The sequence below is a fragment of the Paraburkholderia caribensis genome (assembly GCF_002902945.1).
Taxonomy (GTDB): Bacteria; Pseudomonadota; Gammaproteobacteria; order Burkholderiales; family Burkholderiaceae; genus Paraburkholderia; species Paraburkholderia caribensis.
In genome coordinates, this window is sequence record NZ_CP026104.1 from 114,816 (window position 1) to 172,486 (window position 57,671).

The 57,671-nt window shown below is 58.7% G+C and carries 38 protein-coding genes and 8 pseudogenes (1 of these 46 only partly in view); 31 read left to right on the forward strand and 15 right to left on the reverse strand.

From position 1 onward, the window contains the following. The 3 genes and pseudogenes from C2L66_RS39165 to C2L66_RS42470 all read left to right on the forward strand — a co-directional run. Positions 1-155, forward strand: partial view of a VOC family protein gene (locus tag C2L66_RS39165; RefSeq protein WP_060610961.1) — the 3' end only. It extends 229 nt beyond the left edge of the window; only the last 155 of its 384 coding nucleotides appear in the window; the start codon falls outside the window, past its left edge; it ends in the stop codon at positions 153-155. A 119-nt stretch (positions 156-274) separates the two neighbouring features. After that, positions 275-1,729, forward strand: a complete 1,455-nt coding sequence (locus C2L66_RS39170; RefSeq protein WP_233445141.1) for an MFS transporter — start codon at positions 275-277, stop codon at positions 1,727-1,729. Positions 1,730-2,357: 628 nt separating this feature from the next. Then, a pseudogene (locus C2L66_RS42470) lies at positions 2,358-2,924 on the forward strand (ABC transporter ATP-binding protein). Between the two features lie 636 nt (positions 2,925-3,560). On the opposite strand, the gene C2L66_RS39190 reads toward C2L66_RS42470, so the two are convergent. The 5 genes from C2L66_RS39190 to C2L66_RS39210 are packed head-to-tail and all read right to left on the reverse strand — an operon-like array spanning position 3,561 to position 8,114. Further along, a complete protein-coding gene (locus C2L66_RS39190) occupies positions 3,561-4,706 on the reverse strand; it encodes a DSD1 family PLP-dependent enzyme (RefSeq protein ID WP_233445142.1) in 1,146 nt (381 codons plus the stop codon). Then, complete coding sequence (locus C2L66_RS39195) at positions 4,703-5,950, reverse strand: NAD(P)/FAD-dependent oxidoreductase (protein WP_060610970.1); 1,248 nt, start codon at positions 5,948-5,950, stop codon at positions 4,703-4,705. Before C2L66_RS39195 ends, C2L66_RS39190 begins: the two co-directional genes overlap by 4 nt. Continuing rightward, positions 5,951-6,619, reverse strand: coding sequence for an amino acid ABC transporter permease (locus C2L66_RS39200; RefSeq protein ID WP_063803419.1), 669 nt, complete (start codon positions 6,617-6,619; stop codon positions 5,951-5,953). Further along, positions 6,616-7,260, reverse strand: a complete 645-nt coding sequence (locus tag C2L66_RS39205) for an amino acid ABC transporter permease (RefSeq protein WP_233445143.1) — start codon at positions 7,258-7,260, stop codon at positions 6,616-6,618. The genes C2L66_RS39200 and C2L66_RS39205 overlap by 4 nt, the downstream gene beginning before the upstream one ends. 23 nt (positions 7,261-7,283) lie before the next feature. Further along, the gene (locus C2L66_RS39210) at positions 7,284-8,114 is read right to left on the reverse strand and encodes an amino acid ABC transporter ATP-binding protein (RefSeq protein ID WP_060610974.1); all 831 of its coding nucleotides are present in this window, start codon (positions 8,112-8,114) and stop codon (positions 7,284-7,286) included. A gap of 366 nt (positions 8,115-8,480) precedes the next feature. On the opposite strand from C2L66_RS39210, the gene C2L66_RS39215 reads away from it, so the two are divergent. Further along, complete coding sequence (locus tag C2L66_RS39215; RefSeq protein WP_060610976.1) at positions 8,481-9,449, forward strand: substrate-binding periplasmic protein; 969 nt, start codon at positions 8,481-8,483, stop codon at positions 9,447-9,449. A 150-nt stretch (positions 9,450-9,599) separates the two neighbouring features. After that, a complete protein-coding gene (locus tag C2L66_RS39220) occupies positions 9,600-10,133 on the forward strand; it encodes a TetR/AcrR family transcriptional regulator (RefSeq protein WP_060610978.1) in 534 nt (177 codons plus the stop codon). A gap of 467 nt (positions 10,134-10,600) precedes the next feature. Here the strand turns inward: C2L66_RS39220 and C2L66_RS39225 are convergent. Further along, positions 10,601-10,990 (reverse strand): annotated as a pseudogene (locus C2L66_RS39225) (IS110 family transposase); the annotation flags it as partial. Positions 10,991-11,883: 893 nt separating this feature from the next. Here C2L66_RS39225 and C2L66_RS41095 point away from each other — a divergent pair. Both C2L66_RS41095 and C2L66_RS42475 read left to right on the forward strand, forming a co-directional pair. Then, positions 11,884-12,183: a hypothetical protein gene (locus C2L66_RS41095; protein ID WP_148654672.1), complete on the forward strand. Its 300-nt coding sequence runs from the start codon at positions 11,884-11,886 to the stop codon at positions 12,181-12,183. Between the two features lie 56 nt (positions 12,184-12,239). Beyond that, positions 12,240-12,527, forward strand: a complete 288-nt coding sequence (locus C2L66_RS42475) for a transposase (protein WP_082670588.1) — start codon at positions 12,240-12,242, stop codon at positions 12,525-12,527. Between the two features lie 389 nt (positions 12,528-12,916). Here the strand turns inward: C2L66_RS42475 and tnpC (C2L66_RS39235) are convergent. The 4 genes and pseudogenes from tnpC (C2L66_RS39235) to C2L66_RS42240 all read right to left on the reverse strand — a co-directional run bounded on the left by tnpC (C2L66_RS39235) (position 12,917) and on the right by C2L66_RS42240 (position 15,666). Beyond that, positions 12,917-14,454, reverse strand: a pseudogene (gene tnpC, locus C2L66_RS39235) (IS66 family transposase). A gap of 77 nt (positions 14,455-14,531) precedes the next feature. Further along, positions 14,532-14,663: pseudogene (gene tnpB, locus C2L66_RS41530) on the reverse strand (IS66 family insertion sequence element accessory protein TnpB); the annotation flags it as partial. 491 nt (positions 14,664-15,154) lie between these two features. Next, a complete protein-coding gene (locus C2L66_RS42235) occupies positions 15,155-15,277 on the reverse strand; it encodes a hypothetical protein (protein ID WP_257722156.1) in 123 nt (40 codons plus the stop codon). 254 nt (positions 15,278-15,531) lie between these two features. Then, on the reverse strand, positions 15,532-15,666 hold the full coding sequence (locus C2L66_RS42240; RefSeq protein ID WP_257722157.1) for a hypothetical protein: 135 nt from the start codon (positions 15,664-15,666) through the stop codon (positions 15,532-15,534). A gap of 429 nt (positions 15,667-16,095) precedes the next feature. Here C2L66_RS42240 and C2L66_RS39250 point away from each other — a divergent pair, with 429 nt between their 5' ends. Then, the gene (locus tag C2L66_RS39250; RefSeq protein WP_060610980.1) at positions 16,096-26,121 is read left to right on the forward strand and encodes an autotransporter-associated beta strand repeat-containing protein; all 10,026 of its coding nucleotides are present in this window, start codon (positions 16,096-16,098) and stop codon (positions 26,119-26,121) included. 1,471 nt (positions 26,122-27,592) lie between these two features. Beyond that, a pseudogene (locus C2L66_RS39255) lies at positions 27,593-27,712 on the forward strand (transposase); the annotation flags it as partial. A gap of 9 nt (positions 27,713-27,721) precedes the next feature. On the opposite strand, the pseudogene C2L66_RS39260 reads toward C2L66_RS39255, so the two are convergent. Continuing rightward, positions 27,722-28,928, reverse strand: a pseudogene (locus C2L66_RS39260) (IS3 family transposase). Between the two features lie 340 nt (positions 28,929-29,268). Beyond that, positions 29,269-30,171 (reverse strand): transcriptional regulator GcvA, encoded by a 903-nt coding sequence (gene gcvA, locus C2L66_RS39265; RefSeq protein WP_063803420.1) that lies wholly within the window; start codon positions 30,169-30,171, stop codon positions 29,269-29,271. Positions 30,172-30,275: 104 nt separating this feature from the next. On the opposite strand from gcvA, the gene C2L66_RS39270 reads away from it, so the two are divergent. The 8 genes and pseudogenes from C2L66_RS39270 (at position 30,276) to C2L66_RS39300 (ending at position 39,948) form a co-directional block, all read left to right on the forward strand. Then, positions 30,276-31,421 carry an acyl-CoA dehydrogenase family protein gene (locus C2L66_RS39270; protein WP_060610985.1) on the forward strand — a complete coding sequence of 382 codons (1,146 nt, stop codon included), beginning with the start codon at positions 30,276-30,278 and terminating at the stop codon, positions 31,419-31,421. A 16-nt stretch (positions 31,422-31,437) separates the two neighbouring features. Continuing rightward, a complete protein-coding gene (locus tag C2L66_RS39275) occupies positions 31,438-33,564 on the forward strand; it encodes an acetate--CoA ligase family protein (protein WP_060610987.1) in 2,127 nt (708 codons plus the stop codon). A 79-nt stretch (positions 33,565-33,643) separates the two neighbouring features. Then, the gene (locus C2L66_RS39280) at positions 33,644-35,467 is read left to right on the forward strand and encodes a 3-hydroxyacyl-CoA dehydrogenase NAD-binding domain-containing protein (protein ID WP_233445144.1); all 1,824 of its coding nucleotides are present in this window, start codon (positions 33,644-33,646) and stop codon (positions 35,465-35,467) included. 180 nt (positions 35,468-35,647) lie between these two features. Next, entirely contained in the window at positions 35,648-36,397 is a 750-nt protein-coding gene (locus C2L66_RS39285) for an electron transfer flavoprotein subunit beta/FixA family protein (RefSeq protein ID WP_060610989.1), read from the forward strand. Positions 36,398-36,418: 21 nt separating this feature from the next. Further along, positions 36,419-37,351, forward strand: a complete 933-nt coding sequence (locus C2L66_RS39290; RefSeq protein WP_060610991.1) for an electron transfer flavoprotein subunit alpha/FixB family protein — start codon at positions 36,419-36,421, stop codon at positions 37,349-37,351. A gap of 167 nt (positions 37,352-37,518) precedes the next feature. Further along, positions 37,519-38,400 (forward strand): annotated as a pseudogene (locus C2L66_RS39295) (thiolase family protein). Further along, positions 38,400-38,807: a thiolase family protein gene (locus C2L66_RS42075; protein ID WP_233445150.1), complete on the forward strand. Its 408-nt coding sequence runs from the start codon at positions 38,400-38,402 to the stop codon at positions 38,805-38,807. Before C2L66_RS39295 ends, C2L66_RS42075 begins: the two are co-directional and overlap by 1 nt. Before the next feature lie 235 nt (positions 38,808-39,042). Further along, positions 39,043-39,948, forward strand: coding sequence for a LysR family transcriptional regulator (locus tag C2L66_RS39300; RefSeq protein ID WP_063803430.1), 906 nt, complete (start codon positions 39,043-39,045; stop codon positions 39,946-39,948). Positions 39,949-40,412: 464 nt separating this feature from the next. Here C2L66_RS39300 and tnpC (C2L66_RS39305) read toward each other — a convergent pair. Both tnpC (C2L66_RS39305) and C2L66_RS39310 read right to left on the reverse strand, forming a co-directional pair. Continuing rightward, positions 40,413-41,284 (reverse strand): annotated as a pseudogene (tnpC, locus tag C2L66_RS39305) (IS66 family transposase); the annotation flags it as partial. Further along, positions 41,263-41,454 carry a hypothetical protein gene (locus tag C2L66_RS39310; RefSeq protein ID WP_082670590.1) on the reverse strand — a complete coding sequence of 64 codons (192 nt, stop codon included), beginning with the start codon at positions 41,452-41,454 and terminating at the stop codon, positions 41,263-41,265. The gene C2L66_RS39310 and the pseudogene tnpC (C2L66_RS39305), both read right to left, overlap by 22 nt. 958 nt (positions 41,455-42,412) lie before the next feature. Between C2L66_RS39310 and C2L66_RS39320 the strand changes: the two genes are divergently transcribed. The 12 genes from C2L66_RS39320 to C2L66_RS41100 all read left to right on the forward strand — a co-directional run bounded on the left by C2L66_RS39320 (position 42,413) and on the right by C2L66_RS41100 (position 55,444). Beyond that, positions 42,413-43,603, forward strand: coding sequence for a 2-methylaconitate cis-trans isomerase PrpF family protein (locus C2L66_RS39320; RefSeq protein ID WP_233445145.1), 1,191 nt, complete (start codon positions 42,413-42,415; stop codon positions 43,601-43,603). A gap of 186 nt (positions 43,604-43,789) precedes the next feature. Beyond that, positions 43,790-45,148 (forward strand): MFS transporter, encoded by a 1,359-nt coding sequence (locus C2L66_RS39325; protein ID WP_060611338.1) that lies wholly within the window; start codon positions 43,790-43,792, stop codon positions 45,146-45,148. A 195-nt stretch (positions 45,149-45,343) separates the two neighbouring features. Further along, positions 45,344-46,126 (forward strand): SDR family NAD(P)-dependent oxidoreductase, encoded by a 783-nt coding sequence (locus tag C2L66_RS39330; protein ID WP_158512206.1) that lies wholly within the window; start codon positions 45,344-45,346, stop codon positions 46,124-46,126. 6 nt (positions 46,127-46,132) lie between these two features. Further along, a complete protein-coding gene (locus C2L66_RS42480; protein WP_082670591.1) occupies positions 46,133-46,564 on the forward strand; it encodes an acyl-CoA dehydrogenase family protein in 432 nt (143 codons plus the stop codon). Positions 46,565-46,604: 40 nt separating this feature from the next. Continuing rightward, positions 46,605-47,036, forward strand: coding sequence for an acyl-CoA dehydrogenase family protein (locus C2L66_RS39340; protein WP_060611002.1), 432 nt, complete (start codon positions 46,605-46,607; stop codon positions 47,034-47,036). A gap of 271 nt (positions 47,037-47,307) precedes the next feature. Beyond that, on the forward strand, positions 47,308-48,654 hold the full coding sequence (locus tag C2L66_RS39345) for an MmgE/PrpD family protein (RefSeq protein ID WP_060611003.1): 1,347 nt from the start codon (positions 47,308-47,310) through the stop codon (positions 48,652-48,654). A gap of 39 nt (positions 48,655-48,693) precedes the next feature. Continuing rightward, positions 48,694-49,560 carry an alpha/beta fold hydrolase gene (locus C2L66_RS39350; RefSeq protein ID WP_082670592.1) on the forward strand — a complete coding sequence of 289 codons (867 nt, stop codon included), beginning with the start codon at positions 48,694-48,696 and terminating at the stop codon, positions 49,558-49,560. Positions 49,561-49,562: 2 nt separating this feature from the next. Then, complete coding sequence (locus C2L66_RS39355) at positions 49,563-50,345, forward strand: enoyl-CoA hydratase/isomerase family protein (RefSeq protein WP_060611006.1); 783 nt, start codon at positions 49,563-49,565, stop codon at positions 50,343-50,345. A gap of 287 nt (positions 50,346-50,632) precedes the next feature. Further along, positions 50,633-52,726 (forward strand): CaiB/BaiF CoA-transferase family protein, encoded by a 2,094-nt coding sequence (locus tag C2L66_RS39360; protein WP_082670593.1) that lies wholly within the window; start codon positions 50,633-50,635, stop codon positions 52,724-52,726. A 62-nt stretch (positions 52,727-52,788) separates the two neighbouring features. Then, the gene (locus C2L66_RS39365) at positions 52,789-53,589 is read left to right on the forward strand and encodes an enoyl-CoA hydratase-related protein (protein ID WP_060611010.1); all 801 of its coding nucleotides are present in this window, start codon (positions 52,789-52,791) and stop codon (positions 53,587-53,589) included. A gap of 142 nt (positions 53,590-53,731) precedes the next feature. Next, entirely contained in the window at positions 53,732-54,895 is a 1,164-nt protein-coding gene (locus C2L66_RS39370) for a porin (protein ID WP_082670624.1), read from the forward strand. Positions 54,896-55,279: 384 nt separating this feature from the next. Continuing rightward, positions 55,280-55,444 carry a hypothetical protein gene (locus C2L66_RS41100; protein WP_158512207.1) on the forward strand — a complete coding sequence of 55 codons (165 nt, stop codon included), beginning with the start codon at positions 55,280-55,282 and terminating at the stop codon, positions 55,442-55,444. A gap of 57 nt (positions 55,445-55,501) precedes the next feature. On the opposite strand, the gene C2L66_RS41105 is transcribed toward C2L66_RS41100, so the two are convergent. Then, the gene (locus C2L66_RS41105; protein ID WP_158512208.1) at positions 55,502-55,657 is read right to left on the reverse strand and encodes a hypothetical protein; all 156 of its coding nucleotides are present in this window, start codon (positions 55,655-55,657) and stop codon (positions 55,502-55,504) included. Positions 55,658-56,071: 414 nt separating this feature from the next. Between C2L66_RS41105 and C2L66_RS39375 the strand changes: the two genes are divergently transcribed. Beyond that, positions 56,072-56,500: an antitoxin Xre/MbcA/ParS toxin-binding domain-containing protein gene (locus tag C2L66_RS39375; protein ID WP_046565320.1), complete on the forward strand. Its 429-nt coding sequence runs from the start codon at positions 56,072-56,074 to the stop codon at positions 56,498-56,500. Continuing rightward, positions 56,497-56,970: an RES family NAD+ phosphorylase gene (locus tag C2L66_RS39380; protein WP_060611013.1), complete on the forward strand. Its 474-nt coding sequence runs from the start codon at positions 56,497-56,499 to the stop codon at positions 56,968-56,970. Before C2L66_RS39375 ends, C2L66_RS39380 begins: the two co-directional genes overlap by 4 nt. The last annotated feature ends 701 nt before the right edge of the window (positions 56,971-57,671 follow it).

A 57,671-nucleotide genomic window follows, 5' to 3' on the forward strand; every position in this document is an offset into this window, starting at 1 on the left:
CCGTACCGCTCGCCGAGGTGATCGCTCATCTGGAATCCGTGCAGTGGCCGATCATCGAAGGGCCGGTGGAGCGCACTGGCGCCACGCAGAAAATTCGCTCGGTCTATGTCCGCGACCCGGATTTGAATCTCATCGAAATCTCGGAACTGCTGTAACGGAAGACGCGTGTTTGCGGCGCGGCCGGGGCGCGGCGTCGCTAGCAAATGAAGCAGGAACGTACCGGGCACGCAGATGGCCGGGCGACGCACGCCAAACATTTTCAGGAGACGATGTTATGAACAGTAACCAGATCGGATTGGACAACCGCTACGCGAGCCAGGCGCCCGGTGGCTCGCCTGTCGCTACCGAGACAGCTATCCTGACGGCCGGAGCCGCGCCCCGGGTGACACTCAGTAGTTTCATGGACGAGATGCCAGTGGGCTCGCTGCACCGCTTCGTCGTCTGGGTGATAGGCATCGGTCTGTTCTTCGACATGTACGAGATTTTCCTCGTGAGCTCGATTGGTGTGGCGTTACAGAACGAATTTGGACTCGACCGGCATTCACTCGATTTTAAGTTGTTGCTGGCTTCCGCGTTCATCGGCATGTTCATAGGCTCACTGTGCCTCGGCAGCCTCGCGGACCGGATTGGACGCCGCAACGCATTCGCCTTCAACTTGATCTGGTACAGCGCCTTTTCGTTGCTCGCCGCTTTTTCGGTCAACGCACAGATGCTGGTGATTTGCCGCTTCCTGACCGGCGTTGGGGTGGGCGCACTGTATCCGGTCGCCGATACATTCCTCTCCGAAATTCTGCCCAAAGAGCGGCGTGGGCGGCTCGCCGCATGGGCCTATACCACATCATATATTGCCGTGCCCGTGGTCGGTTTTCTGGCCGTGTGGCTCAATCCGCTTCACGTCGGAGCGGTGCCCGGATGGCGCATCATCCTCGCGCTAGGGAGCCTCGGCGGCGTATTTATGCTGATTGTCAGGCGCAAACTGCCGGAAAGTCCCCGCTGGCTGCTCTCGCAAGGGCGGGTGAAGGAGGCACATGATATGCTCCGCCGCTTCGCCGCTGCGGCCAGCGTTAGAGTGCCGCCGCTTGCCGACGGAAGCGCCCCGTGCATGCGTCCGGGCCTGCGCGAGAGGTTGGCGGTGCTGCGTCAAGCGCCCTACAGCAAGCGTTACACGATGCTTACGATTTTTCACCTGCTGCAGGGGTTTGGCTATTATGGGTTCGGTACGCTCGCGGCCCTCGTCGTGAAGAGCCGCGGCTTCGAAGTAACGGACAGCACACTGTTCATGGCGCTCTCATTCCTCGGTTACCCCGTAGGGTCGCTGCTCTCGATCCCGCTGATGAACTGGATCGAGCGGCGCACGCTCGTGATCGTCGCCGTACTGGGGATTGCGGTGTTTGGCATCGGTTTCGCGTATTCGAGCAATTCGGCAATGATCGTTTCATTCGGCGTACTGACGACATGTGCTTCAAACGTGTTCAGCAACGCCTACCACGTGTACCAAGCCGAGATCTTCCCGGCCCGCGTGAAGTCAACGGCAATCGGCACGACTTACGCGTTGTCGCGGATTGTCAGCGGTTCGCTGCCATTCGTTCTTCTGCCTGTCTTGACCAATCATGGCGCCGGTGCGATGTTCGGCGTGATCTCGGTCGCGCTCGTCACGGTAGCCATCGTTGTCCGGGCACTCGGACCGCTCACCACGCGCCGCAGCCAGGACGAAATCAACCCAGTGTAGCAAACCCGGCGTGTTTCGCCGCGCGGGCCTCGTGCATACGCGCCGACCCGGGATGGCCGGCAGCAGGACGGCGTGCTGGCGCAACCACAGGCTGCAAAATATGCTGTGGATCGGCGCCAAGAGAACGGCAAAACATGACTGGAGCGAGCATGGAAAGGCGCAGGCATTGGCCGGCAACTTGATCGATGCTATCGCGGCGTGCGTGGAGAGCAGACCCGCCAAGGTCGCGGCACAAAGGCAGCGGTGCGTTTCGGCCTGCGTAAGCGGGTAAACGTACGGTTTCAATGGGCGATTGAGCATCTGCGCGAGGTGCTCCGTCAGTGGTATCGCGTCAGAATTGCGCATCTCGTCGCGCCCGAATGCGATGCAAAAGTCGACGCCTCGCCCAACCGTCCGAGATCGGGATCAGCATGATGTCGCGTCCCGCGAGGCTCCGTGTTACTGCGGCTCGCGGCAGTACGCATGACGCTATGCCCGGCATCGACGAAGCTGACGATTGCCTCGAAGCTTGTCGCCTGTATGCTCAGCCGCAGCACATGCCCTAGCGCGGTTGCAACGTCCGTCAGCAGGCGCAGAATCGCGAATCGCGCTGCCGTGACTGGTGCCGACTAGCTCGTGGCCTGCGATCATGAGCGATGCATTAATCCTTCAGGTCCGCCACGTGTCGGTGCATTGCGATGGGCGTTCCATCCTTCGCGATGCCTCTTTTTCGTTGCGTCGCGGTCAGAGCAAAGGGCTCTTCGGCGAGTCGGGTTCCGGCAAATCAACGCTGTCGCACGCAATCGCTGGGCTGCGCCGTCGAGCTGGCGGTAGCATCGAGATCGATGGCGTCGCCCGGAACCCGCGTACTTCGCTTAGCGTTTGCGCAGGACGTCCAGATGGACTTCCAGGATCCCTATGATCGCTGCATCCACGGCATACGGTCGAAGTGACCCTGATGGAGCCGCTAGTGGTTCATCGGTGGGAGGGACGCGCGCGTCGCGTCGCCGAGGCGCTGGACGGCGTGGGCTTGCCACAAGCGGTCCTTAGGCGCTATCCACATCAACTGTCCGGGGGGCAACGTCAACGTGTTGCGATCGCACGAGCGTTGATGTTGCGCCCCAAGCTGCTCTTGCTCGACGAGCCCACTTCGGCGCTCCACGTCTCTGTGCAGGCGGAGGTCCTCAATCTACTCGTAGATCTTCGTGAAGCTTAGAATCTCAGTTATCTGATGGTCAGCCACAGTCTGCCCGTCGTCGCGCATCTGCGCGAGGATGTCCTGCTGATGAGGGGCGGGGAGACCGTCGGGTGCCGCGGCCGCGAGGCGTTGCCGCGGATGGGCCGGCTGGGCAGCAGCAGGCGGCCTCGTGTTCTGTCGCTTAACCCTTCGCGTGGAAATTGGGAGAGTCGAAGCCAGCGGCGGCAGTCGTCAAGCCTATGCGGGCCCGCCACCACCGTCGGTCTGATCTTCCGCTGGGGCGCCATAGTGAACGACGCCAGTTGGATCGGAGCAGGAATGCGAGGTCGGTTGTGAGATCGGCCGCGCACCATGTGCGCGCACAGTCGCAGCATGAGGTCCTGACACAATGGGATCTCGGGCAGCACTAGTCTGTAGCCGCTGCGCTGTTGTTACCTAAAAAAGACTTCGGACGCAGCGCGTCGTGGCCTACCATACCGAGGTGTGGAGGAGCGCTTCGGAACGACGGGCGCTCATCCGCTGCTGGATTGTGACATGTCTCCCTATGTTCATTCCATTCGATGCAAGAGATTCGATTGCCCATTCATTTTTCTTGGAAACGTGGGCAATTGCGGAGGCCGTTTGATGCGTCAAGGCATGCGTGGTCCGCGTGTCCTAATGGCTGGCTCCGCGAGCGGCGATTGGCCAGAGGGCCTCGACTCGGTCATTGCGTATGCAGACGAAAGTGTCGTGTAAATTCACTGTCGGGTCGCAATGAGAAGGCACAATCTTCAGGCGCATTCCGGGGAGCAACCTCGTTTCTGGTGAGATGGCCAACGTTCCGTGTTCATCCGAGGCCGATACGAACTGTATGTCATTGCGGTCATATATGGTCGGCAGGCCCTTCTCCGTTGAATACGACTTCAGCCCGGCGTTGAGTACCGCGCCCCCGGGTCGTGTAGCGCTCACCACAGTAGCAAGGACGAAAAGGCTCTGCTGGAATTCAGTGTAGGGAAGGTCTTTCTCGTCCTTCACGGCCGAATACTCCCCGTCCATAAATATATAGGAGCCGCATTGAAGTTCCGTCCACTGACCTGATTGCGTCTCCATTCTGAATGTGCCGGTGCCGCCGCCGCTCACCGTTCCGCAGCCCAAGCCGGCCCGCTGCAGGGCAAATTTTGTCGCCCGCACATGATTGGCGGCCTGAGCTATGGCGCGTTCGCGATCAACATGCAAGGGTAGGTGTTGCGCCCTTCCTTGATATGCTTGAATGCCTGAGAATCTCAGACCGGGCGCCCGAACTATTGCTGTAGCCAGCCCGGGCGCCTCATTGGGCGTCACGCCGCCGCGGCCCATCCCGACGTCGATCTCCACAAGACCGCACATTTCAACGGCGAGTTCGCACGCCGCGCGGGAAGCGTGTGCGATTTGCTCGTAAGAATCGAAGCACAAGGCGATGCGCGCAGTTTTTGCAAGCGCCGCAAGGCGAATGAGCTTTCGATTGTCCAGCAGTTGGTTTGTGACAAGGATGTCGGCGATGCCGCTATGGACGAGTACTTCAGCCTCGCCAACTGTTTGACAGCAAACGCCGCTGGCTCCCATCGCAACCTGCTGTAATGCTATCGCGGGGCACCGATGCGTTTTTGCATGCGGCCGCAAGCGAATATTCCGTAAAGCGGTGAAATCGGCCATCTTCTGGAGATTCTTTTCAAAAGCGTCGAGGTCGAGAAGCAGTGCTGGCGTGTCAATCTCGTCGATTGCATCTCCAACACGGGCGGGGACAAGGTGCATGGTCGTGGGCGGGTAGAGGAGACGCGTCACGCGGGCCGGCTTGCAGCAGCGGCTTCCGAAAACCGATAGGTGTAGTAGCTGGTGTACCGCTGGCTGCAACGGGCCTTGAGCTCGTCCTCCGTGAGTTGCGGTGTAAAGCGGTCGGGGGACATGTCGGAGATGTCAAACGTTGTGGTGCCGTGAACAATCAATTGGGCTAGCTGTTCTCCCAATGCAGGTGAAATGGACAGGCCGGCTACGTTGCAGCCCCCTATTACATATAGCCCGGGTACGCCGGGAATGGCGCCGACGATATGGTGTCCGTCAGCCGTCATTGTAGGAATGCCGCCCCGATGCTCGCGGATCTGTGCGTTCTTAAAAACAGGGAGTTGCTCAGCTACGTCATTCGCAAGGCGGCGCAAAATACCGATGTCCAGTTCTAGATTCTCCACACGAAAGTGAGGATCCGGCGCATCCATATTCAGCCACGTCGGGGACTTCTCGTAACCGCCAAGCAGCAGGCCGCCGCGGTCCGGCCGAACGCAAATGTTCGCATCGAGAATGCGGGTTATAGGCTGGGTGGGCTCGACGCCGGAAATGGGCGTCGTTACAAGCAACTGGTTGACGACCGGTATGATAGGCATCGCCCAGCCCGTCATTTTCGCGATGCGCCGTGCCCACCCGCCTGCTGCATCGACTACCGCTCGAGCGAGCAGTTCGCCTTGATCGGTGGAAACGCGCAACCTGCCGTTGCGTTCATCTGTGATCATCTGGACGCGTGTCCCTGCCAGCAACGTCGCGCCCCGCTTCTGCGCTGCTGCTGAATACCCGACCGGAATTTGGGCGGCCTCCAGATACAAGTCCGATGGCGTGAAGGATACGGCGCGGATGCCTCGTGGTACAAGAAAAGGCATCTTTTCGGCGGCTTCTTCGGCAGAAATGAGTTGTGTACCTACTCCGTACTGCTGTGCTTTCACGACGCGCTCCCGCAGCAGCTGCTCGTCTTCTACCAGGCGGGCAACGCTCATGCTGCCGGATTCGACGAACACGAGGGGTTCACCGGTTTCCTCTTTGAACTTCCTGATTTTCTGGACCGCATGAATGGCGAGTCTCGTCATGTTTTCCGTCTGCCGTGCCTGTCCAGTGAGGCCTGCTGCGCGCACAGAAGTTTGCGACGAAATCGCTGCCTGGTCTACGAGGCAAACATGACGCCCTAGCTGGGTGAGGTGAAACGCTGTACTGGCGCCTAGCGCGCCCGACCCGATGACTACGACATCGAAGATATTGGTATTCATTCAAGCTCCTGTTTGCGCGGTTCGCGCATAGCGTCTCTCCATCCAGCGGACCAAACAGGACAACGGGAAGGCGAGACAGAAGTAAGCTGCTCCAACTGCGACGTAAATCTGCAGAGGCATAAAGTATTCGCCAGTGAGGTCGCGTGCCTGTAGCATTAATTCAGGTGCCGCGATCAGCGATGCGACTGACGTGTCTTTCATCAAGGTGATCGCGAAATTCGCCATGGGTGGCAGCACAATGCGCAACGCTTGGGGAAAGATGACGTCACGGAAGACCTGGATGGGTGTCATGCCGAGCATTTGTGCGGCTTCCCATTGCCCATCATCCACTGCTTCGATACCTGACCGGTAAATTTCGGAAAGGTAAGCGGCACCATTTAGACCCAGACCGACTACGGCCGCGCCGACAGACCCGAAGCTGATCCCGATTGACGGCAAGGCAAAATAGATAAGCAAGAGTAATGTCAGGGCCGGCATGCCCCGGACGAGTTCAACGTAAGTGCGCGCAACAATCCGCGGGATGCGGGCTCGTGCTCTGCAGGCGAGCGCCAAGACGAGGCCGAATGCTAACGAGAGCAAAAAGGCCAGACACGTCAACCGAAGCGTTGCCATGGCGCCGGCAATCAGAGACGGCGACCATTGCGCGATCAGCTCAAGATTGTCGCTCACGGCAGCCTCCGCGTTTTGAGGCGTGCTTCGGCGGCTCTGGCAAGCGCAGCGAGGGGAAGGCTGAGCACGACGTATATCGCGGCAGCGAGCAGATAGACTGGACCGCTTAGGAAGGTGCGAGTGACCAGTTCGCGGGCTTGAAAGCTGAGTTCGGGCGCGGCCACAGCAGAAGCCAAGGTTGTGTCCTTCAGCAGCCCCACCGCGTAGTTGGCGAGCGATGGTAGTACGACTCTCATGGTCTGGGGCAGCAGCACGTAGCGCAAAGCGGCGCCATGCGTCATACCGATCATAGCGGCAGCTTCGCTCTGGCCTTTGGGAATGGATTGGAGGCCGGCGCGAAACACCTCTGAAAGATAGGCGCCACCATTGAGGCCGAAGCCTGCGACTGCAGCAGTGAAGGGATCCAAGCGAAGGCCGACTTGTGCGAGGCCGAAGTAAAGAATGAAGAGCTGAGGCAGCACCGGAATGCCGCGGAATACCTCAACATAAAGACGTATTACCGTACGTGGCAGACGCCGTGGAAACGATTCGAGGACAGCAAGTAACAATCCGATGCAGATGGCGACGACTAGGGACATCATCGAGATTTCGAGCGTCGTCAGTGCGCCGCTAAGGAGCGGCCCGATTAACTCGGGAAGCACGCGGGCGGCTCTTGACCAATCACTCATGCAACCCCCGAATGTCCGCCGCTTTGGCTAAATGTACCGAGCAAGGCGCGCGTTTTTGGATGCCGGGACCGTGCGATCTCCAGAGGGGTGCCGTCGTCGACGATGGTTCCTCCATCCATAACGACGATACGATCCGCCACCTCGAGCGCGAAGCGCATTTCGTGTGTAACTATAAGCATGGTCATGCCGTCCCGTGCGAGGTTGCGCATGACCGCCAGCACTTCCCCGACGAGCTCTGGGTCGAGCGCAGACGTTGCTTCGTCAAACAACATTAGCCGAGGATTTAATGCCAGCGCTCGCGCGATTGCGACGCGCTGTTGTTGCCCACCGGAAAGTTGGTCCGGCCATGCGTTTCCTTTGTCAGGCAGGCCAACCTTTGTGAGTAGGACCTGAGCGTTAGCGAGGGCCTCGCTACGTGACTGCTTGAGGACTTTAAGCGGGCCCAGCATTACGTTTTGCAGTGCGCTTAGGTGTGGGAATAGATTGAAGCGCTGAAAGACCATGCCGATGTGCGTGCGAGCCCGGGCCAGCTCACGCGCGGTCATTGGGCGTCGACCGTTGCTAGTGGCCATTTCCCCCATAGGCTCGCCAGCGATTGCGATCTCTCCTGAATCGGGCTTTTCCAGAAAGGCTACACAACGCAATAGCGTGGTCTTCCCCGATCCGCTGGAACCAATGAGCGCGACCTTCTGTCCTCTTGAGACGACAAGGTCCACCCCACCCAGCGCTTTGTGATTCCCAAAAGACTTGGTAATTCCGCGCATCTCAAGCAAAGGTGCTGCCTGTCCCTCGCTGGCGGCGGGTGGAAGATCTTGGGGCATGTTCATCTGGTTTCCTCTGCATCCCCACCGCGACAGCCCGCCGCCATTGCACAGCGGGGAAATTTGACGCCAGACGTGTATCCGCAATGCGCAATGACCACCTAAACCTCCCTAAGGAATTTAGTTTCTGTACGATTGGTATAGAAACGGTATTCAACAAAAAAATGAATGTCAACCGGTACGAAGATGTTTCGTCCGCGTCGACACACGACAGGCCGAGGTTTTCGATTGACACGGCGTTTATGACGTGACCAAATGGGCAAACCTTGTGGTACAGGAAGTTATCGAAGCGGTGCCTTTGATCATTTAGGCATACGTCAATGCGAGCAATCAGCGCATCGACTTCTCACTGAACAACATAGGAGCTGTTTAATGAAGACCTTCCCTCCGATGTCAAAGTGCAACAGTCTCGCGCGGCGATCATTCCTCGCCCGCGCGACCGCGATGACGTTGGGCGGTGCGCTGCCGGGGCTTGTCAGAGCGACATCGTTGCCGTCATTAAAACCGGTCGTGCCTGGCGTGCTTACGATTGCAATGGATGGCGATATGCCATGTACCGGCATTAAGGACGGGAAGATCATCGGTGCCGATGGCGAAATGATTTCGTTGGTTGCGAACCGCCTCGGACTAGTACCGAAGCCGGCACTTATGGACTGGGCTTCCACCATCGAGTCGGTGCGCACTGGGCGAGCGGACGTTACTTTGGGGAACATGGGGTGGACTGCGGCACGCGCGCAGATTGTCGCATTGACCGACGCGCTCTATTTCACGGCGCACTATGTGCTTACCCGTTCGAATATGCTATCGGTGGAAAAGGTCGGGCTAGCCGACTTGCGAGGGCATTCGGTCGGCACGCTGACTGGTGTGACGATAGTCGGAGAACTCAAACGCATCCCTGGTACCACAGACGTCAAGCTCTACGACACGTCGGATGCCTGCATTGCGGATGTGCGTGCCGGCCGATTGGACTTTGCTTTCCTCGATGGCCCGATCGTCGGCTATATGATCCAGCAGAATCCGACCTGGAATCTCAAACTGATACCCATCACCCCGTTCGACGGCTTCAAGGTGCTGGGAACAAAGCAGTACTCGGTCATCGGCATGAATGGCGAAAATCCGGACCTCTTCGACGCGGTGAATGCCGGAGTCAAGTGGCTTTGGCGCACCAAGGAAAACACCCGGATACTTCAGAAGTACGGTATGACAAGTTCAACCTATCTTGTGCCACCGACGTCGAACCCTCGTGTCGGCATTGATCGGGACGGTAACGACGCTGTCTCTGGCAGATGGGCGCACAACGTCAAAGATTTCTCGGCGTCGTTTGCAGCAGCCGCGACATAAGTCTGTCTGTGATTTAGCCTTTATTGACGTGCGAGTACAATGCCACAAACCATCCGTTAAGTTTCACAGGTCGGCATGAAAATAACTTCGTCAAAAGTTTTACCAGAACGCTCCTCGGTTATCGGACGTCCGAGTGCACGCAACTCTATCTTGGAAGTTGCGATCCAGCTCATTCAAGAAGCCGGCGTGGAGGCCTTGACATATGAAGCCTTGGCCGAGCGGGCCGGTATGACGAAGGGGGGCGTACTCTATCATTTTCCGAACCGCGAGGAGTTGAATCGGGCGGTCAGGGAATACGTGCGCGAGCGTTACCGGGCCGCAAGATGGGAGTCAACGGAACGCTTACCACCTGGGCCGTCGCGCAATTTGAAGGGTTGGGCGATGTCCTCCTTGCACAATAGGTCTCGACTCGATGCGGTCAGTGCCAAGATCATGACCTCTGGGATGTGGGACGCCGATGAAGGCAGGGCGCACCACCTAGAACGATTCGGTCGTATCAGCAAGGGAGTTGGCTTTGATCGGGCGGCTGTAGTTTATCTCGCGACGGAGGGGCTTTGGTTCCTGGAACTCGCCGGATTTTCGCCATTCACGAAGAAAGAGCGCAAACATATCGTTTCCCTGCTGCTGGAACTCGCCGATGGAGCAGAGATTGGTGAAGCAGCCGCGAGCAAGAAGGATAGGTAATGCGTTGTGTGCACAGCCGTCGGGGCTAACGCTTTGCCTAGCAAGCTTGGATGGCATGGAGGTTGGTTGCGGGACTTATGCATGGAATCGTGCTGTTTGCCAAATGCCCGGGCCTACAGCGGCCAAGTGGTGGATGGCAAGTTTGCGTTCCGCCGGTTTATGACACTGCCATTCCTAGCCCGAACGGTCTCTGTGCGGCGGCTCCTTGCTAAATTGGCTGCTTCAAGAGTTTTAAGTCTGCGCAGGTTCTCGTAGAGCGCCGCTAGGTGGGCACTGTCTAGTACAACCTCGCAATAGAATTGCTTGCAAAGGATTGCCCAGCTGATCTGGCTGTTGCTTGGGCACGACGGGCTTGAAGATACAAACCGCCCGTATGACTGGATGGTCGGTCGTGCACGAGTGCCGTTCTTCTTCTCGTTAGTACAAGTGGTCTCATCCGGGGCAAACAGGTAGGGCCGTCGACGATAGATCGTTCGAAACTTGACGAGCAACGAGCGCATAAGATGAAGGCTTAGCATCACTTGCTGATCCTCTGTCTCGGCGGCAACGGTGCGCATGCCGGGTTGCTGCACTTCAGTTCAGATTCCCCGCGCGTCCGCCGCGTCGGTCTTGTTCGGTTTGCACAAAAGGTCGAATGAACTGAGCGTGTAACCGCACCACTTCGTGTCCGAGCGCCCACCAGTGAGCACACTTCCGCAAGCTTCGAGGGCGACGCGGGCGGCAGGGCGCTGCGCCAGAAATGCAACCATATCTTCACGTCAAAACTTGCGATTCGCAATCTCGCCAGTTTGGGCGTCGACCCAATACATCTGGAACGCCCGTTTTGCAATGTCGAGTCCGTATGTCGTTGCATTCATCGGGGGCCTCCGTTCCTCAAGTGGTTGTGTCGCAACACTACCAATTTGGCACATTGATGCCATTCGGTCCTGGAGCCCCGCAATCGTGCCGAATTCCCCGGAGGGAGGGCGGTGTCCATTCCATCTCGGCCAGCATGGTCAGGATGAAGCGCCTGCGCGCACACCTAACTGACTCGCGTCGGCAGGAAATTGTGTGGCCAATCGCTTTGCGATACTCAAAAGTCGGGAGCAGATGGCGTGAAACTCGTCGGACAGCGTCAACGCATTGCTGCCATCGGGCCACCGTCGCCGTACGACTCACGGTCAGACGATAATCGTCGTGTTCTGGACGCGACACAAGCGTGAATCGGTTGCCACTGGTATTGCGTTCGACCCTGACTGTCGTCGCTTTGCCAAAGGCCGACAGGTTGTACATCATGACGGCTGTTTTTGAAACGGGGAAAGCGAGGCGATCATCGCATGCCTCGCGAGAATCTGTGTCGACGATGTACAAGACTACGGCGTCGGGCGACCCCGCCCGCTGGAGACGCGACGCTGCAAACGGAGAAATCGCATCCCGCATGGCGCGTGCATCGCACAACGCTTCTACGGCCAATAAAAAGCGTTTGCGATTGCACATACAGAATTATTCTCTGGGTTCTATGCGAGTACTTAACCTGTATGTTTGAGTATTACTAACACCTACTTCTTTATCTTAGTCAAAAGTGAGTCAAAATCGTGTACTCCACGAGCATCGCCCCGAACTACCGCCTCCCGCGCGACTCTAGCGGGGGAAATCCGGGTCGGTGATATGTTGCTTATCATCTACGTCTATATTATTTTGACACCAGAGGTGTCCTAAGGCATCCGAGCCATAGTGGCCCAATTGAGAGGGTTTTTCCGAGGAAACAAACATGGACCTGATCGTAGAGAACGACGTTCGGCACATTCGCTATGTCATGCGTGCTTCAATCGTCGCTTGCGCGCCCAATTTGGCATTGACGGCGTATTGGCGTCAAAGAGTGACCGGTTTATTCGAACAGGATGAAATCTCGGAGTTGCAACGACGGGATTTGTGTTCGCTACTTGAAGAACTAGACCGAATCGAAGTCGAGTGTGAGGCGGCCAGGTCTGAGCGTCTGCGAAGTGCACGCCCGCTACTGCATCTTATTACTACCGATCATGATTCGTACGTTCAAGGCGGAGCAATCTAACGTTTGACGTTCCATAAATAGTTGGGTAAGAGAAACGGAATTCCTCGGGGGTTTCTATGTACGGGATAGAGGCACAATGGAAGTTTGCGTTGTCGGATGAGCATTGGAATTTTGTCGAAGACCTTTTTGAATCGGATGTTTCGCGGACGAAGCGGGGTAGGCGGCGTTCTGACTTTCGAGCGATACTCAATGCGGTCTTGTGGATTGAGATGACCGGAGCTAGCTGGAAGCATCTACCTTCCCATTACCCACCAACTCAGACTTGCTACAAACGATACATCGCATGGCGGCAAGATGGCACACTACAGAAAGTTCTAGAGAGGCTGGGGGCTACGCCCCAGTAGCCTGCATCCGAAAAGCGGCTTCTCGGTTCGTCAACAATGATTTAGCCGTGTCTAGCAAGTGGAACCTGTCACCTCCGCAGACGTAGAGCGAAGTAAAGTCGTCACCAAAAACGAAGTAAAGTCGTCGCCCCCCGGTTTTGCGTATCGCGCATGGCGGCTTTGGGGCGTCGATCAATGCAGGCTTCTCAAGCGCAGACTTGCTACCTGAGCACACGGGTTACCGGGCGCGGCTTTCGATGTCAAGGCAAAAGCTGCCGACCATGCGAATATGAAAACGTTGCGCGACGGGAATACGATGTTGTTTGCACATCGCTGGGGAACCTCTGCAAAACATCCTAGCATTGCCGTGAGCGTGGTAGCAGTGACGTCTTGACTGCAGAGCACGATGTTCATACTGAGCTGCGGAGCTGATCGGCGACGACCCACGGGGCGAGTTCGTCGATGCGGTTATTTGCATGGTCGCCGGCGCGTGCTAGCACGTAGCGCAGATACGCCTCAAGTTTGATGCCATTGAGTTTTGCGGTGCCAACAAGGCTGTAGATGGCAGTTCGCCGCCAGTGTCTGCTCATGCAAACGGATAGTTATGCCGACCGATGGCTACCCCGCGTAGTGCACACTCGACTGGCAGATTGTCGATTTCGAGCTGGCGGTCATCGCGATAGCGTGTGAGCGCTTCTCATCGGTTCAATGCATAGAGGATCGCCTGACTCGTATCCGATTTGCGCGAGAGCGCTTCCAGCGTCGTGGTGAGCCACGCATGGAAGCGATCGAGCAGCGGCCTCGCATGCTCCTGGCGATGCGCACGGCGCTCGTCAGGTCGTTTTCTCCGGATCGTTTCTTCAATCCTGGATAGCGCGCCGATATGCTCGAGCGCTTTGGTGTTCAATGCATTGGGGCGCGCTGCGTGTAGTTCATAGAACTTTCGTTGAGCGTGCGTCCAGAAAGCCGCTTCCGTGACGCGCCCGGTTTCGTAAATGGCCCGATATCCGCCGTACGCGTCGGCTTGCAGCGTGCCGTTGAACGACTCGAAGTGCTGCTGCGGATGGACGCCCTTGCGATCCGGCCTATAGACAAACCAGACCGCTGGCGGCGTCACGTCGGCCGACGCACGATCATCGCACACGTACACCCACAAGCGACCGGTCTTCGTCTTGCCGTTGCCCGGTGCAAGCACGGGAACCCGTGTGTCGTCGGCGTGCAGTTTCGTCGCCGACATCACGTGACGACATAGTGATTCAAAGAGCGGCTGCAGTGGCGTCGCCGCGTGCCCGACCCACTTGGCAAGCAGCGAGCGATCAAGCTCGACGCCTTCCCGCGCGTACATGACCGACTGCCGGTAAAGCGGCACGTGATCTGCGAACTTCGAGACCAGCGCGTGTGCCAACAGTCCGGGACCGGCGAGACCGCGTTCGATCGGGCGGCTCGGTGCCGGCGCCTGAGAGATGTGGTCGCAACACACGCATGCAAACTTCGGGCGGACATGACGAATGACCCGGAAGCTTGCCGGTACGTACTCAAGCTGCTCGGCGACGTCTTCGCCCAGCGACTTCATCAGGCCACCACACTGCGTGCATTTCCCGGCGGATTCGGGCAAGTGTGTCTGGATCTCACGCGGCAGATGTCCGGGCAGTGGCTTGCGTGATGCTTGTTCCACGGCCGTGTGCGGCGTCTTCGGGATCTCGGCCGGCGCTGCACCTTCGTCAGTCTCAAGCTCTTCGAGACGCAGTTCGAGTTGCTCGATCTGACGGTCCAGCTTCTCCGACTTGCGACCGAACTGCATACGGCGCAGCTTGGCAATGAGCAGCTTGAGGTGATCGACTTCCGCTGCGCGCGAAGCCAATGCGGCTCGTTGCGAGTTGACCGTTTCCTGCAGTTTGAGCAGTTGTGCGTCGCGCTCGCGCAGTGCCGCTTCCTGGCTGAGCAGCATGGCCTTCAGCGTTTCGACATCGTCGGGAAGTGGGTTCTCGCGCGTCATTCAGGCAGTTTACGCGCCGGCAACGACGTTTACAACGCTGAAGTCGGACGTGCAGTTCTCGTCGGTTGCCGCCAGTCGATGCCTTCCAGTAGCATCGATAGTTGCGCCGGGCTCAGGCAAATCACGCCGCCGTCGGCTTGAGGCCATACGAAGCGCCCCTTCTCAAGTCGCTTTCACGCGTGCCGACAGGAAGACCGATCACGTCTCAGCCTCCGCCGCGGCACGCAACGTACGTAACACAACACGCAGCGTGGCCGCGTCGGGCGTGCCCTCAATACGCTCGCGTGCGGGCTTTGCTAGTTTAAGCCGAAACTCGATGGGGCGGTTGGGGGTACCTTTACGCGTCCGTCTCGCTGCTGATGCGATCTCAGTTGACAAAGTAGTCTCCGCCACTCGTTTAGTGGGGCCTACTGTGTCAACTTTGGCGCCATCGGTCTAGACGGTGCGCGAGCAACGCTTACGAAGCGGGCGCGTCGTCGCCAAATTCCCCATGTGAGAATCGGCTTGCATGGTCGGATTGTCGCCCTCGTCGTCATATCTAAGTGTAGATGCCGTGAAGAGGGAGGCCCGCTTGAGAAGATGCACATCTGACGTCCTGCGGCCCTCTCGCGCTTATTTCGCGATCCGCGGGCGACCGGTCTCAGAATAGCGCTTAAGGAACGTCGCTGGCGAGTTGCAGATGCGCATGGGGATTGTCCGCGCCGACGGAGATAAGGATGACAATGGGAGGAACATCGTTGATGCGAGGATCCAAATCCGCGCCAATGGTAATCACGACCTTTCCTCGATACCAGCAACGCATGCTCCTGAAGGATGGCGACCATGAGTTGGTTCCGATGCCGCGCCGGACACCAGTGCAATCAACGATATGTGGTGGACTACTGCACCGATGGGGGAATACGTCGTTTTAGGTCGCATCGTGGGGCAGTGACGCGTAACGGACGCGGACTGTTAGCGCGGACGTTTCCGATCCGATCTGGCGAAAGAACACGGTCAGCAACACTACCGGCGCAGGCACTGGTTGCTAGGCTAAATCAATGCACTAAGGGCTTCTTTGGCGAAAATTTCACGAACCTCGGCCAGCCCGTATCGCCCGCCGTGCTCCATTTGAAATAAAAGCGCCCATTCATCCACGAGCAGGCCAAAATCTCCGTCGCGCTTCAATTTAGAATTTTCGACCCGCTTAATGCGTATCGAGTAATTTATATCGGTACGGCATAAACTCGATTCCGATTTTATTGTGTAGTGATTCAATACTGAGTCAGACGGGAGTAAATACTTGATGAGGACGATTATCTTTGTATATGCTGGCGATACTAACGAAGCTAACAAACATAACTGAGGGAACGAAGCTACCGAGGGGTCCAAAAATGCGCTATTCCTGACCGTTCGCGATTCTCCATCCAATATCCGTTTTAGCTAAATGACGCTGCGGCGTAGGCTTCCGCACGCCCATTTAATGCGTGCCTTTAAACCGGTATATCAACCGTAAATATCGCTTATCGATATTTGTCGGATGGAGTGATATCGCCTGTTTAAAACGGGATTTTTAGTTATCGATTTTCACCCGATTCACGTCCCGAGGGAGGTCCCGTGAAACGCGTTATCGATCGGAATGCATTCAATCTGCAAAGAACGGCAATTGCGGTCAGCGTATTTCTGGCATTCAATGCCGTGGGCCTGCGCGAGGCGGAAGCGGCTTGCAGCACCGCGGGGTCGGCCGTGACCTGCTCGGGCGCGGCGAATCCGCTTGCACCCAGCTTTTCAAGCAGTGCCAATAATCTGGCCGTTACTACGAACACCGGCTCTTCCCTCGGCGTGTTGCTGGGCGTCGGGGGTAACGCGCTGACGCTGACGGGCAACAACGTCACGCTGAACAACGCGGGCACGATCGATCCATCGCTGCTCGGCGCGCTCAGTATTCTGTCCACGGGCACGGTCATCGGCAATGCGGCGGCGAGCACCGTCAACGTCACGAACACGGGCACGATGACCGGCACCATGGGCCTGCTCGGCGTGAACCTGAGCAGTCTGACGGGCCTCGCGCTCGCGGTGCAGAACGGCACGGGCGGCGTCACGAACATCACGAACAGCGGCTTGATGGGGGCGTCCGCGCTCGCAGGCGTCTCGGTCGGCACGGGCGATCTGGCGACGGCAGCCTTCTACGGCGGCGGCCAGGTCGTGTTCACCAACAGCAGTACGGGCACCATCAATGGCCGCGTCGCGTTCGAGGCATCGGCGACGCCCGGGGCGGGCAATACCTTCGTCAATGCGGGCACGATCGTCGGCAGCGTGTCGATGGGCGCGGGCAGCACCAATACGTTTACGGCGCGCACCGGCTCGTCGGTGTCGGCGGGCACGGGTGTGTCGGGCAACGCACTCGGCGTGCTCGGTTTCAATCTTGGCTTCGCGGCGGCGGGCATCGTCGACGGCGGCGCGGGCGGCAATAACACGCTGCGCCTGCAGCAGGCTGGGGGCGGTCCTGCCACGGGGCAGATGGGCATTGCGAACTACATCAACTTCAACCACCTCGCCGTCGATAGCGGCACGTGGACCTTGAACGGCGCATCGAGCGTCAGCGATGCGGCGCTTGCATCGGGCGCCGTCGTGAACATCGACAACAGCGCGAGCCTCGGCACAGGGACGATCACGTCGACGGGCGGCGCGCTGCAAACGGCAACGGCAGGATTGAACCTTGGCAACGCGCTGCTGTTCGGCACGGGTGGCCTGACGGTCGCGGGCGCCAATCCGATGACGCTGTCCGGCGCGGCGAGCGGCAGCGGCGCATTGACGAAGACGGGCGCGGGCACGCTGACGCTCACGGGCAACAACAGCTATACGGGCGGCACGAACCTGGCTGGCGGCGGACTCGTGCTATCGAACAACACGGCGCTCGGCACTGGCGCGCTCAACGTGAATGCATCGAGCACGCTCGATACCAGCGCGGCCGGACTTGCGCTCGGCAACGCAGTCAATCTGGGCAGCGGCACGGTGCTGAGCCTTGGCGGCAGCAATGCGCTGACGCTCGCAGGGGCCATCGCCGGCAGCGGCGGTCTCACGAAGAACGGCGCGGCCACGTTGACGCTCACGGGCGCGAATACCTTCACGGGACCCGCGACGGTGAATGGCGGCACGCTAGCCGTGACGGGCGCGGGAACGCTTGCGCCGACGGGCTCGGTGATATTGAACGCTGCGGGGACTGCGCTCGACATTAGTGCAGCCACGGCGAACCAGACGCTCGCCGAACTGTCGGGCAGCGGCAACGTGTTGCTCGGCGCGCGCACGCTGACCTTCGGCGATGCGAACAGCCTCGCGTTGAGCGGCGCGATCAGCGGCACGGGTGGCCTCATCAAGCAGGGCACGGGCACGCAAACGCTGAGCGGCGCGAACACATATATGGGCGGCACGACGATCAATGGCGGCACGCTTGCGTTGTCCGGCAGCGGCAGTCTTGCAACGGGCAGCGCCGTGAACCTCGCTGGCGTGGGCGCGCAATTCAACATCGGCGCAGCGAGCGGCGCGCGCACGATCGGCGCGCTGTCCGGTGTGGCCGGCACCAGCGTCGGGCTCGGCGCCAACACGCTGACGTTTGGCGACGCGAGTTCGCAAACGCTCGGCAGCGCGATCAGCGGCACGGGCGGTATCGTCAAGCAGGGCAGCGGTACGCAGACGCTAACGGGCGCGAGTACTTATACAGGCGGCACGACCGTCAACGCAGGCACGCTTGCGCTCGGCGCGGGCGGCAGTCTCGCGGCAAGCGGCGCGCTCAATCTTGCTGGTGCAGGCACGGCATTCGATATCACCGGCACAACGGGTGCACAGACCATCGGTGCGCTATCAGGCGTGACGGGCAGCACGATCGCACTCGGAGCGAATGCGCTCGCGTTCGGCGATACGACGAACCGCAGCTTCGGCGGCACGATCGGCGGCACGGGCAGCCTCGTCAAGCAGGGCACGGGCACGCAGACGCTGACGGCCGCGAACACCTACACAGGCGGCACGACGATCAACGCAGGGACGCTCGCGCTCGGCGCGGGCGGGAGCCTTGCCGCAGCGGGTGGCGTGACACTCGGCGGCGCGGGCGCGAGTTTCGATATCAGCGCATCCGGCGCGAACCAGACGATCGGCGCGCTCGCCGGCATGGCAGGCAGCGTGACGCTCGGCGCGAACACGTTGAGCTTCGGCAATGCGTCGAACCAGACCTTCGGCGGCACGATCAGCGGCACGGGTGGTATCGTCAAGCAGGGCGTAGGCACCGAAACGCTGACGGGCGCAAACGTCTTCACAGGCAGTGCGACGGTCAACGCGGGGACGCTTGCACTATCGGGCGCTGGCGCATTGACGGCCGCAACCAATCTGAATCTCGCCAATGCGGGCGCCGGCTTCGATATCAGCGGCGCAAGCGGCACCCGCACCATCGGCACGTTGACGGGCGTCGCGGGCAGCGCGGTGGCGCTCGGCGCCCGCACGCTGACGCTGGGCGGCACGGCCAGTTCGACCTACGCGGGCACGATCGGCGGCACGGGCGGCCTCGTCAAACAGGGCAGCGGCACGCAGACGCTGGCGGGCGCGAACAGCTTCACGGGCGGCGCGACCGTCAATGCGGGCACGCTCGCACTCGGCGCGGGCGGCAGCCTCGCGGCAAACGGCGGCGTCACGCTCTCGGGCGTGGGATCGGCATTCGACATCAGCGCTTCGGGCGCCAACCAGACGATCGGCTCGCTCGCAGGCGTCGCGGGCAGCACGGTGTCGCTCGGCGCGAACACGCTGAGCTTCGGCGATTCGACCAACCAGGTGTTTGCTGGCGCGCTCGTGGGCACGGGCGGCATCGTCAAGCAGGGTAGCGGCGTGCAGACGCTCGCGGGCGCCAACACTTATAGCGGCGGCACGGCGCTAAATGCGGGCGGCCTGGTACTCGGCAACAACGCAGCGCTCGGTTCGGGCGCGGTATCGGTGAACGGCGGGGCGACGCTCGACAGCAGCACATCGCTAACACTCGCCAACAACATCGCGCTGAATGCAGGCCTGACGGTGCTCGGCTCGAACGACCTGACGCTGAACGGTGCGCTGTCGGGCTCGGGAAGCCTGACGAAAAGCGGCGCGGCAACGCTGACGCTCGCAGGCGCGAACACCTTCACGGGGCCGGCAACCGTCAATGCCGGGACGCTTGCGCTGTCGGGCGCGGGCAACCTGTCGGCATCGACGGATATGAATCTCGCGAACGCGGGCGCGGCGCTCGACGTCAGCGGCGCGAGTGCTGCGCCGACCATCGGCGTGCTCAATGGCGTAAGCGGTACGAGCGTGGCGCTCGGCGCGAATACGCTGATACTTGGCAATGCGAACAATGGCGCGTTCGGCGGTTCGATCAACGGCACGGGCGGTCTGGTCAAAGAGGGTAGCGGCACTGAGACGCTGACGGGCGCGAACACCTTCACGGGCGGCGCGACGATCAACGCGGGCACGCTCGCGCTCGGCGCGGGTGGCAGTCTCGCGGCGAGCGGCGGCGTGACGCTGGGCGGCGCAGGCGCTGCGTTCGACATCGCCAATGCAGGCGCAAACCAGACCGTCGGCGCGCTGTCGGGCGTGGCGGGCAGCACGGTGTCGCTCGGCGCGAATACGTTGAGCTTCGGCGACGCTACCGACCAGACGTTCGACGGCACGATCAGCGGCACAGGCGGCATCGTCAAGCAGGCTGCAGGCGTGCAGACGCTGACGGGCGCCAGCACGTACAGCGGCGGCACGACGCTCAATGCAGGCGGCCTCGTGCTCGGCAACGACGCGGCGCTTGGCACCGGCACACTGACGGTCGGCGGCGCGAGCACGCTCGACACGACGTCCGCAGCAACGCTCGGCAACAACGTCGCGCTGAACGCCGGGTTGATTGTGCTCGGCACGAACGACCTGACGCTCAACGGCGCGATCTCAGGGACGGGCGGTCTGACGAAAGACGGCGCGGCCACGCTCACGCTGAACGGTGCCAATACCTACACGGGCGGCACCCAGGTCAACGCCGGCACGCTCGCGCTCGGCGCGAACGCGAGCCTTGCCGCGAGTGGCATCGTCGATGTCGTGACGGGCGCGACCTTCGACCTGTCGGCGGGCAACGGCCTGCAGACCTTCGGCACGCTGACGGGCGGCGGCAATGTGATTCTCGGCTCGAACGTGCTGACTGTCGGTGGCCCGGCGGACGGCACGTTCAGCGGTTCGATCGGCGGCAGCGGCAGTCTCGTGAAGGTTGGTTCGGGTACCGAAACATTGACGGGCACCCACACCTTCACGGGCGGCACGGCCATCGACGCGGGCACGCTCGCGATCGGCGCGGGCGGCAGTCTCGCCGCGACGGGTGGCGTCACGCTGAACGGCATCGGCTCCCGCTTCGACATCAGCGGCGCGGGCGCCGATCAGACCGTCGGCGCGTTGTCCGGCGTGAACAGCAGTTCGATCACGCTCGGCGGGAACACGCTGACATTCGGCGACGCGAGTTCGCAAACGCTGGGCAGCGCGATCACCGGCACGGGCGGCATCGTCAAGCAGGGCAGCGGCACCGAGACGCTGACGGGTGCGAACACGTACACGGGCGGCACGACGATCGCCGACGGCACACTTGCGCTCGGCGCGGGCGGCAGCCTCGCGGCAACGGGCGCGGTGAACCTGGCAAGCGGCAACTCGTCATTCGATATCGGCAATGCGGGCGCGGATCAGACTGTCGGCGCGCTGTCGGGCGCAGCGGGCAGCACGATCTCGCTCGGCGGGAACACGCTGACATTCGGCGATGCGACCTCGCAAACGCTCGGCAGCGCGATCAGCGGCACGGGCGGTCTCGTCAAGCAGGGCAGCGGCACGGAAACGCTGACAGGCGCGAATACCTACACCGGCAGCACGACGATCAACGGCGGCACGCTGGCGCTGGCGGGCGCGGGCAGTCTGTCGTCGTCGACGGACGTGAATCTGGCGAATACTGGCGCGGGCTTCGATATCAGCGCGGCAACGGGCGCGCCGACGATCGGCGCATTGACGGGCGTGGCCGGCACGAACGTCACGCTTGGCGCGAACACGCTGACGTTCGGCAACGCGACCAACGGCACGTTCGGCGGTTCGATCGGCGGCACGGGCGGCATCGTCAAGCAGGGCAGCGGCACGCAGACGCTGACGGGCGCGAACACGTACACGGGCGGCACGACGATCGATGCGGGCACGCTCGCGCTCGCGGGCGGCGGCAGCCTCGCGGCGACGGGCGCGGTGAACGTTGCCGGCGCGGGCGCGGCGTTCGACATCAGTGGTGCAGCCAGCAACCAGACGGTCGGCTCGCTGGCTGGCGCAGCGGGCAGCACGGTCGCGCTCGGCGGCAATTCGCTGACGTTCGGCGACGCGTCGGATCAGACCTTCGCAGGTGCGATCACGGGCACGGGCGGCATCGTGAAGAACGGCTCGGGCGTCGAAACACTGACGGGCGCGAGCACCTATAGCGGCGGCACGACGCTCAACGCGGGCGGCCTCATCGTCGGGAATAATTCGGCGCTCGGCACGGGTGCGTTGACGGTCGGTGGCGCAAGCACGCTCGACAGCAGCACGGCAACGACGCTCGCCAACAATGTCGTGCTGAACGCGGGACTGACGGTGCTCGGGAGTCACGACCTGACGCTCGACGGCTCGATCTCCGGCACGGGCGGTCTGACGAAAGACGGCGCAGCGACGCTCACCTTGAACGGCGCCAACACGTACACGGGCGGCACGCAGGTCAACGCGGGCACGCTCGCGCTCGGCGCGGGCGCGAGCCTCGCGGCAAGCGGCATCGTCGATGTCGCGGACGGCGCGACCTTCGATCTGTCGGCGGGCAACGGCACGCAGACCTTCGGCACGCTGACGGGCGGCGGCGCGATCAATCTCGGCGCGAACTCACTGACGCTCGGCGATGCCACCGACGGCACTTTCAGCGGGGCAATCGGCGGTACGGGCAGTCTCGTGAAAGTGGGTACGGGCACCGAAACGTTGACGGGCGCGAACACCTACACGGGCGGCACGACGATCGCCGACGGCACGCTCGCGCTCGGCGCGGGCGGCAGTCTCGCTTCGACGGGCAGTGTCACGCTTGGCGGCCCGGGCACGGGCTTCGACATCAGCGGCTCGGGCGCGAACCAGACGATTGGCGCGCTTGCGGGCGCGGGCGGCGACGTGACGCTCGGCGCGAACACGCTGAGCTTCGGCGATGCGTCGAACCAGACCTTCGGCGGCACGATCAGCGGCACGGGCGGCATCGTCAAGGCGGGCAACGGCACCGAGACGCTCACCAACACGAACACCTACACGGGCGGCACGACCATCAACGCAGGCGTGCTCGCCCTGTCGGGTGCGGGCAGCCTCGCGTCGACGGGTGCGGTCAACGTTGCGGGCGCAGGCGCCGGGTTCGATATCAGCGGCGCGGCGGGCAACCAGACGGTCGGCGCACTGGCGGGCGCAGCGGGCAGCACGGTCGCGCTCGGCGGCAAGTCGCTGACGTTCGGCGATGCGTCCAACCAGACGCTTGCCAGCACCGTCACAGGCACGGGCGGGCTCGTCAAGCAGGGCGCAGGCGTCGAAACGCTGACGGGCGCGAACACCTACAGCGGCGGCACGACGCTCAATGCGGGCGGCCTGATCGTCGGCAACAATTCGGCGCTCGGCACGGGGGCGTTGACGGTCGGCGGCGCAAGCACGCTCGACAGCAGCGCGGCAACGACGCTGGCCAACAACGTCGTGCTGAATGCCGGGTTGACCGTGCCCGGCACCAACGATCTGACGCTCAACGGCGCGATCGCGGGCACGGGCGGCCTGACCAAAGACGGCGCAGCGAAGCTCACGTTGAACGGCATCAACACGTACACAGGCGGCACGCAGGTCAACGCGGGCACGCTCGCACTCGGCGCGAACGCGAGTCTCGCGGCAAGTGGCATCGTCGACGTTGCGAACGGCGCGACCTTCGATCTGTCGGCGGGTAACGGCATGCAGACGTTCGGCACGCTGACGGGCGGCGGCACGATCAATCTCGGCGCGAACACGCTGACGTTAGGCGACGCGAGCAACGGCACGTTCTCGGGCGGCATCGCGGGCACGGGCGGCCTCGTCAAGGTCGGCACGGGCACGGAAACGCTCACGGGCACGAACACCTACACGGGCGCCACGACGGTCAATGCGGGCACGCTCGCGCTTGGCGGCACGGGCACGCTGTCGAACGCGACCAACGTCGATCTTGCAAACGCAGGCACGGCGTTCGACGTGAGCGGCACGACCGGCACGCCGACTATCGGCTCGCTCTCCGGCGTGACGGGTACGAACGTGGCGCTCGGCGCGACGACACTGACGCTCGGCGGCGGCTCCGATGGCACGTTCAGCGGCACGATCGGCGGCACGGGTGCACTCGTCAAGGCGGGCAACGGCACGCAGACGCTGCTGACGGCGAACACCTATACGGGCGGCACGACGCTGACGGGCGGCAAGCTCGTCGTCGGCAACGATGCGGCGCTCGGCAGCGGCGCGCTGACCGTCGGCGCGCCAGTGACGCTCGATGCGGCCGCGCCCGTCAATGTCGCGAACCCGGTCGTGCTGAACGCGACGGCGACGATCGGCGGCAGCGCGGATACGACGCTGTCGGGCGTCGTGTCGGGCGGGGGTGGCTTCATCAAGAACGGCGCGGCGAACCTGACGCTTGCCAGGGACAACAGCTACGCAGGCGGAACCGTCGTCAACGCGGGCACGCTGACGCTCGCGTCGAGCGGCGCGCTTGGCACCGGCGGCCTGTCGATGAACGGCGGTACGCTAAACCTCATCGGCGCGTCGACGCCGCTGCATCTGTTCCTTGCGTCGTTGAACGGCGTGTCGGGCGCGTCGATCAATCTCGGCAACGCGGCGCTCACCGTCACGGGCGGCGGCAACTTTGCGGGCTCGCTGTCGGGCACGGGCTCCGTCACCAAGGCCGGCGGCGAGACGCTCACGCTGAGCGGCGCCAATACTTATAGTGGACCGACCACAGTGTCGGCGGGCACGCTGTCGGTCACTGGTTCGGCGGCGAATTCGACCGTCACCGTGCAGCCGGGCGCGACCTTGACGGGCTCGGGCACGATCGGCGGGCTGGTGGTGCGCAACGGCGCGATAGCGGTGGCGGGCCAGCCTGGCCGCAGCCTGAACGTGATCGGAAACGTGCTGTTCGAGCAGGGTTCGCAGCTGAATGTCGCGGCCACGCCCGCGCAGAGTGGAACCGTCGCATCGACGGGAGGCGCGACGCTCGCAGGCGGCAATGTGCAGGTGTTGGCCGGGCAGGGCATCTATACGCCGTCGACAAGTTACGCGATCGTCAGCGCGAGCCAAGGCGTGACTGGAGCCTTCGAAGGCGTCACGTCGAACCTCGCGTTTCTCACGCCCACGCTCAGCTATGACGCGACGCACGTCTACATCAGCATGACGCCGAACGGCGCGGCGTTCTCGTCGGTTGCAACGACGAAGAACGAAACGGCCGTGGCGACCGCGCTGGCGACGCTGCCAGACACGGGCGCGCTGATCCCCGCGTTGCTGTCGACGGATGTGCCGACTGCGCGCGTCGCGTTCAACCAGCTCGACGGCGAACTGCATGCGAGCACGAAGACCATGTTGCTGCTCGACAGCCGTTATCTGCGCGATGCCATGACGGATCGTCTGCGGCAGGGTCTCGCGCCTTCGAGCGGGCCGCTGGCGGCGATGTCGTCGGGCTCGGCGCAGTGCGATAACCGCAGCGCGCAAGGCGCACTGCCCGCCGCCGATGCGTGCTCCGATTCGCGGCCGTATCGGCCCGTCGTGTGGGCGCAGGCCTACGGCGCCGACAGCCGGCTCGCGGGCGACAGCAATGCATCGGATATCGACCGTACGACGACGGGTTTCATCGGCGGCGCGGATGTGGCGCTGAATGACACGTGGCGTTTCGGCCTCGCGGGCGGCTTCGGGCATAGCTCGCTCGACAACGATCTGAACTCGTCGGCGTCCGTCGACAGCTATCACGTCGCGATGTACGGCGGCGCGCAATACGGACCCGTCGGCGTGCGGCTGGGCGCGTCGTATTCATGGAACGACGTGAGCATGGACCGTTATCCGGGTTTCACCGGCTTCACGGATCACGACAGCGCCGATTACACGGCGAAAACGGCGCAGGTGTTCGGCGAAGTGGGCTACGCGGTGCCCTTCAACCGATTCGCAATCGAGCCGTTCGCGGGACTCGCGTATGTGAACTTGCATACGGATGGCTTCACCGAGAACGGCGGCGACAGCGCGCTGCGTAGCAACGGCGAAACCGACAACATCGGCTTTTCGACCTTAGGTTTGCGCATCGCGACGCGGCTTGGTGAATTGCCGGGCGCCGCGTTCAGCGCGCATGCGATGACAGGCTGGCGCCATGCGTTCGGCAACTCGGAGCCGAGTTCGACGCTGGCGTTCGTCGGCGGCAGTTCGTCGTTCGATGTGGCAGGCGTGCCGATCGCGCGCGACAGCGCCGTCGTCGAACTGGGTGTCGATGCGAATCTCGCGAAGAACATGACGCTCGGCGTGTCGTATAGCGGTCAGTATGGCGGCGGCTCGCACGACAACGCGATTTCGGGGCGCTTCGCGTGGAGGTTCTGATGCTGCAGTGTGCGCGTTCATCGCACTCGGCGATGCGCCGCAGCGTTATTTGCGGAGGCAGGACGGTCGTGAACATGATTAATGAGCTTTATACAGCAGGCCGCACGCCCGTCACGGAGTACGCGTGAATACCACGCGGAAAGCGGTTGATCTCGGGAGCAAGCCCGTGGTTGGGGTCTCAGCACGTACAACCGGAACCGTCTGCTCGACCGTTGAAACGGTTTGCCGCAGTGATGCATGTCGAGTCGGTCGTACCGACTGGATGCTCATTGCCGCTGCCGTCCTCGCTTCGAGTCCTTTGTCCGGGAACACCTGACTTGGTGGCCAAATGCACATACCTTTGGCTGATCGGCGGGCGTAGCTTCCGATTGCGGGTAAGACACGTGCGGTGAGCCTTTGACGTGAAGGCCGTTGACGTTGTGTTCGACCTGGGTGCATGCGATGCACGGCAGCACGTTCGTGGCCGTGGGGGTGGTGGTTCTAAGTGGCAAGGACATCAGCGTCGCAGGATTCCGGGTCACACGATGTCAAGCGATCTGGTTTGTCCGGAAGCGGCGGCGTCGGCTTTGGTGTCCGCCCAAGTGGAGAAGGATCGGCACGAGGCCATCTCCGTCACACAGAACACTATTGGAAGTGTTGCAGGTAGCGTTCGATTTCCGCAGACAAGGAAATTCACAGGCGGCGATGTCATCGTGCGCAAGGCGCCTTGCCTTGACCTAATGGACTGGCCGGCAGTTTGCTTGCGACGTACCCTGTTCAGAGACCGGCCCATGACCTCAAAAAACCGCCTTCGCTGTCCCCCTAACTCGTCCGAAGGATGCCCGAAGGAAACGGGCCACGTTCGCTCGCTCTGTGCAAATGGCGCTACTGATCCTCATCAACAATGACGGTATCGATCGGGCCACCTGTGATCCCGTTATGAGGCGCCTGTCGAGCAGATCGATGTCCAGTGGTTGGCGTTCCTAACACAGCCGAGGCGGAGCACCGCTCCATTAGTCGCTTCTGCGGCGTTGCCCTGAGCCTCGCGAGACTCACATGACCGATGAACTCGGGCAACGGCACATTAAATTGCATACCCGCAGCGTTGCACGCGAATCTGCCGCCAACCAGCGCGCTTACAGGAACCGTCGCCTACAGGCGTCCCCTGCGGCGGCCGACACCGCGCAGCCGGGTCGGGGCACCGCGCTGCGGCACAGCGTCGAACGGCGGCCCTTCATCGGTACGCTGTGTGCACACTCGGCGGCATACTGAACGCCTTGTCTGCGGGTTTCACTGGCTCGTCAAGCAGCGCTACGTGCCGCGAATCCGCTTGCCATCGTCAAGATCAAGAGCCACCCTGGCGCGCAGGGGTGTATGTGTCCCGTGTGTTCTCCGAAAGCCAGTGGTTGATGCATCCGCGCTGGTTCCCGGATTTCTTGCATTTGATATTTCAGTGATTCGTGCGTCTCAGGTAGTGCCCGCGGCGCGCTGTGCAATCGCTGAAGTGCCTGGCGTCGGCATACTCGCGGCAACAGCGGTGGTGGCAGCGATCGGGGATGCAAAGACGTTCAAATCTGGCGGCGAGTTTGCTGCATTTGCCGCCGTACTCCCGGACACCATCTCACACCAAGGTTGGTGAATCGGTTCTACGTCGGAACTCGCGCGGCGAGCGGTATTTCAGCGCGCTATGCGGGTGTTTGTCGTTGTGGTGTTCAAATGCGACGGCCAGATTGCGTACGGCGGTCGCCGCGTTCGGCTTCGGCATGAACGCAACGTAGTCGCGCTTCATCGTCTTGACGAAGCTTTCTTCCATGCCATTGCTCTGCGGGCTACATACGGGCGTGGTCAGCGGCTTGAGACCAATGTCTGAAGCGAACGCGCGGGTCTTTTCCGCAATGTAACCCGAGCCGTTGTCGCCGAGCCATTCGATTTGCGCAGGCGCTTTGCCGACGTTCCCGAAGCGATGTTCGACAGCCGCCAGCATGGCGTCGCGCACAACGTCGCCGCTATGACCGCCTGTCGTCGCTGCCCAGCTCATCGCTTCGTGGTCGCAGCAATCGAGCGCAAACTTCGCGCAGCGGCTCGCCGTTGTCGCCACGAAACTCGAATCCGTCAGAGCACCATCCCCGATTGCTTCTGGCCAGGGCCACCGTGCCGTCATGCCGACGCTCGATGCCCGGCCTCGCAGGTATCCTGTGATGTAGTAAATCGTGCAGGCGCATCACGCGATAAACACGTTTCGCATTCACTGGACCCTCGCATCGCAATTCCCGCTCGCTTCGCAATAGGCCCCAGACGCGTCGATAGCCGTAGCTCGGCAAATCAGCAATGAGCAAACGGATTTCGTCGACGATGCCAGCATCATCCGTTTGCGTGCACGACGTCCATCCTGCCAGTCAGCAGTCCGGGCGAGCTTTACCGACACATTTGAGCGCGCTACACCGAGAACGCCAGAGACCTGCTTCACTGGCGGTCCCCCGGCAATGAGGGTGAGCGCGCAATCCATTTTCGCGACTTCATCACCTCCACCGCTTCCCGGAGGATCTCGCTCTCCATGGTTTCCTTGCCTAGGTGGCGCGGAGCTCCTTTATCTGCTCCAGCGCGTCGCTCAACTCGGACGCAGGCACAACTTCTTCTCCAGCGCTCACTGCCGACAGGCTGCCGTCCTGATGCAGCTTGCGCCACTGGAACAGTTGATTTGGATTGTTGCCGTGCAGTCGGGCCACCATCGAAACTGTCTTGCCGGACTCGAACGTTTCCAGAACCATCGCCAGCTTATCGTCGGCCGACCAGCGCCGCCGGCGCTCAGGTCCCGTCAACACTTCCATCACTTCGTTCTTGTTGTTAGTCATATAAGCGGTTCTCGGACTGGTTCCACGGCAAACGGCACGGGTGACAAGATCAGGCTAGGCTCGATCTCGAAGCGAGGGGCCGCCCATTTGCGTACGTTGTTGAGCTTACCTGCGTCACGTGATCGCTCGCATCGCACGAGCATCCGATCACGTTGCAGACCAGTTGCGGCTCCACGTTACCTAAGTTCAACGCGCCTTTAAAAGCCCTTTCTTAACCCGTTGTCAATAGCGGTGGTTGTCGGACGGTTACGATGACCCTCCGATTCTCGGAAGAAAAAGCGCTTCCAACGGTCACAACGTGGATATCCGATCTGCCTTATTGCATTGCCCGGATTTCGGTCAGGAGCCACGATCTGAACGCGTTGACGTCGCGCGAGTGTCGTCTGTTCTCAGGAATAAGTAGGTAGTAAGCTAGGTCCCTGGTGACGGGCCGATCAAACGGGCGTACGAGCGTACCAGCGGCCAGGTCATTCGCCAACAACTTCGTTTGACCAATGACCACGCCCAAGCCTTCGATCGCAGCCTGGTACGCAAGCAACGAATTCTGGAATCCTCCCCGCTGGCGAGACACCAACTCTTCGAGATCGCTCCTCCCCACGGCGCGAAGCCAGTCGAACCAATCCTCTCTTCGATATTTGGACTGCAACAGGCGGTGATGAGCCAAGTCGTCAATGGTGATCAACCCTGTACCGCGTCGAAGCAATTTCGGGCTACACACCGGTTCGATGACATCATCGAACAGGCGTTCGCAACTGATGCCTTTCCAGCTATCGTCGCCAAATTGAATGGCTGCATCGACCTGGATTTCGTTGAAGTTGATTTTGGCGACAGTCGTACTGAGTTCCACGGGGATCGCGGGATATTTTGCTTCGAAACGGTGTAGCCGATGCATGAGCCATTTAGCCGCAAACGTCGCATAGACTGAAAGACGCAAGGGTTCACCTTCTAGCCGCCCGACGATCTTTTCAGTCGCGCTCTCGATAGCGGAGAACGCCGGTCCGATGCTTTTGAAGTAGGCGGCGCCGACATTTGTTAGCGCTACACCTCTTGGGCCGCGCTCAAGAAGTTCAACGCCGAGATAGTTTTCGAGAGTAGTGATTTGCCGGCTGACCGCTGACTGTGTCACGCATAACTCTGCGGCGGCGTTCGTCAGACTGCCCGAGCGCGCAACGGTTGCGAAAACGTGAAGGGGGTTCAAAGGAGGAACTGTTCGCGGCATACGATATTCCAAAAGATCATAGCAACGTACCGTATGCGAACTAGTGTGTCAAATGGTCGACTGCAACAATGAAATCCATCTCAGGCCCCATCAATGAGGAACGCATGGATTTCGCACTAACCGAAGAACAGCTCGCTTTCGCTGACGCAGTGCGGCGATTCGCACATGACACCCTAGCGGAAGGCGCCCTCGCAAGAGCACATCGTGGCGGCTACGATTTTGACGCAGCGCGACAACTCGCAGAGCACGGCCTGCTTGGAATCACGATGAAGGAAGAGGACGGAGGTCAGGGTGGAACCCTGATGGATGCGGTTATTGCGATCCAGGAGGTTGCGCAGGTCTGTCCCAAGAGCGCGGACATCCTGCAGGCCGGAAACTTTGGCCCCATTCGGACGTTTGTTGAGTATGCTACTCTTGAGCAAAAATCGAGATTTCTCAAGGACTTACTCAGTGGGAAAAAGGTCATTTCACTGGGGATGACAGAACCCGGTGCGGGCTCGGCGGTCACTCAGCTTAAGACATCCGCCCGGAAAGACGGCGATGAGTACGTCATCAACGGAACGAAGATTTTCTCGACACACAGTCCTGACGCCGATCTGTTCCTCGTCTACTGCCGCTTCGGCCCTGGTCTCGAAAACATCGGTTCCGTTCTCATCGAGAAGGGCGCGCCTGGCTTTACCGTGGGGCAACCGTCGAGCTTTATGAGCGGCGAGGAGTGGTCGCAACTCTATATTGAGGAATGTCGAATTCCTGCAGAAAACGTCCTCCTCGGGCCGGGTGGTTTCAAAAAGCAGATCTCGGGTTTCAATGTTGAGCGAGTGGGTAACGCATCACGTGCATTGGCACTCGGACGGTACGCGTTCAACGCGGCACGCGATCACGCACTGATTCGCGAACAGTTTGGAAAACTGATTTGCGAGTTTCAGGGAATCCAGTGGAAGTTTGCCGACATGGTCCTGAAGCTTGAGGCCTCGCAACTGCTGCTGTATCGCGCCGCAAACGTAGAGAACGGCCAATTGCCTTCGGCGTATGACACCGCGATTGCGAAGGCGCATTGCAATATGACAGGCTTTGACGTTTCGAACGAGGCGCTTCAAGTGATGGGTGGCATGGGGTACAGCCAAGAATCGCTGGTGGAATACTGCGTGCGGCGCACGCGTGGATGGATGATTGCAGGTGGCTCCATTGAAATGCTGAAGAATCGTATTTCTGAAACTGTCTTTGAGCGCCGATTCGACCAGCGTAAATAAGAGGAGTGTGCGATCTATGGAAAACGGCAACATCACCAAGAGTCATGTTGGTGAAAGGCAGCTTGCGGACGTGCTTCTTTCACCTCGCAGTGTCGCGCTAATCGGCGCATCCGACGATCCGTCAAAAACTGCAGCACGACCGCTTAAATTTATTCGCCAAGCAGGTTTTGAAGGTGACGTTTATCCGATCAATCCAAGGCGTGATACGGTGCTCGGCGAGAAAGCTTGGAGCAGTCTTGAGGCGCTTCCCGTTGTACCGGAACATGCGTTCATCCTGACCCCGACCGATGCGGCCATCGATGCGCTCGAAGAGTGTGCAGAGCGTGGCGTGTCCGTGGCGACTATCTTGGCCGCTGGCTTCTCGGAAAGTGGCGCGGAAGGGGGCGCCCGCGAGGCCCGCGTCCGGGAAATCGTACGCAAGACAGGAATTCGCGTTCTGGGCCCAAGTGGCTTGGGTATTGTCAATGTGAAGCGCAAGCTTACCCTGACAGCTAATGCCGCATTTGCCGAGCCGAATCTCCCCGCTGGTGGCTTGTTCGTTGCATCACACAGTGGAAGCATGATAGGCGCGCTCGTCTCTCGCGGGAAGGCGAGAGGGATTGGTTTTGCCGGTCTGGTGTCAGTCGGTAACGAAGTTGATCTCAGCATCGGGGAAATTTGCGCAGCCACACTGGATGATCCGGAAATCACCGGTTATATGCTCTTTCTCGAAACACTTCGGCACGCTGACAAGCTTCGCGACTTCGCCGCCCGGGCAGCCGTGAAGGGTAAGTCTGTGGTGGCATATAAGCTGGGGCGCTCGAGCGCGGCCGCCGAGCTCGCGGTTTCGCATACCGGTGCGCTGGCCGGAGAAGACGACGTAGCCGAGGCTTTCCTGAAGGATTGTGGTATCGCACGGGTTGAGACGCTGGAGGCGTTCATTGAAAGCTCCGCGCTGCTCAAGAAGATCCCGGTGGAGCGAATTCGTCATACGAAAAAGCCACGAGTTGCGGTAGTCACTACAACTGGTGGCGGCGCAGCCATGGTTGTCGACCAGCTTGGCGTTCGCGAGATCGACGTTCAGCATCCTAGCGAGGACACTTACGCGAGGCTGTCGGAAGCGGGCGTGAGTGTGGGTCATGGTCGCATCGTCGACCTTACTCTAGCCGGTACTCGCTACGACGTGATGAGCGCCGCGCTGAAAGTATTGCGTTCGGCACCAGAGTTCGATCTTGTGGTGGCGGTAGCGGGTTCGTCGGCAAGATTCTCTCCGGAGTTGGCCGTGGGGCCCATCCTCGACAGCGCCCTCGAATCGTCCGAACTGGCGCCCCTTGTTTCGTTTGTCGTACCTGATGCGCCTGAAGCGCTTATACGACTCTCTGCAGGTGAAGTGCCGTGCTTTCGAACGCCCGAGGCTTGTGCTGACGCAATCGCCGCGACATTTGCCCGACGGCCCCCTTCGCCAATCCCCAGACTACCGGTGTCAAGTGAGGGGGCCGGGTCGCCGCGGCTTCTCGATGAACTTGAGGCATATCAACTCCTCGCGCGAGTTGGGGTTAGCCACGCGCCAGCGGCCGCACTGAACGCCGCAGCTGGCGCTGTTCTTCCTGATGGGCTGGCCTACCCAGTCGCAGTGAAAGTCCTGTCGGCCGATGTTCCGCACAAAACCGACGCTGGCGGTGTGGAACTTGGTATCCGCGACGACGAGCAACTCAGCAACGCGATAGAGAAGATTCGGACCAGCGTCGAACGCAATGTTGGGGCGGGGGGCGTCGAGCGCGTACTCGTGCAGGAAATGACGAAAGGTTTGGGCGAGGCGCTTGTCGGCTTCCGCCGTGACCCGCAGGTCGGCCCGATTGTGATGCTTGCCTCCGGCGGCATTTTCACCGAAATCTACCGTGATCGAGCTTTGCGTTTGGCACCGGTGACACACGAAACCGCCCTCGAGATGATCTCAGAGGTCAAAGCGATGCGCGCGTTAGATGGATACCGAGGACGGACACGCGCCGACCTTGATGCGCTCGCTGCCGCTATCGTTTCAGTGTCAAATCTCGCCATCCTGAGCGATGTGAATGTGCAAGAAGCGGAGGTAAATCCGATTATGGTTTTTGAGAAAGGCAGGGGTGTCGTGGCGGTTGACGCGTTGGTCAAGATCGGTAGCTGACATGGACGCGCGATCAGATATTGCCGGACAAGACAGTCAGGGTGTGCGCCGGGAGAGGCGAGGGCGAGTCGGGTTCCTGGTGATCAACAATTCGCCTTTGAACGCCGGTTCGGTAGCTGTTCCGCAAGGCTTGTTGACAGGTATCCGCGAATTCGGTGCAGACCCGTCACTGGTTGGTATCGTAATCATTGGCGATGGGAACACTTTCTTGGCGGGGGATATTCGTGAGTTCGACGCTCTGATACAGCCACCGTCGCTGCCGGATGTGATCAGGGCTATCGAAGCGATTTCGCTTCCTGTTGTCGCAGCAATTCACGGATCAGCACTAGGAGGTGGTTTCGAACTAGCGCTGGGCTGCGATGGGCGCGTTGCGGCATCCGGAGCCGCGGTTGGACTGCCGGAAGTGAGCCTTGGCATGATTCCAGGCGCAGGAGGAACACAACGCATCGCCTACGTGACCGGAAAGGCAAAGGCAAAGGCAATCGATATCGTGACGTCCTCGCGCCGGCTCACGGATTTCCAGGCACTTGAGCTTGGTTTGATCGATCAGATAGTGGTCGACGACGTGGAGCACGGCGCCGCAAGCTTCGTCAAAGCCATGAAAGGAGCCAAGCGAGGGATCAGAGATCGGGAGTTTGCTGCGGAGGACTCGGCCAATATCGAGGCGGCTACCGACATGGTGAACTTGGCGGGACAACTTCCCTTCGATAATGCACTCGCCAAAGAGCGCGCAGTTTTCAATGAGCTGCGTGCAAGTGTTCAGGCTCGAGCGCTCCGTCATCTGTTTTTCGCTGAACGCGCAAGCTATCGTCCCCGGCATGGCGGACACGCGAGCGGTGGTGCTATTCGAAAAATAGGCGTTCTTGGGGCGGAGACAATGGGCGTCGGAATCGCGGGCTACCTTGCCGACGCGGGGTACGAAGTGCTTATATTTGATAAGAGCGAAGAAGCCTTGTCGCTCGTCTCGGTGAAGCTCAGCCGCACGTATCAAGAGCAAATCAAGAAAGGAAAACTGAGTGAAGGGGAGGCGCAAGAACGCCTTGATAGAGTGAAGACGGTCCAGAGTATTTTTCAATTTCAAGATGTGGATCTTGCGATTGAGGCCGTGTTTGAGGAGTCTGGCGTAAAGCGCGAGACAATGTCGGCACTTCGCAATGTACTGCCGGATCGAGCTATTCTCGCCTCAAACACTTCTTACCTAGATCTTAACAATCTGGCCGAGATGGCAGGTCATACCGAACGAACTGTTGGACTACACTTTTTTAGTCCAGCCCAAGCGATGCGCTTGCTCGAGATCGTCCAAACACGGATCACCAGTCCCGAGATTGTCAACACCGCCATTGGCATTGCAAAGAGACTTGGCAAGGTTCCCGTCGTCTCTCGTGTAGCTGAAGGTTTCATTGGAAACCGCATCTTCGCTGCATACACGAGGCAGTGCGAGTATATGGTCGAAGAAGGCGGGTCGCCCGAACATGTGGATACAGCGTTGGAAAACCTCGGGTTCGCGACGGGACCATTTGCCGTCGCCGATCTTTCGGGTCTGGACATCGTGCGGAAGATGCGTCAGCATCTGAACCCCTTACGCGAGCCTGCGCGCTACGTGACGATCGCCGACTCGTTGTGCGAACTGGGGCTCTTTGGCAGAAAGTCGGGTGCGGGCTACTACAGCTATGGATCGCAGCGGAAACGAGGAACCTCGGACCCTGCGGTACACACGCTGATTGACGCGAAGCGAAGCAAGAAAGGTATTGTTCCTCGGAAAACGGTCCGGAGGAAATTGCTGAGTGGGCGTTGGGGGCAATCATCAATGAAGCGGCGAAGGTCTTGGAAGAAGGTATCGCCGAAAGAGCTGCTGACATCGATGTCGCAATGGTGCATGGCTACGGATTCCTACGCCGCTTAGGTGGTCCGGTTTTTTGGGCCCGACAAACGGGTGAAAGCAAGCTACGCCAAATCATAGCCGATCTCGCGTCGTCTTCCGGTTCGGACTTTTCGATCTGCGACCTCAGCTACCTCTTTTCGAGGGGCTAACTGCGTTCCTACGCATTTGGTCTAATAACAGTCAGTCGTCTGAGGTGATCCAGTGAAGGTACTTGTAGCAGTGAAGCGCGTTGTGGACTACAACGTAAAAGTCCGTGTGAAGTCGGACAATACGGGTGTCGATATAACCAACGTGAAGATGTCGATGAACCCGTTCGACGAGATTGCCGTGGAAGAGGCGGTACGGCTCAAGGAAGCGGGCATTGCAAAGGAAGTGATCGCCGTATCGTGCGGTGCTGCGCAGTCTCAGGAGACATTGCGTACGGCGCTGGCAATTGGTGCTGACCGGGCGATTCTGGTCGAATCCGCTGACGAATTGCAGCCACTGGCCGTAGCGAAGCTGATGAAGGCACTGGTCGACAGGGAACAGCCGTCATTGATTATTCTCGGCAAGCAGGCGATCGATGACGATTCGAATCAGACCGGCCAGATGCTCGCTGCGCTGGCTGACCTGCCGCAGGCGACTTTTGCATCGAAATTGGTCGTGGCCGACGGTAACGCGACTGTTTGCCGTGAAATCGACGGTGGTGCCGAAACCTTGTTGCTGCGGTTGCCCGCTGTCGTCACTACCGATCTGCGCCTGAACGAGCCCCGGTACGTGACGTTGCCGAGCATCATGAAGGCGAAGAAGATGCCGCTCGAAACGCTGAGGCCGCAAGACCTTGGAGTTGAGGTTGCGCCGCGCCTTAAAACGCTAAAAGTCACCGAACCGCCCAAGCGCTCCGCCGGCGTGAAGGTGCCGGACGTCAAGGCGTTGGTCGAGAAGTTGAAAGGCGAAGCAAAAGTGCTGTAACGGGAATCCGAGAGACGAAAAATGGCGAACCTTGTAATTGCAGAACATGACGGCGTGTCGATCAAGGCCGCAACGCTGAACACGATTGCAGCGGCCCGGAAGATTGGGGGGGATATTTTCGTGTTGGTGGCTGGGTATAACGCGCAAGCTGCGGCGGTCGCGGCAGCTAAGATAACTGGTGTGTTGAAAGTATTGCTGGCCGACGCGCCACAACTCGAAGCGGGCCTCGCGGAAAACGTCGAAGCGACCGTGCTTAACATTGCGAAGGACTATACGCACATACTTGCGCCGGCCACCGTTTATGGTAAAAGCATCGCCCCGCGTGTCGCCGCGAAGCTCGACGTCGCGCAAATCAGCGATATCGTCGCAGTAGATTCCGCCGACACGTTCGAGCGTCCGATCTACGCGGGTAGCGCTATCGCGACGGTTCAATCGGTCGATCCGATCAAGGTCATCACCGTGCGTTCAACTGGTTTCGAAGCGGTGTCAGACGACGGCGGAATCGCAACGATCGAGAAGATCGAAGCTGCAGTCGACAGCGGAATCTCGAAGTTCGTAAGGCGCGAAGTGACAAAGCTAGATCGTCCGGAGTTGACGTCGGCAAAGATTATCGTGTCGGGCGGCCGCGGCTTGGGCAATGCCGATAATTACGCGAAGGTCCTTGAGCCGCTGGCCGACAAGCTGAACGCGGCGCTGGGCGCTTCGCGTGCAGCAGTCGATGCGGGCTTCGTGCCGAACGACTATCAGGTCGGCCAAACCGGAAAGATCGTTGCCCCGCAACTGTATGTCGCCATCGGCATCTCCGGTGCGATCCAGCATCTGGCTGGGATGAAGGACAGCAAAATGATCGTCGCGATCAACAAGGACGAGGAAGCGCCAATTTTCAGCGTGGCGGATTACGGTCTCGTCGGCGATCTGTTTGTTGCCGTACCTGAACTCATTTCAAGCATCTAGACACCATCGTCGGCCGCGAGCTCCTCCCGTCGACCACGAAAATTGGCCGCGCTGGGCACGCATGCGTTGGGCCGCATTCGTGCACCGACCGTTAGAGACGGGCGAGTGTTCTTAACCCCGGGCTGGATAGGTCGCAACCATAATTGCATTTAACGGAGATTCATTTAGTGCAAGACGTCTACACTTGCGACGCCATCTGCACGCCCAGTGGCAGATATGGCCGTTCACTGTCCTCGATCCGCGCCGATGGCCTTGGCGCTGTGCCGTTCCGCGTGCTGGTCGAGCGGGAGAAGAAGGTAGACTGGGACGCGGTCGAAGAGGTGATCTATGGCTGTGCGAATCAAGCAGGCGAAGACAACCGCAACGTTGCGCTCATGTCGGCGTTGCTCGCGGGTCTGCCGGCCGCCACGCCTAGCAGTACGGTCCACCGCCTGTGTGGTTCCAGCGTGGACGCGATCGGCGTCGGGGTGCGCGCGATCAAGTCGGGCGAAAATAGTCTGATGATCGCGGGCGGGGTCGAAGGCATGAGCCGCGCTTCGTTCGTCATGGGCAAGGCGACGAGCGCGCTCCCACGTACTGCCGAGATCCACGATACGACGATTGGCTGGCGCTTCGTTAATCCGCTGATGAGGCAGCACTACGGCGTCGATTCAATGCCCGAGACCGCCGAGAATGTTGCCGACGACTACAGGATCAGTCGCGCCGACCAGGATGCATTCGCCTTCGCTCGCAGCAAAAGGCTGCACGTGCGCAGAAAGACGTCACTTTGACGCAGGAAATCGTCGGGGTGACAATTCCACAGAGGAAGGGCGAAGCGCTGATCGTTCATCGTTGATTGGGAGGAGCATCCGCGCGAAACGAGTCTTGAAGCGCTTTCGAAGCTCAAGGGCGTCGTGCGTCAAGATGGCTCAGTGCCGGCCGGCAACTCGTCGGGCGTGCACGATGGAGCGGTAGCTATGCCGATCGCCGACGAGGAAAGCGCGAGGCGCCACGGGCTAACGGCGCGCGCATCCTCGGGCTGGCAACAGCAGGCGTGCCGCCGCGAGTGATGGGCGTGGGCCCGGGGCCGGCATCGGAGACGCTTCTCGCGCGCCCCGGCATGAGCATAGATCAGATGGATGTGATCGAACTGAATGAAGCGTTTGCGGCGCAGGGTTTGGCCACGCTGCGTATGCTCGGTGTCGCTGATGATGATCCTCGTGTGAACCCAAATGGAGGTGCGATGGCGCTCGGCCATCCGCTCGGCGCTTCCGGCGCGCGGCTTGTCACGACCGCCAGCTACCAGCTGCAGCACACTGGCGGTCGGTTCGCCTTGTGCTATATGCGACTGCGTCGGTTAAGGCGTCTCGAAAATTCTCGAGCGCATTTGATCATATTTACCACTCCATCCGTGCAAACTCGCACGACCGGCTATGCTGCGACCCGTGCTGCTACCGCACCTAGCCGGCAGCTGTGACTTGCCGCGCCAGTTGCCAGCAGCACGCAAAACACTGTTGAATTCGCTGGAGGTTTGGTTGCGTATTCGAACAGCTTGCGTCAGCTATCGGTTCTCGTGCTGCCTTTGTCCGCATTGCGCGCAAGCACTTGAGATGCGATACGCAATGCATTCTTGATACGAGTGAGATTGCGGATTTCCTTTCGTCCGTCTTTGCGGTAGTGTGTTCACTTGTACCTTCATAAGAATAAGCGACGTGCGTACAGATCATTTAAGTATCCGACTCTTCGTGGCGGTGGTGGAAGAATCGAGCATTAGTCGTGCGGCTGAAAGGGAGCACATCGCACTGTCTGCAGCAAGCCGGCGGATCAGCGAGCTAGAGGATACGCTAGGAGCGAAGCTCCTGTATCGAACCACTGGCGGGGTTTATCCGACGCCGGCGGGCCAGGCGGTCTTGCGCCGCGCACGAAACATCCTGCGAGAAATGCAGGAGATGGAAACGGAGGTCAGTACCTACGGAGACGGCCATCGGGGGCTGGTTCGAATCGCGGCGAACATCTCCTCCTTAATGCAATTTCTCCCTGAACGCGTCGCTACGTTCAAAGCACGATTTCCCTTCGTGGAAGTTAATATCAAAGAAACCACCAGCGCAGAGGCTGTTAAAGCGGTTCATGATGGGCAGGTCGACGTAGCGTTAGCGTCCTCGTCAACTGGTGCAGAAGGGTTAGCCAAGTTCTCCTGTTGGGACGACGAGCTAGTTTTGGTTGTGCCTGCCGGTCACACCCTCGCGGAGTCCGAAGGCGTTACTTGCTTACAAGCATTAGAATACGAGTTCGTAACACTCCAATACGGCGGATCCATCGAGAGTCAGATCCGAAAATTCGCCCAGGAGGCTGGAAAGAGTCTTATCGCCGCAGTGACAGTAAGTAGCTTTGACCCAATGGCGCGGATGGTCAGCGCTGGAGTAGGAGTGGGTGTGATGCCGAAGGGCGTGGCAATCCAACTTCAGCAAATATTGAACTTCACCTATGTCCCTCTGCTCGAAAGCTGGAGCAGCCGACAACTGCAGATGTTTTCGAAGCCCTCTGACGAACTTACAGCGACCGCCTCATTGTTTGTAGCTTTGTTGAAAGAAAGGGGGCTAGCGAATGACGGCTGCTAAGCTGCGTATCCTCGGCCACGGTGCGACACCAGCCCGTCGTGGACGGGACAAGAATCCCTGAATACGTCGCGCTACTTCAGTCATGTCTCGAGCGGCATTCGGCAACGTGCCCTCGCTCGGTGGGCGCCGGCAGCCTCGCGAAGGCGTTGGCCACCTTTGCCTCGCGTCTCCCTACCCAGCGGGCTCGCAGCAACAAATGTGAACGTGGGTCGGGTAATCACGCGCCTGCCTCAACGGCCACGTTAGATCTGGGAACATCGCGACGGCCGCGATCCGTAGCCGAACTAGGGTTTCAGGCAGACAATAGTCGAATGTCGTTAGCACCGGACGCAACCATAGAATCCCGCCCTCACTTCCGCCGCTCTTTTATCGTACATGCACCAGTAGAGGAGGCATTCCCTTTCAGCATCCGCGAAAGCGGCTTAAGCAACCGGTGGAGGCACCTTGTCCAGCCCATGCGCAAGCTAAAGTGCGCTAGCGTAGGGTTTCCAAAGATGAGGGAGCAGCACATCAATGTCAGCGGCACGATGTGTTGGCAAGCGGGTGAGCACGTCCTTCAGATAGGCGTAGGGATCGTGCCCGTTCAGTTGGGCTGAGCGCAGCAGGCTCATGATGGCAGCGGCACATTCGCCGGCACGAAGAGAGCCCGCGGACAACCAGTTTTTTCCTCCTGTCGCCTCGGGCCTGATTTGATTTTCAACCCAGTTGTTGCACATCAGAACGTGCTCATCGTCGAGGTAGCGTGCGAGCGCCTCCCAGCGATTGAGGCTGTAGTCGAGTACCTTTGCGATCGCTGAGCCCTCTGAACAGCCGTCGCTGCGCGTTCATCCATTAATGCAAGCCGTCCATGACCAGTCGCGAACGAAGTCCTCGAAGCGCGCCGCGCATCGGGATCCCGTGCGGCTGCCTCATCTTCGATCGCATACAGCGTAGCAAAGTACAGGGCTTGCCCGTCGATTTCGCTCTGATGGTTGGCATGTAGATCGAAGAACTTGCGTCGGGCATGCGCCGCACGAGCGATTTCGGTTACGCGTTGCGGGAATCCTGCCTTGTATCCCTTGAAGTCGTCACATACGAGCTTGCCTTGTCAGTCGCCAAGGAATGTACGGGCATGCTCGCCCGCGCGACTGTCAGTGAACTCGCATACGACCGCCCTGGGTGGCGAGTATTGTGTCGTGGCCTAGGTCTACAGATACGCGCGATGTGTCGTGCCCTTGCAGGGACTGACCTTCTGCACGGGTGTCTCATCGGCATGCAGTACGCCCTGACGCAGGATCTGTTCGCGCAGGGCGTCAAGCAGCAGCGGCTGTAGCTTCACACCACATACGCCAACCCACCTTCATGCGTGTTGAACTCTTGCTGGCAAACAGGTAGGCGTGATGCGGGCGCCGAACCAAATACCTTCACGCGAGCCAGAATCGCATCCGTTCCTGCGCGCATTTTCAGCGGTTCGGTCGCCAGCCATTTCGCCCCGATCCGGATCACCGCAACCACCCCTGCAGCCATCTCGCGCACTCGCCTGCGTCCGAAGCAGGCCAGCGAAGCGTGACCGAGGTGGCGCCGCACCTAAGGTCGGTCACAATATCGGGTGACTCGCCTTTCGGTCTCGGCGAACACAGTTGCAGCGGCACAAACTCAGCTGATGGTAACGCCAGTGCCTCGCGCGCTTCGGCCACAGAATCCAGCTTCTCACGTGCATTTACCCACGGGCGCAACAGATTAGCGTTCAACCGGTAGTGCGATGCTACCGCTGCAATTGGAGACACTCCGCTGCATACGGGCCTTGATAGCGTGAGCCTTGAATTCGGCACTGTGTCGACGGCGCCGCGTCGATTGAACCGCCACGTACTCTTCCATGGTGTAAGCGTGTCCATTTGGCTGCTTGATGGACGCGATCGTCGCTGGCGTTACACAGTCAATTCAAGGTAGGTTGCTGGGTGCTTACAAACTGGCCGGCTGCTGGGTCGATTCACCTTGTGGACCATCCGCCTAACCGCGCACATGATGCTGAACGATGCGGTGGCATTGACATCAGTACTGCGCCTCTCGACGCCATTACTGCCAATGCCAGAGTGTGCTGGGGTTGTATCGTCGTATCCACGACCATAGCAGTGATTTCAGCGGCCCGACGTGACGTCAAAGCGCCTCTGGTGAAATTGGGAAAAACTGCGCGCCTCGACCATTAAAACGACCCGGTCGGCGCCGCTCCGTTTCCGCTACCGAAATTGGGGTGTGACCAACAGCTGGCGGGGGCGGAATTAACCTATTTACCGTGTCGAAAAATTTTAGTCCGGAGACCGTTACAGGTGGCTCGGAGGCCCGCTGGAAAGCACTCGGCAACGGCTTCGCTTCTCGCTGCTATCGAGAGAAAGGGGGGTTGCTGAATGAGCAATGGATAAGTCGATGCAATAGTGAGAAAGTCAGGACTCCAAGGCCACAGTGCCATACCACAGGAGGAGCCGCCGTGAAAAGTTTCGACCTTGCAGAGGAGCAGATGGGAGTGCGCGTTTCGATCGTGCGGGGAGGGTCAAGCAAAGGGCTCTACTTCCTTGAGAATGATCTTCCGCCCGCTGGCGCAATGCGCGATGCAATTTTGAAAAAAGCGATGGGTACGCCCGACGTGATGCAGATTGATGGACTGGGCGGTACGCATCTCATTACGTCGAAGATTGCCATTGTCGGACCCAGTCAGCGTGATGATGCGGACGTCGACTACACATTCGCTCAGGCCGAGATCGACCGCGACGTTATCGATTACTCGGGAAATTGCGGCAATATCTCCGCAGGAGTTGGACCATTTGCGATCGATGCTGGATTGGTAAGGCCAATGGAGCCCACGACCGTTGTTAGGATTCACAACACGAACACGGGCAAGATCGTTGTAGCTCACGTTCCCGTGAAAAGTGGCCGCGCCCGGGTCGTTGGTAGTTTGGCGATCGCCGGTGTTCCGGGAACGGGAGCAGAAGTCTTCATGGACTATAGCGGTAGCATCGGTGCGAAAACAGGGAAAGCCTTGCCGACAGGGGCGGCAAACGAGGCGATTAACCTGGAGGATGGTCGAAGCCTACAGGTCTCGATTGTCGACGTCGCCAATACGTGCGTTTTTGTCAGGGCTGAAGATCTCGGATTGCGAGGCGACGAGCTGCCCGACGAATTCAACACGGACGTTCAGCTTGTTTCTCTGATGAGAGAGATCCGGGGAAAGGCCGCAGTTCGACTAGGATTCACGAGCGAGTGGAAGAATGTGGATCAGCAATCCCCTTTCCTCCCATTTGTTGTCTTCGTCGCCCCCTCAGCAAATTATGTGACGTACTCTGGGCAGAAAACAAAAGATGAGGATTGTGATTTTCTGGCACGGCTGATCTTTATGAACCGTATGCATGAGGCAATGGCCGGTACTGGTTCGATGTGCATTGCCTCGGCGTCCCGAATTGAAGGCTCGGTTGTCCATGCGGTCACGCAAGCTGATGCGCGAAACAGGTCTACGCTGCGTATCGGTCATCCGAATGGCGTGATGAATGTCCACGTTGAGGCCAAACCGTCCAATAGTCATCCTGAGGGCGTCGTTTTTGAGAGACTTGGGTTTCCTCGCACGGCACGTAAGATCATGGACGGTACGGTTTATATTCCGTTAGAGACAATTCAGAACGTCTGACGCGCAAAAAAACCCGCGGCGGGGGGTGTCATCCCCGCGATGCAAGAGCGCCTGCAAGTTCATATTTGTACTCGACGCGCTGGCGAAATCGAATCCAGAGAATGGAGGCGATCAGCAGACGCGACAGGGCTCCGAATGAAGGCGTTCGGGGCTCTAAAAATAAACATGCGGAAGACGGAGGAGATAGTGCGTCCAATTAACATCCAGTCGTTGGTAAATGCCGCGAAACTTAATAGATTCCATTATCGGATGCTGTTGGTTTGCGCGCTGATCATCGTCTTTGACGGGTATGACCTGACAGTTACCGGCATCGCGCTGCCATGGATAATGAAGGACATGGCTTTAGGGGCAGTGCACGCGGGCATACTGGTGAGTTTCGCTTTGATCGGGATGGTGCTTGGGAATATTCTTCTTGGAACCGCTGCCGATAGATTTGGTCGTCGCCGAACGATTGCGTTGTGCATTTTTCTGTGTAGCTTTTTCACCGCAGCGGCTGGGCTTGTCAATGACCCAACGCAATTTGCAATCTGCCGCTTTCTGGCAGGCCTGGGGCTTGGCGGAGCGATGCCGAACGTTGTTTCGCTTATGACAGAGTTTGCGCCACGGCGGATGAAAGGAACATTGGTAACGCTTATATTCAGCGGGTTTTCTATCGGCGGTGTCATTGCAGCGGCACTAGGAAAGGGGTGGATCGAAATCTACGGCTGGAAATCAGTTTTCCTTGCGGCCGTCGCTCCAGTGTTCCTGATTCCATTTATTTGGAAATCGACCCCAGAATCGGTCCCGTTTTTACTTAGACATCGCCGGTTCGACGAGTTGAAAATCTTGGCGGGAAACCTCGAACCTACCTACAGTCCGACCGCGGACGACCATTTTGTCGGCCCGGCGAGTACAGTTGATTCGTCAAAGCCGATTCGACAGTTATTCACGCGCGAACGTGCGCTTAGCACCTTGATGCTTTGGATTGCCTGTTTCATATGCCTTTTTATTGTGTATGGGCTAAGTTCCTGGTTGAGCAAGCTCATGGTGAGCGCCGGCTATACCAGTGCCTCGGCTCTCACATTTCTCCTCGTGATGAACATTGGAGGCATGATCGGTGCGATCCTAGGTGGATTTTTGTCGGACCGACTCAACATCAAATACGTTCTTGTTGTTATGTTTCTCATGGCTGCGGGATCGATAGCAACACTTGGGTACGGGGCATCACCATGGATGATTTACGTGCTGGTAGCAGTAGCTGGCGCCTCGACGATCGGAACTCAGAACCTGATCAATGCATACGCCGGCCAGTATTATCCAATAGCAATCCGCACAACCGGCGTAGGCTGGATGCTCGGTATAGGGAGATTCGGCGCAATCATTTCTCCGGTCGCTATTGGGGCGCTAGTTAATCTCAACCTCTCGAGAGAGCAATACTTCATGGCTATTGGTGTTCCTGGATTAGTTGCGGCAATCGCGGTACTTCTTACAAATCGCGTAGATAATTCCATGGATTTTTCCGAAGGCAACGAGACGCCTGCACAGCAGCTCGGCGCACACACGTGAAACGTCGACATTTAGCGTGATTTGCCCGGCGCCAATGCGCTCACTACAGACGAGTACGATGACCTTCTATGCAAAGGTAGCAATTTACGATTTTCAGATAACGGCTTCACGGAAAAGACAGCGGACTGAAAAATAGGTCGAGCTACGAATTACTGTATATAGGTCGATCATTTGCTAATGTATCAGGAGAATCTAATGGATTTTTTGATGAAGGGACGGACAGCGATTATAACGGGAGGCGTACAAGGTATTGGATTCGAGGCCGCCAAAGAACTCGCAAATGAAGGTGTAAATCTGATCCTGGCTGATCGAAACGAGGAGGCAGGAGAGCGAGCGTTGCGCGCATTGTCGGCTCTCACTTCAGTGATATTTGTGCCGACAGACCTTACAAAGCAAGAGTCCATTGATACACTCGTAACGATCGCGACAAAGCGTTTCAAGGAGATTCACTATTTCGTGAATTCCGCAGCGATACTGGATGACAAGAGTTTTGAAGACTCATCTTTCGATGATTGGCAGCGGATGCTGGACGTATGCCTTCTCGGCCCGATGCGTTGTCTTCATGCGATCCTTCCGTTGATGAAAAGCCAGAGCTACGGCCGGATCGTGTGTTTCTCTTCGGACTCGGCGCGTGTAGGCCAAGCGAAGCTCGCCTATTATGCCGCCGCAAAAGCCGGCGTCACTGCACTTGTAAAGTCAATTGCACAAGAAGTGGGACCTCATGGGATCACCGCGAACATCGTTTCTCCGGGTGCGACAAACACACCAATGCGAATGGAACGTGAAGCATCACTGCGCGAACAGATGGGGCCGGAAAAATATGCCAAGCGCTTGCTTACAGTACAGAAGATGTACCCGCTTCGCCGGATTGGTGAGCCGAGCGATATCGCTGGGATGGTCACATTTCTCCTGAGCGATCGGGCGTCGTGGATTACTGGTCAAGTTATCAGCATCAATGGTGGTTTTACGATGGTGTGAGCGGCGATGAATTTCGAACTTTCCTCTACGCAAAGAGAGCTACAGCGTGCGGCTAGTCACCTCACCGAAGGAGTGCTCATTCCGATGTTTCGTCGGCGCGACGAAACTTGGCCGTTGCCGAAAGCGGCCATGCAACGGATTTTTCGCGCGCTGGCTGAGTATGCAATCACCGCCGCTCGCTTACCCGACGCAGCGGGAGGAAGCGGACTTTCGATGCTCGACTACGGCTTGGTTTTCGAGCAATTGCCAGCAGTAGTGACGCTCGCGCTTCTAGCGCTTGAAGGAACGATAAATCGGCTGCTTTCGGGTGGAATTCACCGATCGCGTCCCGGACTTCTTGAAGCATCGATTAGCGGGAGATTATTGCTTGCACGGCATCGTCTGAGCCGACTTCCGGATCTGCCCCCGAGAAATCCGCCTCCGTGTGTACCTTGCTGACCAGTCGGAAACTGTCTTTCTAAGCGAGACAAAACAATGGATGACAAACGGCACAATTGCCGACGTCGCCTTGGTGACGTGCAAGGCAGAGTCGAACGGCGAACTCTACCGATACGTCGTAGAAAGTTCAGTGTCAGATTTTATGGTGACTGACTTTGCGTGTATCGGAACACAGCAAGGCCACCTTGCGGAATTGACGTTTGATCGAGTCTCGGCTCCGCGAGCAATCGCGCTTATGGAGGGCGGAAGCACGATGAGGATCCTTACGCAAACATGGGCTGGCAATCGACCTTTGCTCGGTCTTCTGGCGCTGAGACAAGCCGTCGATCCAAAAAGCTATGCGATGACGCACCTTGGTGAGCGCGATTTGTTCGGCTCGGCTCTCACCAAGAGGCAGTTAGTACAGCAAACACTTTCAAACATCGAGGCGTATCCAGTCAGCATGACCAATCTGTCTCAACGTATTAGATGAGCTAGATCGAGGAGTTGTCAGTCCAGGTAGCTCGGCAATAGCTAAACGAGAAGCTGTCGCAGCGTAGGTAAATTCCGCGTGCGCAGCCACGCGACTATGAGGCGCGATGGGACTGACTCGGGAGACTGGAATCGAGCGCGTCGTTAGAGGCGTCCAGATGCTCAGTGTTCGGATGGAACGTTCGAGCTCCTGACACTGGTACCGGGACGCGACCTAACTGGACAAAGCGGTCTTTGAGTTAACATCGATCGCCAAACGAGTATTCGAAATTATGATCACGACACAGTTGGCTGAATACGCTGTTGCGCAGATGGCAGAGGAGCTGCCTCCGGAGATTGCAAACGCGGCCAAGCGAGCCCTGATCGATTGGTTTGCCGCTCTTTTCCCCGGGACGAAAGTCGATCCAGCGCTGACCCTACTTCGTTCGCACTCCCGCGAGCTGGGACGAGGCGACGCTAGCCTTCCGGGGCTTCGTTCAACAGCGTTCGGTGGAACCGCCGCGTGGATTAACGGCAGCGCGTCCCACGCTGTCGAGTTCGATGATATTTTTCGCGATGCCATCTATCACCCGGGCTGTCCGACGATCGCTGCCGCGCTCGCGGTAGCAGAAGAACGGAGCGTTTCAGGCGAGAAACTGCTTAGGGCGATCACGGCGGGATATGAAGTGTCGACCCGGATTGGAGTCGCTGTACAGCCTTCCCACTACAAATTCTTTCATACAACTGGAACCGTGGGATGCTTCGGCGCAGCGATCGCTTCATCTACGCTTTGTTCTCAGGACCAGCTGGCTGTAGCGCATGCGCTGGCGACCTCCGCGACTTTTGCAGCGGGGTTGCAACAGGCTTTTAGATCCGATGCCATGACCAAGGCTCTGCACGCTGGCCACGCAGCGTGGGTAGGGGTCGTCGCGGCTCAAGGTGCTGCAAGCGGTCTGACGGGCGCGCTCGACATTCTGGAAGGCCCAGCGGGATTCGGCGCCGCCATGGCGCAAAATGCGAACTGGTCCAACGTCGTCTCGGGTTTAGGTGAGAGATTCAACATCGCGAGCGTAACAGTGAAGAACCATGGTTGTTGCGGACACACGTTCGCACCAATCGACGCCTTACTAGCCTTACGAAAATCGCACTGCTTCACCATCGATCAAATTGAATCCATAGATCTCCGCACCTATCAGGTAGCAATCGATGTAGCAGGGAATCCTGACCCCAAGTCCGCCTTCGAGTGCAAGTTCAGTATTCCCTTTGTCGTCGCACAGGCTGCCAAATTCGGAGCGGTTCGGCTCGCAGCGTTCGAACATGATCGAATTAATGACCGGGACGTTAGGTCGCTCATGAAGAGAGTGGCTGTCGTTGCGGATCCTGAATTGACAAGTTCCTTCCCGAATGCCCGAGCGGCAAAAATAGAGGTCAGGCTTAAGGATGGTCAGTGTCTCCGGCATTTTCAGCCATATAGGGTCGGCGACCCTGAGCAGCCGCTGAGCGATTCACAGCTCAGCGATAAATTTATCGAACTCGCGTCTCCTGTAATCGGTGGCCTACCAGCCGAACGATTGCTTGCGCGACTCTGGAGCCTTGAGTCCTGCAGTGATCTTCGTGAACTGGGTCTATCGACGATCTAGCGAGAAATCCAAGGTTCGTCGAACACATAAGTGATTGTTATGCACACAACGGATGCAATCAGAGCAGAAATCAAATCAATGGAATCACTGGCTTCATATTTTGGAAATGGCGGCACAGTCGCTGGCCTTTCCTATCGTTCAGTGGGCAAAGGACCCGCGGTAGTCCTCCTTCATGGAGGGAGTGGATCCAGAACCCATTGGATCCGAAATGTAGGGGCTTTGGCTCAGCGTTTTGAAGTATTTACCCTTGATCTCCCAGGTTTCGGTGACTCCGCATGCCCCAACAAGCAGATTGATGTTGACGGATACCTTTCGTGGGTTTGCGAGTCTCTGAATATTTTGCTCAGAGAGGTCGCGACTTTCCACCTGATCGGATTCAGTTTCGGTGGCGCTGTCGCCGCCGCCATCGCTTCTGGTCGTGGTGGGAATCTTTCGAAGGTAAAACGGCTGAGTCTCTTAAGTCCCGCAGGCTTTGGTCAGCCGGTAGGAAGGGACACCGCCCTTGAGAAAGTAGGTAAGAGGCCGGACTGGTCAGAGCGAGAGATCCGAGAAGCAACAGCGAGGAACCTCGGACGTTGGATGCTTTTTGAGCAACAACGAAGTGATGACCAGAGCGTAGACATTCATCTCTGTAACGTTGAAAAAGCGCGGTTCGATAGCCGGAAGATAAGTCACCAAGACTCGCTCGCTAGGGACCTTCTCGATATCAAAGTACCCGTTCAGGTGGTCTTGGGCGAAGAGGACGCTTTGATATTCCCAACGTTGAACGAACGTATTAGAGCGTTCTACCAAGTCAGTCCGCAAGTCGAGCTTTCAACAGTCAGCGGCGCCGGCCACTGGGTACAGTACGAGGCCAGCACTGCAGTGAACGAGTTGCTTATCAAATTTCATTTCTCTGGAGAATAGTGATGGCCTACGAAACGATACGGACTGTAGTAAAAGGCGCGGCATATGTAGTACAACTGAATCGCCCAGAAAAAAGAAATGCGGTCAGCGAGCTGATGATGGACGAGATCATGTCGGCCTGTAACGAGGCCGCGGATAAGCCGAATGTTGCAGCAATCGTATTGACCGGTGGCAACGAGTATTTCTCGGCGGGTGCGGATCTAAACGAAGCGTTTGAAGTCAAGACGGCAACCGACGGTCGACGCTATTTTGGGCATTGGCATCGCCTCAATGACGCACTTGAGCAGTCTGCAAAGCCAGTCATCGCCGCAATCGAAGGATTTTGCATGACCGGTGGACTGGAACTGGCGCTGGCCGCTGATATCAGGATCGGGGCAGACGGATCAACATACGCAATTACAAGCTCGCGAATAGGTACTGTAGCGGGGGCTGGGGGAACGCAGCGGTTGCCACGCGTGGTAGGCGTCGCGTACGCATTGGAGATGCTGTTCGCGGCAGAGCCTGTTGATGTCGACGAAGCCTACCGCATTGGCCTTATCAATAAACGGACGCCCGCAGGTGGCGCACTTCCGGCCGCCATTTCGTTGGCGGAGCACTACGCGACTCGCGCGCCCTTGGCTCTTGCTTATGTTAAGCGCGCAGTGCACCGGGGTGTGCAGATGGACCTTGCCTCCGCAGTCGAATTTGAAACAATGCTCGTCACCACTGTCTACGGCACAAAAGACAAGGAAGAAGGTATCGCTGCGTTTCTCAATAAGCGACAGCCGAATTTCGGGGGTGTGTAAAGCCGCGATCAACCGTCACAACGGGAGTGGTCGCGATCTTCCATGGGATTGGGATGCTTACTGAACATGGTGAGAATAGCCCCTGACGCTAGACAGATATTTGAGTAACGCGGACCGGTGGGCAAGGTTACAAGCTCTCGTGTCGATACTTGAAAAGTATTCTGTACATCTTGCCTTCTGGCTTTCGTGCGGTTTAGTAGGTCTCGTTGCAAAAGCTGTATGAAGAGATAGAGTGGCCTGGTCGATATCGAATAAGAATACGTTCTTAAGTACTATCGGGAGTACATATGAAAAAGACAGACACGCACAATTATACGAATACCGAATTAAGAGCACGAATCGATGGGCGTGACGCGCGCCGACCGTACTCAGCGGTACGGGTTATCGAAATCGGTTCGCGTCTTGCCGTCGGTGCGTGCGGTCGCCTACTTTCGGACCTTGGCGCTGAAGTGACGATCGTGGAGCCGAAAACTCTCGGAACCGCTCCGAAGGGCAAGTGGTTCGATCGCATCAGCGCCGTTGTTGGAAAAGAGAGCATCTGCGTTGATCGAGACGTTGCCGCCGATATTCAAGCGGTGAAGTCGCTCATTGATGATTGCCATGTCGTAATTCTATCCTCCGATCTCGACGCCGACCTGCCGGAGTGTTGGATTGAAGCTTTCAAAGGTTGTCCGATTGTGTGTGATATCACAGCCTTTGGAACCACGGGACCACTTGCGGGAAGGTTTGCTGAGGAAACGTCAGTCCAAGCGCTGACGGGGGTCGTTACCACGACAGGCTTCCCTGGGAAGCCGCCTACGCCAGTCGCGATTCCCATTCTTGAAATGTCAGCCTCGATTTACGCAGCAAGCGCGGTCGCGATCGCTCTTCGTGTTTTGGAGCAGCAGAAGCTTGGTCAAAACATTGAAGTGTCGCTTTTTGATGTGGGTGTAACCACCCTAACGACTTTCATGCCAGCCTATTACGCGGGCCGAACACCTGAACGGCTCGGGAATGGTCATAGTATGGCAGTTCCGTGGAACGCGTATCCAACGGCTGACGGTTGGGTACTGATATGTTTGACGAATGACGCTCAGTGGGGCCGTTTCTATCCGCTCGTCGGCAAAGAGCTTTCTGATAGGTCGCTTGCAAGACTTGAGGCGAGGATCCAGCGGAGGGACGAGATAGATTCTCTAATATCCGCTTGGTCAACAGGACTAACCTTGCAGGAGGTGACTGAAGCGCTGAAAGACTGCGACGTGCCGTGTGGTGGAATTGTCGCGATTGACAAGATTCACGAGGAACCGAATCTGCAGGCCAGGCGTTCGATAGCCTTTATCAAGAATCCTCTGGATGACACGCTTGTTCGGGTCGCGGGCCCGCTTATCAAGTTCGACGGCGAGGAGGGAACGCCTCAGTCCATCCCGGCACGAGATAGTGCGCGAAACAAAGCAAACGAGCGTCCGTCAGGAAGTGGTCCGGAGGCAACAGCAGGCGTCGAATCCTCCATTTCCGCTTTCAGTCCAATGATGCCATTGGCCGGACTCCGCGTTGTTGAGATCGGACAACTCACAACGGCACCATTGTCGGCACGACATCTCGCGAGTTTTGGTGCGGATGTTATCAAAATTGAGGCGCCGGGCGGCGAAAGCGCGCGCTTTTGGGCACCGATGCGCGAAGGTGTTAGCCATTTCTTCGTTGCCAGCAATGGACAAAAGAGAAGCGTCGAATTGGATCTTCGACAAGCGAAGGATCGCGAGGAGCTTGAGATCCTGCTCTCTGATGCCGATGTTCTTGTAGAAAACATGAAGCCTGGAGCTCTTTCGAAAATGGGCTTCGACAGAGATCGATTGAAGAGTATCAATCCGCGGCTCATCTATTGTGCGATCTCAGGATTCGGCGCCCAGTCCGTCTATCCAGGACGGGCCGCTGTAGATACCGTCATACAGGCAATGTCGGGGATGATGGATGCGACCCGTGTTGATGGAAAACCAGTTAAATCGGGAATTTCAGCAGCGGACATCGCCGGTGGGGAGGTCGGACTTCTATCGATTATCGCTGCACTGGCGCGGCGCGAGATTACCGGCGTGGGGTGCGCAATAGACATCTCGATGCAAGATGTAGGAGCTTGGATGACACAGACCCTGTGGAACTGTCGTCCGATCGAGGCCCATGCCGTCGAGGAACCACTCTCCGTGGCGGAGGTTTGTACCCATGCGCAAACGACCGCGCGAGAATTAATCGTTACAGCAACCGACGGTGCGGGTCGACACTGGGAGGTCTTTGGATCGCCTATGAGGCTGGAAAGGACACCCGCAAGGATCGGAACGCTGATCGGACCGCCATCAAAGGTGCCGTTGACCTGGGCGACAGATCAAGATTCGAGTCAAGTTAGCACCTAAGTGCAAACGGCTCGTTGTCCGTTTACTTCACACCTGTTTCTTTCTCTACCAAGGTTACCTTCATGGATTTCCAAGACATTTTATACGAGGCTCACGACGGAGTCGCGACGATTACGATCAACCGCCCGGCTGTACGAAACGCCGTAAGGCCGCGGACGTATGAGGAACTGACGAAGGCTATGCACGCCGCAGCCGATGACACTTCCGTTGGCGTTGTCGTCCTAACTGGGGCTGGTGACAAGGCATTTTGTTCAGGAGGTGACATACAAGACCAGCAAGCCCGAGTGCCAGAGGTCGGGCGGAAACACATGCGCCGCCTGTTCGCGCTGTCGTCGGTAATGCGATCGATGGACAAGCCGATCGTAGCGAAGGTAAGAGGTTACTGCGTTGGAGGCGGCAACGAAATTAACTTGTTTTGTGATTTGACAATCGCAAGTGATGACTCGAAATTCGGCCAGACGGGTCCGAAAGTCGGGAGCGTGCCGATCTGGGGCGCGTGTCAACTACTCGCTCGATTCGTTGGTGAGCGAAAAGCGCGCGAAATGCTCTACACGTGCCGCCTCTACTCGGCTCATGAGGCGGAAGAAATGGGACTAATCAACCGTGTCGTAAAACCTGAAGATCTCGACTCGACGGTTTTCAGTCTTTGTCAGGATATTCTCGACAAAAGTCCGCAAAGTGTCCGGATTGCAAAGCTCGCGTTGAACGCTGGATCAGATCAGGAATTCTATAGTTCCTTCTTCCCGACCTCCGAATTGCTCGCGTCGATTTACGGGAATCCGGAGAACATGGAAGGTATCACCGCGTTCCTGGAAAAGCGCAAACCGGATTTTCGGAAATACAGAAAACCTTTGACCGACTAAACTGCGCGTCTAGCGAAACAAGGCAGGCCCGGGCCTAGTCAATCTGTAGGGTCGAACGTTCACCCGGTCGCTGCCTTTGGTGATCAAGTTATCAGAGACAATCTGTGAAACAACATTAATATAATATATGAATGGAGACAACATGCGAAGGTTCATTGGAATCGCTATTCCGTTCCTCTTCTCGTCGGTCGCGAACGCGCAAAGCAGTGTAACTCTTTATGGTCTGCTCGATGTGGGGCTCGGTTTCACCAGTAATACGAAAGGGCACGGAACAATACAAGAGCAAAGTGGATACCTGCAAGGCAGTCGTTGGGGTTTGAAGGGGGTGGAAGATCTTGGTGGGAGTAACCAAGCCATTTTTACCCTCGAAAATGGATTCTCCATTTCAAATGGAGCGCCATTAGGCAATGGGTCACAGATTTTTTCTCGTGTAGCGTTTGTTGGTCTACAAAATTCAAATTACGGCGCAATCACGTTTGGTCGTCAATATGAACCAATGGTTGATGTGGTGGGACCGCTCACCGCTAACGGTGCATATGGTGGATATATTTTTACTCACCCGTTTGACAATGATAACACCGACAGAACGTTTCGCTTGAGTAATTCCGTTAAATACACGAGTAGCAAGTTCGCCGGCTTTCAATTCGAAAGCATTTACGGGTTCAGTAATCAACCTGGCGGTTTCAGTCAAAATCGCGCATATGGTGCGGGAATGTCGTATGACGGGGGTGCCCTTTCTATTGCCGCGGGGTGTTTTCAGTCAGATAACGCCAACTCCACTGCAATAGGCGCGCTGCCTTCGTCCACTGCAGTGCCGACATATATGAATGGCAATTTTGCGTCGGAGCGGCAACGCACTTGGGGGGTTGCAAGCCGGTATACAGTCGGCTCATTGAGCCTCGGGGCAGCATATACACATACATCGCTCGATGCGCCTACGTCTTCATTCTACTTTGGTACGTTTCCGACCGGTACCGCTCCACAAACCCTTCGCTTTGGTAATTATGAAGTTAGCGCGGCGTACTATTTTACGCCTGCCTTTTACGGCGTTGCGATGTATGCATACACGGAAGCACAAGACAGTTTGAACGGGGTAGTGTCCCGGCCTCATTGGAACCACGGAGCGCTCCTATTTGGGTATCAGCTTTCTAAGCGGACCAAGGTCTACGCGGCGGCCGCCTATTTAAACCTAGGAGGTGCGGTGTCCGGTACGCCGTTTGGAACCGCTTATCAGACAGGTTCAGCCGGACCTTCTGATGCGCGTTCACAGGTCGTGGCTCGGGTGGGAATTCTTCACCTTTTCTAGCGATCTGTCTTACTTGGTCGTCTTAAGCGTGCCTAGAATGAAGTACATTGATGCGTTCCGGCAGCGGGACTCGGACGGAGTCCTCCTGAGTACATTTACCGGTGGATCGACGGGCACAAAGAAGCATCCGCTTATATGATTTTACATAAAGCAATAGAAATTGATCAACTTTTAATTCGCAATCCTATATTTATCGAGCCGAAAAGATTGCAATTTGTGCAGGAGGCCGCTGCACAAATTCTGGATTCGGCCCTTCAGGTTGCACGGTGACAATTTGCGCAAGGCGGGGAGGGCTGGCTTGCAGGTTCAGTGTGGCGACACGCGATTCGAGTTTCTGATGATCGAAACGACGAAGGGGAACATTGCCTGTCTCACGAGGCCACGATGAAGCGCTTCGAATTGACGATTGGTGACCTGCCCAAGGTGCTGGATGCCGTGGACTTGGAGGCTGACTGGTCGCTGGAAGAGCCTGCGCACGCGACAACTCCGTTTTCATTGCCTGTACGTGAATCCGAAATCAGTCGCTCAAAACCGCCAGTTCTCTTTTAAGCTTGGCGGGTTTTTCTTTGCGTGCGGGACGCGGGCTACGTACAGCGATGGAGTCACTCAGCCGTTCAGTTGCGACTCGATATTCAGGACGATCCGCGCGAGCGGGTTGTTGTCTGCGGATTGCGGCGCGAGTTTGATCTGGGCGAAGGTGACGACAGCGAGAGCGACGACCAGGAGTGCTCCAGACGCGGCGATGCGGGGAAGGTATTTCATAGGGACCTCATCTTGATGGTGTAGACAGGAGCTGGGCGGAGGTGACAGGCGTGTCGAATGACCTCCAGCGGCATGTCTGTCCGCAACCCGGGAACGCCGGACGCGGTCTTCGGGTGCACGCGCCGATCGGACGGGCTTGTGCACTGCACTATAAATGGTTTATCCGCGTGCCCGGTGCGGCTTCCTGTCGCCAGCGGGTGCTTAGTTGCTTGGGCGTTTCGTGCATGAAAGACTTCTGTAGGCCGTGACGTGCCGTCGTGCTATGCGAGGGAGCCTCGCATAGCACGAGAACGATGCTGAGATGGCTGCCTCGACAGTCCCCCAGCTGGAAGCCCGCCAGATTGAAGATGGGTTTGCGAAGGGTATCAATTGCGCTATCATTGGGTATCAACTGATACTTTAATCGGGAGTCGCATGTCACTGATCACGCCTGAAGCAGTGGCCGCGGTCATGGAGCTGCGGCAGGTCCCGCATACGCTCGCGGAACTCGAGGCACTTGTGCGCGACGGCCTGCCCAAGTCCGCGCTGCGCGCGGGCGTCGAACATGCGACGCAGGGTGCCGACGCCCGGCGTGCGCTACTTGCCCGCATCATCCCGGAAGCGACCTATAAGCGGCGTCGCGATCGGCTGACGCCAGACGAATCGGAAAAGACTGAGCGGCTGGCCAGGATCGTCGCGACGACGGCCTACGTCTGGAACGACGAAGAGGACGCGCGGGAATTCCTGTCGACGCCGCATCCGGAGCTCGAAGGGCGGGCGCCGCTCGATGTTGCGCTGACCGAGCTCGGCGCGCGCCGGGTCGAAGAGCTACTCTGGAAACTGTTTTATGGTTTGCCGGCGTGAAGCTGTTTCGAATCGCCGACACTCGACACACGGTCTGGAGTGGCACTGGTGCGATGCTGGTGGGCGGTCGCTTCAATAGCCCGGGGCGACCGGTCATCTACGCGGCGTCGACCTTCGCCGGCGCGATGCTCGAGGTTCTTGTACATGCACGCATCGGCAAGGTACCGAAGACCCACGGATGGGTTGAAGCAGCGGTTCCCGACGATATTCGTGTCGAACGCCATTCGGCCGAATCGTTGCCGGAGGGATGGGATGCGCCAGCACTGCACGCGGCAAGGGAGTTCGGCGACGCCTGGTTGACCGAGTCGCGTACCGCGCTCCTGTTCGTACCTTCCGTCGTCGTCCGTACAGAATTCAACGTGCTGGTCAATCCCGCACACCCCGACGCGACGCGGATCGCCGTGACCGAGCCGCAACCCGTGGTGTGGGACGAACGCCTCTTTGTGATGCCGCCGGTCGGACACTCCTAGATAGGATGGTGGTCGGCTAGCCTCGCCTCGACGCTCTGCGCCTCGAGGGAGATGACCAGGACGTGGCTTCCAGTTGAGTCGCACTCGCTGCTCGCAATGGCAAGTGCGGCGCCATCCGATACTCTCCCTGCCTGGTTGCCAAAGCCGACTCGGCTGTCGGTTTTTGTCAATTGCCTCGCAATTTGCCACAAATAAATTAACGATCCGGCGCTATTTATCCAGTTATTTGGACGTCTAGCCGAGAGCTACTGAGTCAGTCCATTAAACGTAACCTGGCTAATAAGGCTTATCAGGATTAAGGAGGCGGGCCGGAATGCTATGATGCGCGGCGTTTCGCGCTTTCTCTTTTCATCCAATGCGCTGGCGCCGCCCGCCTGCGACACTGACGACGACTCCAGATCTCAACAGGCGGAAAAAGCCGTGCCCAAGACTGCCGTTGCCACCTTGGAACCGAGCCTGTTGGATGACGCCCTGCGCGTCAATCGCAACGGCCTGAACGTTGAGCAGATGCTCGGCATGGCATCACCCGTGAAGGACATCACGCTCGTTCATCTGTGCGGCGCACCGGCAGGCGCGTCGGTCGAGGTGCAGTCCGACGGTCAGGCCATGATTCTTGAGGCGCGGCATCACGACCTGATCAAGACCGCCAACGAGGTGAGCGTGCACAAGGTGCAAGGTGCGCTGCAGCTGAGCCTCGACAT

Coding starts and splice junctions, on each gene's coding strand:
- C2L66_RS39375 (WP_046565320.1), top strand. CDS start 56,072: ATGTCACTGATCACGCCTGAAGCAGTGGCCGCGGTCATGGAGCTGCGG.
- C2L66_RS39330 (WP_158512206.1), top strand. CDS start 45,344: ATGGATTTTTTGATGAAGGGACGGACAGCGATTATAACGGGAGGCGTA.
- C2L66_RS39210 (WP_060610974.1), bottom strand. CDS start 8,114: ATGAACATGCCCCAAGATCTTCCACCCGCCGCCAGCGAGGGACAGGCA.
- C2L66_RS39290 (WP_060610991.1), top strand. CDS start 36,419: ATGGCGAACCTTGTAATTGCAGAACATGACGGCGTGTCGATCAAGGCC.
- C2L66_RS39365 (WP_060611010.1), top strand. CDS start 52,789: ATGGATTTCCAAGACATTTTATACGAGGCTCACGACGGAGTCGCGACG.
- C2L66_RS41095 (WP_148654672.1), top strand. CDS start 11,884: ATGGACCTGATCGTAGAGAACGACGTTCGGCACATTCGCTATGTCATG.
- C2L66_RS42075 (WP_233445150.1), top strand. CDS start 38,400: ATGGGCGTGGGCCCGGGGCCGGCATCGGAGACGCTTCTCGCGCGCCCC.
- C2L66_RS39370 (WP_082670624.1), top strand. CDS start 53,732: ATGCGAAGGTTCATTGGAATCGCTATTCCGTTCCTCTTCTCGTCGGTC.
- C2L66_RS39340 (WP_060611002.1), top strand. CDS start 46,605: ATGACAAACGGCACAATTGCCGACGTCGCCTTGGTGACGTGCAAGGCA.
- C2L66_RS41105 (WP_158512208.1), bottom strand. CDS start 55,657: ATGAAATACCTTCCCCGCATCGCCGCGTCTGGAGCACTCCTGGTCGTC.
- C2L66_RS39270 (WP_060610985.1), top strand. CDS start 30,276: ATGGATTTCGCACTAACCGAAGAACAGCTCGCTTTCGCTGACGCAGTG.
- C2L66_RS39360 (WP_082670593.1), top strand. CDS start 50,633: ATGAAAAAGACAGACACGCACAATTATACGAATACCGAATTAAGAGCA.
- C2L66_RS39275 (WP_060610987.1), top strand. CDS start 31,438: ATGGAAAACGGCAACATCACCAAGAGTCATGTTGGTGAAAGGCAGCTT.
- C2L66_RS41100 (WP_158512207.1), top strand. CDS start 55,280: ATGAAGCGCTTCGAATTGACGATTGGTGACCTGCCCAAGGTGCTGGAT.
- C2L66_RS39310 (WP_082670590.1), bottom strand. CDS start 41,454: ATGGCTGCAGGGGTGGTTGCGGTGATCCGGATCGGGGCGAAATGGCTG.
- C2L66_RS39355 (WP_060611006.1), top strand. CDS start 49,563: ATGGCCTACGAAACGATACGGACTGTAGTAAAAGGCGCGGCATATGTA.
- C2L66_RS42475 (WP_082670588.1), top strand. CDS start 12,240: ATGTACGGGATAGAGGCACAATGGAAGTTTGCGTTGTCGGATGAGCAT.
- C2L66_RS39195 (WP_060610970.1), bottom strand. CDS start 5,950: ATGAATACCAATATCTTCGATGTCGTAGTCATCGGGTCGGGCGCGCTA.
- gcvA (WP_063803420.1), bottom strand. CDS start 30,171: ATGCCGCGAACAGTTCCTCCTTTGAACCCCCTTCACGTTTTCGCAACC.
- C2L66_RS39170 (WP_233445141.1), top strand. CDS start 275: ATGAACAGTAACCAGATCGGATTGGACAACCGCTACGCGAGCCAGGCG.
- C2L66_RS39350 (WP_082670592.1), top strand. CDS start 48,694: ATGCACACAACGGATGCAATCAGAGCAGAAATCAAATCAATGGAATCA.
- C2L66_RS42480 (WP_082670591.1), top strand. CDS start 46,133: ATGAATTTCGAACTTTCCTCTACGCAAAGAGAGCTACAGCGTGCGGCT.
- C2L66_RS39215 (WP_060610976.1), top strand. CDS start 8,481: ATGAAGACCTTCCCTCCGATGTCAAAGTGCAACAGTCTCGCGCGGCGA.
- C2L66_RS39345 (WP_060611003.1), top strand. CDS start 47,308: ATGATCACGACACAGTTGGCTGAATACGCTGTTGCGCAGATGGCAGAG.